Annotated in this window: 43 protein-coding genes, 1 tRNA gene and 3 pseudogenes (2 of these 47 running past the window's edge); 5 read left to right on the forward strand and 42 right to left on the reverse strand. The window is 64.4% G+C overall.

Features of this window, described 5'->3' with window-relative positions; genetic code table 11:
- A protein-coding gene (gene lepA / locus LKE50_07175) for a translation elongation factor 4 (GenBank protein MCH3968379.1) crosses the window boundary here: on the reverse strand, nt 1-1,042 show its 5' portion. 767 nt of this gene lie to the left of the window's left edge; the window shows 1,042 of its 1,809 coding nt (coding positions 1-1,042); its start codon is at nt 1,040-1,042; its stop codon lies off the left edge, out of view.
- 106 nt (nt 1,043-1,148) lie between these two features.
- Here lepA and rpsT point away from each other — a divergent pair, with 106 nt between their 5' ends.
- Nucleotides 1,149-1,412: a 30S ribosomal protein S20 gene (gene rpsT, locus LKE50_07180; protein ID MCH3968380.1), complete on the forward strand. Its 264-nt coding sequence runs from the start codon at nt 1,149-1,151 to the stop codon at nt 1,410-1,412.
- Between the two features lie 108 nt (nt 1,413-1,520).
- Here rpsT and holA read toward each other — a convergent pair whose 3' ends face one another.
- The 17 genes from holA to LKE50_07265 all read right to left on the reverse strand — a co-directional run bounded on the left by holA (nt 1,521) and on the right by LKE50_07265 (nt 18,639).
- Complete coding sequence (gene holA, locus LKE50_07185) at nt 1,521-2,486, reverse strand: DNA polymerase III subunit delta (GenBank protein ID MCH3968381.1); 966 nt, start codon at nt 2,484-2,486, stop codon at nt 1,521-1,523.
- Nucleotides 2,487-2,513: 27 nt separating this feature from the next.
- Nucleotides 2,514-4,928: a DNA internalization-related competence protein ComEC/Rec2 gene (locus tag LKE50_07190; protein MCH3968382.1), complete on the reverse strand. Its 2,415-nt coding sequence runs from the start codon at nt 4,926-4,928 to the stop codon at nt 2,514-2,516.
- A complete protein-coding gene (locus tag LKE50_07195) occupies nt 4,921-5,616 on the reverse strand; it encodes a ComEA family DNA-binding protein (protein ID MCH3968383.1) in 696 nt (231 codons plus the stop codon). Before LKE50_07195 ends, LKE50_07190 begins: the two co-directional genes overlap by 8 nt.
- Nucleotides 5,617-5,764: 148 nt before the next feature.
- A complete protein-coding gene (gene thiI / locus LKE50_07200; GenBank protein MCH3968384.1) occupies nt 5,765-7,009 on the reverse strand; it encodes a tRNA 4-thiouridine(8) synthase ThiI in 1,245 nt (414 codons plus the stop codon).
- 3 nt (nt 7,010-7,012) lie between these two features.
- A complete protein-coding gene (locus LKE50_07205) occupies nt 7,013-7,306 on the reverse strand; it encodes a DNA-directed RNA polymerase subunit omega (protein ID MCH3968385.1) in 294 nt (97 codons plus the stop codon).
- Between the two features lie 8 nt (nt 7,307-7,314).
- Nucleotides 7,315-7,884: a guanylate kinase gene (gmk, locus tag LKE50_07210; GenBank protein ID MCH3968386.1), complete on the reverse strand. Its 570-nt coding sequence runs from the start codon at nt 7,882-7,884 to the stop codon at nt 7,315-7,317.
- Entirely contained in the window at nt 7,884-8,192 is a 309-nt protein-coding gene (locus LKE50_07215) for an integration host factor (GenBank protein MCH3968387.1), read from the reverse strand. Before LKE50_07215 ends, gmk begins: the two co-directional genes overlap by 1 nt.
- Nucleotides 8,193-8,449: 257 nt before the next feature.
- Entirely contained in the window at nt 8,450-9,202 is a 753-nt protein-coding gene (gene pyrF / locus LKE50_07220; GenBank protein MCH3968388.1) for an orotidine-5'-phosphate decarboxylase, read from the reverse strand.
- Nucleotides 9,196-10,122 carry a dihydroorotate dehydrogenase gene (locus tag LKE50_07225; protein ID MCH3968389.1) on the reverse strand — a complete coding sequence of 309 codons (927 nt, stop codon included), beginning with the start codon at nt 10,120-10,122 and terminating at the stop codon, nt 9,196-9,198. The genes pyrF and LKE50_07225 overlap by 7 nt, the downstream gene beginning before the upstream one ends.
- Nucleotides 10,116-10,907 (reverse strand): dihydroorotate dehydrogenase electron transfer subunit, encoded by a 792-nt coding sequence (locus LKE50_07230; protein MCH3968390.1) that lies wholly within the window; start codon nt 10,905-10,907, stop codon nt 10,116-10,118. Before LKE50_07230 ends, LKE50_07225 begins: the two co-directional genes overlap by 7 nt.
- A 47-nt stretch (nt 10,908-10,954) precedes the next feature.
- Nucleotides 10,955-12,244, reverse strand: coding sequence for a dihydroorotase (locus tag LKE50_07235; protein MCH3968391.1), 1,290 nt, complete (start codon nt 12,242-12,244; stop codon nt 10,955-10,957).
- Nucleotides 12,231-13,163: an aspartate carbamoyltransferase catalytic subunit gene (locus LKE50_07240; GenBank protein ID MCH3968392.1), complete on the reverse strand. Its 933-nt coding sequence runs from the start codon at nt 13,161-13,163 to the stop codon at nt 12,231-12,233. Before LKE50_07240 ends, LKE50_07235 begins: the two co-directional genes overlap by 14 nt.
- Nucleotides 13,163-13,735 carry a bifunctional pyr operon transcriptional regulator/uracil phosphoribosyltransferase PyrR gene (gene pyrR, locus LKE50_07245; GenBank protein ID MCH3968393.1) on the reverse strand — a complete coding sequence of 191 codons (573 nt, stop codon included), beginning with the start codon at nt 13,733-13,735 and terminating at the stop codon, nt 13,163-13,165. Before pyrR ends, LKE50_07240 begins: the two co-directional genes overlap by 1 nt.
- 208 nt (nt 13,736-13,943) lie before the next feature.
- Complete coding sequence (locus LKE50_07250; GenBank protein MCH3968394.1) at nt 13,944-15,767, reverse strand: glycosyltransferase; 1,824 nt, start codon at nt 15,765-15,767, stop codon at nt 13,944-13,946.
- Nucleotides 15,768-15,851: 84 nt separating this feature from the next.
- Entirely contained in the window at nt 15,852-16,940 is a 1,089-nt protein-coding gene (locus tag LKE50_07255; GenBank protein MCH3968395.1) for a glycosyltransferase, read from the reverse strand.
- Nucleotides 16,933-17,775 carry an ABC transporter ATP-binding protein gene (locus tag LKE50_07260; GenBank protein MCH3968396.1) on the reverse strand — a complete coding sequence of 281 codons (843 nt, stop codon included), beginning with the start codon at nt 17,773-17,775 and terminating at the stop codon, nt 16,933-16,935. Before LKE50_07260 ends, LKE50_07255 begins: the two co-directional genes overlap by 8 nt.
- Before the next feature lie 60 nt (nt 17,776-17,835).
- Nucleotides 17,836-18,639: an ABC transporter permease gene (locus LKE50_07265; GenBank protein MCH3968397.1), complete on the reverse strand. Its 804-nt coding sequence runs from the start codon at nt 18,637-18,639 to the stop codon at nt 17,836-17,838.
- Between the two features lie 578 nt (nt 18,640-19,217).
- Here LKE50_07265 and LKE50_07270 point away from each other — a divergent pair.
- A tRNA-Asn gene (locus tag LKE50_07270) sits at nt 19,218-19,292 on the forward strand.
- A gap of 206 nt (nt 19,293-19,498) precedes the next feature.
- Here LKE50_07270 and rpoD read toward each other — a convergent pair.
- The 19 genes and pseudogenes from rpoD to LKE50_07365 all read right to left on the reverse strand — a co-directional run bounded on the left by rpoD (nt 19,499) and on the right by LKE50_07365 (nt 44,851).
- The gene (rpoD, locus tag LKE50_07275; GenBank protein ID MCH3968398.1) at nt 19,499-20,851 is read right to left on the reverse strand and encodes an RNA polymerase sigma factor RpoD; all 1,353 of its coding nucleotides are present in this window, start codon (nt 20,849-20,851) and stop codon (nt 19,499-19,501) included.
- 48 nt (nt 20,852-20,899) lie between these two features.
- A complete protein-coding gene (gene dnaG, locus LKE50_07280; GenBank protein ID MCH3968399.1) occupies nt 20,900-22,735 on the reverse strand; it encodes a DNA primase in 1,836 nt (611 codons plus the stop codon).
- A complete protein-coding gene (gene ribF / locus LKE50_07285) occupies nt 22,732-23,757 on the reverse strand; it encodes a riboflavin biosynthesis protein RibF (protein ID MCH3968400.1) in 1,026 nt (341 codons plus the stop codon). Before ribF ends, dnaG begins: the two co-directional genes overlap by 4 nt.
- Nucleotides 23,758-23,768: 11 nt before the next feature.
- Entirely contained in the window at nt 23,769-24,704 is a 936-nt protein-coding gene (truB, locus tag LKE50_07290; protein ID MCH3968401.1) for a tRNA pseudouridine(55) synthase TruB, read from the reverse strand.
- Nucleotides 24,701-25,729 (reverse strand): DHH family phosphoesterase, encoded by a 1,029-nt coding sequence (locus LKE50_07295; protein ID MCH3968402.1) that lies wholly within the window; start codon nt 25,727-25,729, stop codon nt 24,701-24,703. Before LKE50_07295 ends, truB begins: the two co-directional genes overlap by 4 nt.
- A 10-nt stretch (nt 25,730-25,739) precedes the next feature.
- Nucleotides 25,740-26,153: a 30S ribosome-binding factor RbfA gene (gene rbfA, locus LKE50_07300; protein ID MCH3968403.1), complete on the reverse strand. Its 414-nt coding sequence runs from the start codon at nt 26,151-26,153 to the stop codon at nt 25,740-25,742.
- A gap of 10 nt (nt 26,154-26,163) precedes the next feature.
- On the reverse strand, nt 26,164-28,782 hold the full coding sequence (gene infB, locus LKE50_07305; GenBank protein ID MCH3968404.1) for a translation initiation factor IF-2: 2,619 nt from the start codon (nt 28,780-28,782) through the stop codon (nt 26,164-26,166).
- A gap of 57 nt (nt 28,783-28,839) precedes the next feature.
- A complete protein-coding gene (nusA, locus tag LKE50_07310; protein MCH3968405.1) occupies nt 28,840-30,099 on the reverse strand; it encodes a transcription termination factor NusA in 1,260 nt (419 codons plus the stop codon).
- A gap of 16 nt (nt 30,100-30,115) precedes the next feature.
- Nucleotides 30,116-30,622 (reverse strand): ribosome maturation factor RimP, encoded by a 507-nt coding sequence (locus LKE50_07315; GenBank protein MCH3968406.1) that lies wholly within the window; start codon nt 30,620-30,622, stop codon nt 30,116-30,118.
- Between the two features lie 149 nt (nt 30,623-30,771).
- Nucleotides 30,772-32,058, reverse strand: coding sequence for a PASTA domain-containing protein (locus LKE50_07320; GenBank protein ID MCH3968407.1), 1,287 nt, complete (start codon nt 32,056-32,058; stop codon nt 30,772-30,774).
- 29 nt (nt 32,059-32,087) lie between these two features.
- Nucleotides 32,088-34,664: pseudogene (gene leuS / locus LKE50_07325) on the reverse strand (leucine--tRNA ligase).
- A gap of 82 nt (nt 34,665-34,746) precedes the next feature.
- Nucleotides 34,747-36,268: pseudogene (locus LKE50_07330) on the reverse strand (IMP dehydrogenase).
- Between the two features lie 81 nt (nt 36,269-36,349).
- On the reverse strand, nt 36,350-37,063 hold the full coding sequence (locus LKE50_07335; protein ID MCH3968408.1) for a glycosyltransferase family 2 protein: 714 nt from the start codon (nt 37,061-37,063) through the stop codon (nt 36,350-36,352).
- Nucleotides 36,967-37,668, reverse strand: coding sequence for a glycosyltransferase family 2 protein (locus LKE50_07340; GenBank protein MCH3968409.1), 702 nt, complete (start codon nt 37,666-37,668; stop codon nt 36,967-36,969). The genes LKE50_07335 and LKE50_07340 overlap by 97 nt, the downstream gene beginning before the upstream one ends.
- A gap of 1 nt (nt 37,669) precedes the next feature.
- A complete protein-coding gene (locus LKE50_07345; protein ID MCH3968410.1) occupies nt 37,670-38,722 on the reverse strand; it encodes an RluA family pseudouridine synthase in 1,053 nt (350 codons plus the stop codon).
- Entirely contained in the window at nt 38,715-39,245 is a 531-nt protein-coding gene (lspA, locus tag LKE50_07350) for a signal peptidase II (GenBank protein MCH3968411.1), read from the reverse strand. Before lspA ends, LKE50_07345 begins: the two co-directional genes overlap by 8 nt.
- On the reverse strand, nt 39,229-42,042 hold the full coding sequence (gene ileS, locus LKE50_07355; GenBank protein MCH3968412.1) for an isoleucine--tRNA ligase: 2,814 nt from the start codon (nt 42,040-42,042) through the stop codon (nt 39,229-39,231). Before ileS ends, lspA begins: the two co-directional genes overlap by 17 nt.
- 359 nt (nt 42,043-42,401) lie before the next feature.
- Complete coding sequence (locus LKE50_07360) at nt 42,402-43,613, reverse strand: hypothetical protein (GenBank protein MCH3968413.1); 1,212 nt, start codon at nt 43,611-43,613, stop codon at nt 42,402-42,404.
- Nucleotides 43,610-44,851: a hypothetical protein gene (locus LKE50_07365; protein ID MCH3968414.1), complete on the reverse strand. Its 1,242-nt coding sequence runs from the start codon at nt 44,849-44,851 to the stop codon at nt 43,610-43,612. The genes LKE50_07360 and LKE50_07365 overlap by 4 nt, the downstream gene beginning before the upstream one ends.
- A 364-nt stretch (nt 44,852-45,215) precedes the next feature.
- On the opposite strand from LKE50_07365, the gene LKE50_07370 reads away from it, so the two are divergent.
- Together LKE50_07370 and ftsH are read left to right on the forward strand one after the other, a co-directional pair.
- Nucleotides 45,216-47,123, forward strand: coding sequence for a fructose-1,6-bisphosphatase (locus LKE50_07370; GenBank protein ID MCH3968415.1), 1,908 nt, complete (start codon nt 45,216-45,218; stop codon nt 47,121-47,123).
- Nucleotides 47,124-47,228: 105 nt separating this feature from the next.
- Nucleotides 47,229-49,151, forward strand: a complete 1,923-nt coding sequence (gene ftsH, locus LKE50_07375; protein ID MCH3968416.1) for an ATP-dependent zinc metalloprotease FtsH — start codon at nt 47,229-47,231, stop codon at nt 49,149-49,151.
- Here the strand turns inward: ftsH and LKE50_07380 are convergent.
- Nucleotides 49,111-49,947, reverse strand: coding sequence for an RNA methyltransferase (locus LKE50_07380; protein ID MCH3968417.1), 837 nt, complete (start codon nt 49,945-49,947; stop codon nt 49,111-49,113). The genes ftsH and LKE50_07380 overlap by 41 nt on opposite strands.
- A gap of 137 nt (nt 49,948-50,084) precedes the next feature.
- On the opposite strand from LKE50_07380, the gene LKE50_07385 reads away from it, so the two are divergent.
- Complete coding sequence (locus LKE50_07385) at nt 50,085-51,614, forward strand: L,D-transpeptidase/peptidoglycan binding protein (GenBank protein ID MCH3968418.1); 1,530 nt, start codon at nt 50,085-50,087, stop codon at nt 51,612-51,614.
- Nucleotides 51,615-51,716: 102 nt separating this feature from the next.
- Here the strand turns inward: LKE50_07385 and ffh are convergent, their stop codons facing one another.
- From ffh to rnc, 4 genes and pseudogenes are all read right to left on the reverse strand, one after another.
- Nucleotides 51,717-53,096 carry a signal recognition particle protein gene (ffh, locus tag LKE50_07390; protein ID MCH3968419.1) on the reverse strand — a complete coding sequence of 460 codons (1,380 nt, stop codon included), beginning with the start codon at nt 53,094-53,096 and terminating at the stop codon, nt 51,717-51,719.
- 4 nt (nt 53,097-53,100) lie between these two features.
- Nucleotides 53,101-53,997 (reverse strand): signal recognition particle-docking protein FtsY, encoded by an 897-nt coding sequence (ftsY, locus tag LKE50_07395; GenBank protein ID MCH3968420.1) that lies wholly within the window; start codon nt 53,995-53,997, stop codon nt 53,101-53,103.
- Nucleotides 53,997-57,546, reverse strand: a pseudogene (gene smc, locus LKE50_07400) (chromosome segregation protein SMC). Before smc ends, ftsY begins: the two are co-directional and overlap by 1 nt.
- 5 nt (nt 57,547-57,551) lie before the next feature.
- Nucleotides 57,552-57,671, reverse strand: partial view of a ribonuclease III gene (gene rnc, locus LKE50_07405; protein ID MCH3968421.1) — the final stretch only. Its footprint extends 648 nt past the window's final position; 120 of the gene's 768 nt are visible here — the last part of the coding sequence; its start codon lies off the right edge, out of view — the gene reads right to left on this strand; its stop codon occupies nt 57,552-57,554.

The following is a 57,671-nucleotide window of genomic DNA, read 5'->3' on the forward strand; positions in this document are numbered from 1 at the left end:
GGAAGCCCACACGGAACCCGAAGCCCAGGGCCACGGACGTCTCGGGTGTGTAGGTGATGGCCGGGTCGTTCAGTATCAGCTTGTCCAGCGCGTCCCGGAGGTTCTCGTATTGGTCGGTGTCTATCGGGAAGAGACCGGTGAAGACCATGGGCTTGGCCTCGCGGTAGCCGGCGCATGGCATGGTGCATGGACGCTCGTCGAGGGTGACCGTGTCGCCCACCTTGATGAGGTCCGGGTCCTTGAGGCCGGTCACGACGTAGCCCACCTCGCCCACGCCCAGCGAGTGGGTCGCCACCTCCTTGGGACGCCGGCAGCCTACCTCCTCGACGTCGAAGGTGTCACCCAGCGCCATCAGGCGCACATGGTCACCTGCCGAGATTCGACCGTCAAAGACGCGGATGATGGCAACAACGCCACGATAGGCGTCGAACCACGAGTCGATGATGAGGGCCTTGAGGGGTGCGCCCGCATCACCTTCCGGGGCAGGTATGAGCACGGTGATCGCTTCGAGGAGGTCATGGATGCCCTCGCCGGTCTTGCCCGAGACGCAGACGGCATCGTCAGCCGGGAGGGCAAGCACGTCCTCGATCTCGGCACGGACACGGTCCGGGTCGGCCGAGGGGAGGTCGATCTTGTTGATGGCGGGCACGATCTCGAGGTCGTTGTTCATGGCGAGAAGGGCATTCGAGACCGTCTGGGCCTCGACTCCCTGCGTGGCATCCACCACCAGGACCGCCCCCTCGCACGCGGCGAGGCTCCTCGAGACCTCATAGGAGAAGTCGACGTGGCCTGGCGTGTCGATGAGGTTGAACTGGTAGGTCTCGCCGTCATCGGCAGCGTACATCACGCGGACGGCGTTGGACTTGATGGTGATCCCACGCTCGCGTTCGATGTCCATGGAGTCGAGGAGCTGCGCCGACATGTCCCGCTCGTCCACCGTATGGGTGGACTCGAGGATGCGGTCGCAGATGGTCGACTTGCCGTGGTCGATGTGGGCAATGACGGAGAAGTTCCTGATATGTGCGGTGTCTTGTGTAGTCATGAGGCAAATAATAGCCTATGCGCGCCGTTACATGCTATACTCGCACCTGCTGCTTACCGAAGTCCCCAAAGAGGTTTCACCAGGTTTCATACGGAAGGATCTGCACGTGGCTAACATCAAGTCCCAGAAGAAGCGCATCAAGACCAACGAGAAGGCCCGCATTCGCAACAAGGCCGTCCGCTCCGAGCTGAAGACTGCCGTCAAGGGCGTCCAGGCTGCGGTCGACGCCAAGGATGCCACCGCCGCACAGACTGCCGCCGAGAAGGCCTGCCGCCTGTTCGACAAGGCTGCCTCCAAGGGCATCATCCACAAGAACCAGGCCGCCCAGCGCAAGAGCGGCGCCATGAAGCTGGCCAACAGCATCAAGTAGCTCGCATCCACCTGCATCGATGAGAAGGCCCTCGGCATCAGCCGGGGGCCTTCTCGTATTCCAAGCCCCTGCTCGACGACCTCGCCGATGGGGCCTGGCGAGAGACGCTCATCCGCAGATCGAGAGCATCCATTCCACGAAGGCGAGGTCCGAGTCGGCAGAGCCCTTAAGCTGGCGCTCGCACCGTGCCGCACCCGCAAGGTCGGCGGAGAGCTCGGCGGCCGTGAACTTGTGTGCCCATCTCAGATGGTTCTTCACCTGCCACTGCTGCTTGCCCAACGTATGGGCGAGCGCGGAGCCGTCGCCGCGGGCCAGGAGGGACCGGGCGCACACGAGCTCGCGCAGGCGTGCCACCAGCAGCGAGTGCAGCATGACCTGCGAAGGCCTCTCCATGAGGGTGTAGAGCGACATGGCCTTTGCCGCATCCCGCTCGCAGACCGCGTCGAGCAGGTCCCAGGGCTTGACCTCGGCGACACGTGCGACATGGGACTCGACGTCCTCGAGGTCGATCTGCCCAGAGCCGCCGACGAAGGCGGCCAGTGTCTTGACCTGGTTGTCGAGCATCACGGTGGACTCCCCCACCCTGCTCACCAGCTCGTCGGCAGCCCTGGAGGACATGGTGCAGCCGACCTCGCGCGCCATGCCGCAGACGAGCTTGGGAAGGTCCCAGCGCTTCTGGGAGGAGCAGTCCACGACGGACTTCGGACCCACCTTGGCGACGGCCTTGTAGAGCCGCGTGTTCTTCGCAAGCTTCGACGCCACAAGGCACAGCACGCACGCGGGGTTAGGGTCCGCAAGGTAGGAGACCAGCGCCTCAGAGGCCTGCTTGGGGAGCTTCTCCGCCGAGAGGAGCACCACGAGCCTGAACGGGGCACCGAAGGGCATGGAGTTGAGCGCCGAGAGGATCGTGGACGCCTCGACATCCGAGGAAGCCGTGATCTCCTCGAGGTTGAAGTCGACGAGGCTGGGGTCTACACGAGCCTCAAGGCGAGAGATGACGCGCTCGCGCTTGAGCTCGTCCTCCCCGACCACCAGGTAGGCCGACAACAACGGTGCCGTCTTCGAATCTGCCATCTCGCTCCTCGCCTCGTCATGGGTTCCTCACCCATCATAGGCCAGCCCGCCGCCTCGGCCGCTCGTCTCCACGACAGGTCCCGAGGCCCCAGGCATGACACAGACATCGCCGTCGTCCTTGGTGCAGAAGAACCGTGAGCCAGCCCCCTCGAGTATCGCCAGGCACTCGTCCTTTGGATGTCCGTACCTGTTGTTCTCGCCGGCACTCGCCACCGAGACCTCGGGATCGAGGGTTGCAGCCTCGTCCTGGTCGATCGAGACGGCCGAGCCGTGATGGCCCACCTTCAGAAGATCGACGTCTCCCACCTCGCCCGACGCGAGCACCTGACGGGTCTCGTCCCTCTCGGCGTCGCCCGTGAGATAGGCGTCGAGCGTCCTCTCGCCGTCATCGAAGCTCACAGACAGGCAGAGCGAGTCGGCGTTCTCGGACCCGTCCACCGCCCGGTCGGGCCATACCACCTCCATGGCAAAACCGCCAACCTGCAGCGAGTCGCCCATCTCGAGGGTCTTCGAATCGGAGTTCGTGAGCCGCCGTATCGCAGCACGCAGGTCATCGCCCATGGAGGTGTCGACGCCGTCGGCAACGAACACGTCTCGTACCGACACGACGCCGACGAGGTCGTCCACACCTCCGATGTGATCGTCATGAAGGTGCGTGAGGACGATCGCATCGAGCGCGAGCACGTGCTCACGAGCCAATGCCGAGGCGATGGCATCACCCGGCCCGGTGTCGACGAGCACGGCATGGGGACCTTGTTGGACGAGGATGGCATCCCCCTGTCCGATGTCGAGGATGACGATGCGAGCCGGAGCGCCCCACCAGGGCACAAACACCATAAGGGCAGCGGCGACCAGGCAACATACGAGGACCTCGCATGCCCCGCCACGCGAGGGGCATGGCCAGAGGACGAGCACGAGTGCCTCGGCCGCGACCCCCGCGACGACGACCCAAGCACCCACCTCCACGGGGATGCAGGCGAACGGCACCTGCGAGAGCCATCGGGCGACCATGATGAAGAGGCCCATGACGCAATCGCTCGTCGCCAGGAGCGCAGCCCCCACGAGACCAGCCCCCGAGAGCAGGACCGCACCAAGCCCCACGAGCATGCAGAGCGAGAAGAGCGGTCCCACCAGGAGGTTGGCGAGAGGCCCCACGAGCGAGAGGGAGGAGAACGTGGTCATCACAAGCGGGGCCGAGGCAAAGTGGGCCACGAGCGACGACGCTGCCTGGGAGCGGATGGACCTGGCCACAGAGCGTATCGTCCGTGCGCAGCGACGAAGCAAGGGCCTCCCTGGACCCAGGTGAAGTCCGCCCTGCCCCGGAGGCCTCACGAGGACGCACAGAAGCGCATCCACGTACCCCGAGAAGATGCAGAGGGACACTACCGAGCTCACCGACAGCAGGAAGCCAAGGTCACCGACGAGCGTCGGGCGGAGGAGGAGCATGGCCAGGGCCACCAGCGACACGGCCGAGAGAGGGTGCGCCCTCCGACCCGCGAGGCGGGCCACCTCCGCAGCACCCAGCATGGCAAGGGACCGGACGGCCGAGGTCGCCATCCCCGTGAGGACCACATAGAGCGAGCAGAGCACGATGACCATGACCGATCGCACAGAGGGCCCGAGCCTCGTGCCCGAGAGCGCTGCCGCGACGAAGGAGGCGAGCAAGGCGAGGTGAGATCCGGAGACGGCGACGAGGTGCGAAAGTCCGTCAGCGGAGAAGACGTCCTCGAGCCCGGAATCCTTGAGGTCGACCCTCCACCCAAGCACGCACCCAGCGAGAAGGGCACGCTCCTCGCAGGAGGATGGCCCGACCTGCGAGAGCAGATGTCGTCGCAGTGCCAGGATGGTGCCAAACGCACCTCCCGCCTCCGCTCGCTCGAGGACATGCGAGACAGAGACCGTACCTACCATGCCACGGAGCCTGCTCGACCGACCCCAGTCATCATCGCCGAGATGCTCGAAGCGTCCGACGCAGACCAGCCGTGTGCCCCGCTCGAAGGCCTCGTCAGACGAGAGCCATACGTCTGCCGTCCCACCATCCGGGAGCTCGAGCCGCGCACTCGTGAAGGACCCCGACACTCCCTCCGAGGGATCGCCGACGACCTCGATGGCACACCGAGAGACGGGCGTCGAAGACATACGGACCTCGAGGGAATCCCGCACGCAGACACCCCAGATCGAGGTCACGAGCATGAGACCGGCGACGACGATGCACACCACACCCAACGCGAAGGACTCGCGCCGCTTGACGGCAAGGACGGACAGCAGGAGTGCCACAGTGCCCATCATCGAGACGCACAGGAGCACCTGGAGCACGGAGGGGAACGAGAGGATCTCCTCGCCCCACGAGAGGCCGACAGAGGCGGCTACAAGGGCAGCGAGCAAGGCACAGAGGGCCGGCGGCACGAACGGCCGCTCGGGCATCCTCTCGACCTCAGACACAGATGCCGTCCTTGAGCTTCTCGTACTTCTTCTCGGCGATCCCCGTGACGCGCATGATGTCCTCGGTCGAGGAGAACGGCCCGTTGGCCTCGCGGTCCTTGATGATGGCCTTGGCCGTGGCCTCGCCGACACCGGGGAGTGTCTCGAGCGCCGCAAGGTCCGCCGAGTTGATGTTGACCAGGGACGAGGGGGACGCAGGGGAACCGGTCGTCGCAGAGGCCGACGCCGTAGCCTGACTCGTCGGCACGGGCTCCTCGCCCAGCGCGGGGACATGCACCTTCTCCCCGTCCTGCACGAGCTCGGCCAGGTTGAGCTCGGAGGTGTCAGCGTCATCGGCAAGGCCCCCGGCAGCCGCCACCGCGTCCCGTATCCGAAGCGTCCCGCCGACGAGGTCGTAGACGCCTGGGACGGCCACCGCACCGTCGACATGCACGCACACGGCCTGCGAGAGATCAGGAGAGTCCGCAGTCTCAGGCGTCGCCTGGAAGGTCGTGGCGGCCGATGGCGACGCCGTGGTCGTAGAGGCCCGCGCCACCTCGACCGAGGCATGGCCCTGCCCGGTCATGACGATTCCTATGAGCGCGACACCAGCAGCCACGAGGCCCAAGGAGATGGCGACGCCCCTGCGAGGCGTCAGCCCGAGCCTCCGCACCAGCCGTCCACCGCCCTGTCGTGACATCTGCGCCATCGAACACCTCCCTCTCCTGATGTTGAGGGAAGTGCGAGGGACCGGCCATGACAAGTCGCGACAGGAGTCAGCGAGCTGGCACGGAGCTGTCACGGAAGAGACCGTCTGTCCTGAAGGCGCGGGTAAGAAGGCCTATATGGTTTGATTGCTAGTCGTTGTCTTGCGAGGCGGGGGCAAGCTCCCCATGGCGGGCCCTGAAGCGCTTGGGAGGCCGGTATGAGGGACAGGTGTCGAAGTCGACATACTCGACGGCCTCGACGAGCGATTCGATCATGCCATCATGGTCGAAGGAGTCCCAGGCGGCATGCACCTCACCGAGACGTGCATGGGTCTCGGGCCGACGCGGCATGAAGAGCGTGCAGCAGTCAGGGGCAGTCTCACAGCAGATGTCATAGGTGCCGATCTGCTCAGCACGCTCGATGATCTCCTGCTTGTCGGATCCGATGAGCGGCCTCAGGACCGGCATGCCCACGACCTCGTCCGTCGCGGCGATGTTGTCGAGCGTCTGCGATGCGACCTGTCCCACGGACTCACCCGTGACGAGCGCCTTACCTCCCTCGATGAGGGCGATGCGCTCGGCGACCGAGTACATGAGTCGCCGATACATGATGATGCGAAGCGATTGTGGGGCCTTGAGCGAGATCTCACGCTGGCAGTCACCGAAGGGGACCACATAGAGCCTCCCCACGCAGCCCGAAGGTGCCATCTCGCGTATGAGGTCCTGGCAGAGCCATTCGCTCGTGTCGGCCGTCTGAGGTCGCCCGGAGAAGTGCACGGGGACGCACACGCAGCCGCGACGCCCCAGCATCCAGGTGGCGACCGGCGAGTCGAACCCACTGGAGAGGAGTGGCACGACCTTGCCCGCCGTACCGACCGGGAGACCACCCACGCCGCGCTCGGAGGCAGCGAACACGAAGACGTCGCCCTGCTGCACGAGGACGTTCACCTGGACGTCCGGATGATGCATCTGGACGACCTTCTCGGGATAGGCATCACACAGGGCCGAACCGACCAGACGGTTGATGTCCAAGGTGTGGATCGCATAGTCGGTGTTCGAGCGGTGGGCGTGGACCTTGAAGGTCACGAACTCCCCAGCCTCGGCCAAAGCCTCGACCGCGGCAGCGCAGTACTCATCCTCGTCCTGCGAGCAGAGGAAGGCGCGAGAGACCCGTGCGACACCGGGGACCTTGCCTATGGCCGCGGCCACATCCTCGAGCGCAGCATCGTCACCGAGTGTAACGAGGAGGTGCCCGGAGATTCTCCGGACCCGTCCCACGGGCAGGCCTGCAAGCGCGTGCCTCAGGTTGTCGACGAGCTGGTTCTCGAACAGCGATCGGTTCTTGCCCTTGAGGCCAATCTCATGGTAGTGGACAAGACAGACACGGCTCGCCATGGGCTAGTCGCTGACGGGAGTATCGGACGCCTCGCCGGCGATCTCCTGGTCGAACTCGTCCTTGACGAACCCGAGCGTGCCGTCATCAAGCTCGTTCATTGCGACCGAGATGGGATCCTGACCGGAGACGACGGTCGTGATGTCGTCGACCTCTTGGACGTTCGTGACGCGAAGGTGCTGCCCACGAAGCATGTTGTTGATGTCACAGGCCCGCTTCGAGGCAACGGAGCAGAGCAGGAACGGATTGTGCTCGGTCTTGTCGAGTAGGCTATCGATCTGGGGCTTGGTGACAGACATGGATACCTTCACTTCTTCTTCTCAAACGACTCCATGGCAGCGAGCAGTTGGTTGGTCGCCACGTCTAGGTCGTCGTTAACGATACGAACGTCATACCGGTCTGCGAGCTTCATCTCGTTGGCGGCATCCGCCATACGGAGCCGGAACGAGGCCTCATCCTCTGACCCACGACCCCGAAGGCGCTGGCCAAGGACCTCGAGCGAGGGGGGCTCGATGAAGACGAGGACACAGTCTGGGTAGATGGCGCGAACGTTGAGCGCGCCCTGCACATCGATCTCGAGGATGACGGAACTTCCGCCACCGATGAGTCGGTCGACCTCACTCCTCGGCGTCCCATAGCGGTGATCGTGGACCTGGGCCCACTCGAGGAAACCGCCCGCCTCGACCTGACGCGAGAACTCGTCATCGGTCAGGAAGTGGTATGAGACCCCATCGACCTCGCCAGCCCGCGGATGTCTGGTGGTCGCAGAGACCGACAGGCCAAGATCGGGACGCGCCTCCCGCACACGGGAGACCAACGTGCCCTTTCCTGCGCCTGCCGGTCCAGATACGACGAAGAGCCTGGGAGACTCGGGCACTACTTGGAGAGGATCTCGAGGAGAGCCTCACGCTGACGTGCACCGAGGCCCTGGACACGACGCTTGGGAGAGATACCAAGCTCCTCCATGATCTTGGCGGACTTGGCCTTGCCATACCCAGGGAGGGACTCGATGAGGGTGTGGACGGGCATACGCGCTGCTGCGGGGTCATCGGAGTTGAGAACCTTCTCCAGTGAGACCTTGCCGGTCTTGATCTGCTCGCGAAGCTCCGCGCGGGCATGACGAGCCTCGGCGGCCTTCTTGAGGTTGGCAGCACGCTGCTCTTCAGAGAGCTGAGGGAGAGCCATACTTTCCTCCAAACGTTGGTGATACTTCCTTGCACATGGATCGCAACCTCCTGGCTGCGACTAACGCACGTAGACAGTGTGGCAATCTAGCGGCCTATTTGCAAGCAACAACCCGGAATCAGTCGGTGATAAGCCACTCTCTTTCCACATACGGAACGCCCGGGACGCATGACGTTCCCCCGCCCGGGACACCCCTCATATGCCGCGAGGACCACCCGATAGGGCAACAAGCAGCACTTCCGCAGCATATCCGCAGCTCAAGAGGCATCAGGCGACGTGCCGAATCCCTCGAGGGCCTCGGCCACCTCACCAGCAATGGAATCGAACGCCATGGCGACATCAGGAGCCTCGGTGATGGGCCTGCCGACCACGATATGCGAGGCACCTGCCCTCATCGCATCCAGCGGGGTCGCGACGCGGCGCTGGTCGCCCACGGACGCACCGGCAGGACGCACGCCGGGTGTGACCACGAGCGCATCATCCCCCAGGACGAGACGCATGGCAGCGGCCTCGCGCGGCGAGCAGACGACGCCGTCGGTCCCGGACTCATAGGCCATCCCCGCGAGCTGGGCCACCTCCTCGCCGAGGGAACGCTCGATACCCACCTGCGAGAGGGCCTCGGCGTCCATGCTCGTGAGCACGGTGATGCCGACGAGCCTGGTACGCTCTGCCCGTTCGGCAGCGGCATTATCGACACCCTTGCGTGCGGCGGCGATCATCTCGGCACCGCCAAGAGAGTGGACCGAGAGCAGGTCGGCACCGGCCAAGGAGGCTGCCCGGGCCGCGCCCTCGACCTGATGGGGGATGTCGTGGAGCTTCAGGTCAAGGAAGACCTTGAAGCCCCTCTCATGCATCTCGGTGACGACCGAGGGACCGCAGGCATAGTACAGGGTCATCCCGACCTTGATCCACCGGGCATGGCCGACAAGGGAATCAGCAAGGGACAGGGACTCCTCGTGGGAGCAGTCTAGAGCGACGATGACACGGTCAGAAGCAGCAGCGTCTAGCATTCGAATGCACCTACCAGTTCAGAGACGGATTCGACACCCTGTGAGGAGACCCAGTCGGTGAGCTCCTCGAGGATTCGCGGACCAGAGGGGGGATCGACCAGGTTGGAAGTGCCGACCGACACGCACGTGGCGCCGGCGAGAATGAACTCGGCGGCATCGGCACCGCTCGTGATGCCGCCCATGGCATTGATGGGTAGGCTCGTCGCGGACGCGGCCTCCCACACCATGCGAACGGCTATGGCATGGATCGCCGGGCCGGAGAGCCCCGCCGTGGGTCGGGATACGCGGCTCCTGCGAGTGTTGACGTCGATTGACATGGCAGGGATGGTGTTGATGAGCGATATCGCATCAGCCCCGGCATCCTCGACGGCATGGGCCACCTCTGGCACGCGCGCAGGGGCGAGCTTCACGAGGAGCGGTCGCGTCGTATGGTCCCTCACCGCAGCGACGACCTTCGCCGCCCCCTCTGGGGTGGCACCCATGGCCGCCCCGCCCTCGTCGATGTTAGGACAGCTGATGTTGATCTCGATTCCAGCGGCGAACGGCGCCCTCTCCTCGAAGAGGTCGACTGCCTTGACATACTCGTTGATCGAGTGGCCCACAGCCTGACAGATGACCGCGCAACCCCTCCGGGAGAGCCGCTCGAGGTACTCACCGTCCTCATCGATGAGACCAGCAACTCCCGGGTTCATGAGGCCGACAGAGTTCATGACACCAGAGGGGACCTCGCACATCCGGGGCGAGGGGTTACCTTCCCATGGCTCGGGAGAGCATCCCTTGAGCGTTATCGACCCGAGTTGGGCGACGTCATAGAAGCCCTCGAACTGCCATCCGAACCCGAAGGTTCCAGAGGCGGTACCCACAGGGTTCTGCATCTTGATGCCGCCAAGATCGACGGCCATGGTGGGAGCGCTCACCATTCGACCTCCTTCGCCTCGAACACAGGTCCTGCCATGCAGGCCTGCACGTTTCCATGCGTGGTGCTGACCACGCATGTGCCGCAAGCGCCAAAGCCACAGGTCATCATCCGTTCCATCGAGACCTGGCAAGGGACATCGGCAGCGTCACAGATATTGGCACATGCACGCATCATCGCCTCGGGGCCACATGCGAGGACGAGGTCGTACTCGTGAGCGGCAAGCGCGGGCTCCAGCACATCCGTCACCAGCCCACGGTCCCCCGCAGTCCCGTCATCAGACGTCACCACGACCTGCTCGACCCCACAGGAGAGGAGCTCGTCATAGCCCCACAGCGTATGTGCCGTCCGCGTGCCGATGATGGCATCGTATCGCGCGCCACCCGCGGTGAGCGCTCGGGCCGCCGCCACGACAGGGGTGATGCCGATTCCCCCTGCGACCAGGAGCGGATGGCCCGGCATGGGATCGAGCTGCCAACCATGGCCCGCAGGCCCAAGTACGGAGACATGGTCCCCACTTCCGAGCTGCGAGATCCTTCTCGTACCCTCGCCCACGACGGCATACTCAGTCTCGACGGTACCGTTCGAGGGGAGTGCGCAGGAGAAGGAAAGGGGGATACGGACCACCTGCGAGGGGTCGCCTGGGACGGTGAGGCTCATGAACTGGCCGGGAGAGATGGCCTCCGCAAGCTCGGGGGCACAGATCACGAGGCGATAGATGCCGCGTGCGACGACGTCGTTCGAGACGACGGAGACCTCATGGACACGGGCAGATGACGGGTTGGGCATGACGTGATTCCTTTCGACGGACGCATGACGAGCGACGACGATGCCCTCTATGCCACGACCCCATCCATCAGGGTGCGCTTTCCGGCGACGAAGACGTCCCGCGCGGCACCGGTGAGATGTGTGCCGAGGAAGGCAGAGTTATGGGACCTGCTCTCGAAGAGCCCGTCGGACACGACGTACCCGATGGACGGGTCTATCACAGTGAGGTCGGCCGACGACCCCACAGCCAAGGTGACCGGCTGCATCCTCAGGAGCCGACGGGGCGACACGCACATGAGCGACACGAGCTGGTCCCATGACAGCTTGCCGGGAAGCACGAGGTTGGTGAGCATGAGCCCGAGCGAGGTCTCGAGTCCGATGGAGCCGAACGAGGCAATCTCGAACTCGCAGTCCTTCTCATGGGCTGCATGCGGCGCGTGGTCGGTGACGATGCAGTCGATGGACCCATCACAGACCCCCTCGCGAAGCGCCGCAGCATCATGGGGGGTGCGCAGAGGTGGATTCACCTTGAGGTTCGTGTCATAGGTGTCGGTGATGTCATCCTCCGTGAGGAAGAGATGGAGCGGCGTGACCTCGCAGGTCACCGGTAGGCCCTCGGCCTTCGCTGAACGCACGAGGTCAAGGGAGCGCTCAGTCGAGATGTGGGCCACGTGCAGCGCACACCCCGTGAGCCTCACGAGGTCGATATCACGTGAGACCTCGAGCTCCTCGCCAGCCGCCGGCCATCCGAACATGCCGAGGCGCGTGGAACAGGTCCCCTCGTTCACAAGACCGCCTGCCGTGATGGACTCGTCCTCGCAGTGTGCGATGGCGACGCGGTCGAACTGGCTGACGTAGTCCATGCAGCAGCGCATCATTCCCGCGCTCTGCACGCCATGTCCGTCGTCCGAGAAGGCAGCAGCTCCCTCCATCACCATGTCCCCGATCTCGGCCAGTGCCTCGCCCTTCTCACCACGGGTGAGTGCCCCTATGGGGTGCACGCGCGCGAGCCCTGCTGCCTTCGAACGATCGATCTGGTATCTGACACCGGTGCCGGTGTCACAGACGGGGTCCGTGTTCGGCATGGTTGCGACATCGGTGAAGCCACCCTTCGTGGCCGCCCGACAGCCGGTCTCGATGGTCTCCTTGTACTCGTATCCCGGGTCGCGAAAGTGAACGTGCATGTCGACCAGACCCGGGACGAGGTCACATCCGGTGCAGTCGATGGACTCCTCGCCGTCACATGCGACAAGGTCCTCCCCCACCTCGACGATCCTCTCACCGTCGATGCGGATGTCAGCGACGTCATCGATGGCCACCTGCGGGTCGTGGAGGTGAGCCCCCTTAAGCAAGGTCATTGTCTTCTCCTCCCAGGAGCAGGTACATGGCAGCCATACGCACGGCGACGCCGGCGCTGACCTGATCGAGGATCTTAGCGTAAGGGGCGTCTGCCACCTCAGGCATGATCTCCATGCCGCGGTTCATAGGGCCCGGGTGACACACGATGGCCCCCTCCTTCATATGGCTCGCACGTACCGTATCAAGGCCGAAGAGGCGGTTGTACTCGCGCCTCGAGGGGATGGCGGCGCCCTCCATGCGCTCGAGCTGCACACGAAGCATGTAGATCACGTCGACATCGGGGATGACCGAGTCGAAGTCGGCCGTCTGCTCGCAGCCAAACCATGCAGGGTCCATCACCTGGAAGGTCGGGGGCCCCACGAGCGTGACCTCCGCGCCCATGGTACGCAGAGCCGGGGCAAGCGAGCCGACCACGCGGCTGTGCAGGAGGTCACCTACGATAGCGACCTTGAGGCCGTCGAGGTGACCGAAGTTCTCTCGGATGGTGTAGAGGTCGAGAAGGGCCTGGGTGGGGTGCTGGTGCTTGCCATCACCTGCGTTGATGACACGGGCATCCGTGTTCTCGGTGATGAGGTGCGGCGTGCCCGCGAACTTGGCACGGCAGACGAACATGTCGACGTTCATGGCAGCGATCGTCTGGATGGTATCAGCGAGGCTCTCGCCCTTGACGACCGACGAGGTCGACCCGGACATGTTGAGGCTGTCGGCCGAGAGGCGCTTCTCGGCAAGCTCGAAGGAGCTCCGTGTGCGCGTGGAGGGCTCGAGGAAGAGGTTCACGATCGTGCGACCGCGCAGTGCGGGCACCTTCTTGATGGCCCTTGAGTTGACCTCGGCGAATGACTGGGCCGTGTCAAGGATCTGCGTGATGTCGTCAGCCGTGAGACTCGTGGTGTCGATGAGGTTCCTGACCGAGAGCATCAGCGGTCGCCTCCCTCTGAGGCCTTGGGCTCGATGTCCCAGATCTCCACGGCGGTATGGTCGTCAAGCGGCTCGAGGCAGACGCGGACGTCCTCCTCGTGCGAGGAGGGGACGTTCTTGCCGACGTAGTCGGCACGGATGGGAAGTTCCCGGTGCCCTCGGTCGACCATGACGGCGAGCTGGATGGTGGCTGGCCGCCCGAAGTCCATGAGTGCGTCCATGGCAGAGCGCACGGTCCGACCGGTGAAGAGCACGTCATCGACCAGAATGATGTCCCGGCCGTCGAGACCGAAGGGAATGTCCGTCTTATGAAGCACGGGCGCGATGCACCTCGTGACGTCATCACGGTAGAAGCTGATGTCCAGGAGGCCGACCTCGGGAGCGCTTCCCTCGATGTCGGCGATCTCGGCCGCAAGGAGCCGCGCGAGCGTGGCACCACGCCTCACGATGCCCACGATGCGGATGTTTGCAGACCCCTCGTTGTTCTCGATGATCTCATGGGCAATGCGCGTTACGGCGCGTCTCATGGCCTTCTCGTCCATGATCGTTGCCTTGGGTGTGCCCGTCTCCATATGGCTCCCTTCGAAAAAAGATGCCTTACTGCCATGGCGGCACAAGACATCCCTGATAAAGGCATATGTGGAGGACGTTCCCTCAGCCTTGCGGGCATCTCGTACCACGCTTAAAGGTCGGAACCGACTATAGACCCATCGAGCGTGTGGTGCCCTGACAATAACGTCAGGCGCGAAAGTTCCTCAGGAGCGGGAAGGCCGGTGGGCGTCAATCGGACGAGCCCACACCAAGGCTCTCCCGCCAGAAGGCCTCGCTCTCAAGCATCGGTGCAGCCTCGTGCCATGAGTTCGCGATGTCATCGCCATCCTCACGCATCTTGCCCGTGAGAAGGTCATAACGGGACCGCAGCGCCTTCCACCTGTCCTTGTCCATGACGCGGACGTGCCCGTTCTCGCCCGAGGCGTCGTAGGCAACGAGAACCTTCCTCAGCAGGGTGCGGCGCGCGGGGTAGGCACCTCGACAGTAGTAGACGGCTGCGGGGCGCTCACGAAGCAGGAAACCCGGAGCCGCATGCCGATCGTGAGGCATCATCTCGAGCACCTTGAAGGCCATCGGATTCGACGGGGCGTTGTCCCCAAGCATGGAGGGATCCGCGGGGGCCTTCGCGACGACGCGCTTGTCCAGCTCTGAGACGGGCACCAGCTTCTCGTTCTTGGAACCCTCGCGCCGCATGACCTCATCGCCTGGGACCGAGATGAGGCGGTCGGGCCCTGCAAGGTAGTCCTCGAGCCCGTCGAGCATGATCTCACAGGTCTCGTAGGCCATGGCCCGCAGGTAGATATGGAAGGTGCGCGAGAAGCGCATCATAAACGGCCGCACGCAGTCCAGTGAGTCCGCCGCGCACATGATGAGGAAGTTCCTGGTGTACTGGTACTGGTCGACCGAGGCGCGGATCCTCCCCTCGAACTGCTCGTGCCACACGCAGATGCCGCCCATGGTCATATACGTCGGCTTGCAGCGAATTCCGTATTCGACGTCATCACACCGCACGAACATCGGAAGCGGAAGGCCGTGGGCGCGAATTGCAGAGGTCGGTATGCAGCTGTACCACCAGGCACCATAGGCGGACTCGACCTCTACGTCGACGAGCTCGTTCGCGATGACGTCGCGAGGGTCGCTCATGTCCATGTTCTTCTTGACCCTGGCGTACTTCCCGGACTTCAGCACCTGGGAGACGTCCTCGAACTGCACCTGTGGTGAGGCCATGTTGAGCATGGCACCGTTCACGAAGGCACTGGCATACCGATCGTTCGCGAGCGAGAGCAGGTTGAAGGTCCTCTTGATGCTCTCCGGCAGGACATGGACGTCATCATCCATGAGAAGGACATGGGTGTCCCCGGAGTCCAGCGCCTCGAGCATCCCTCGGGCGAAACCGCCGGAACCGCCCGTGTTGGCGTTGGGTATCACGGTCACGCCGCCGCCCGAGAGTTCGCCCGCATCGAGCGTTCGACCGTTGTCGACCACGACCATATGGAAGCCCGAGGAGATGGGCTCAGCGCTCTCGAGGATCTCGCGGCGCACCGAGTCGATGTTGGCAGTGATGTAGCGTTCCTTCTTGAAGGTCGTGGTACAGAGAGCGAGCCGAACCGGCCTGATGTCAGCGGCATCGAGGGACGTGACGTAGCGCGCCGCATGAAGCAGGACCGTACCACGCGTGCGGAGCCTGAAGGACGCGAGGGTGCCGCTCAGGTCAGAGAGGTCCACGCGCTCGGTGTGCACCGATCCCGACCCTTCGATGTGACGCGACTCGAGCGTGGAGGTCGCGTCGGGTCCCATCTGGATGACGTCCACCTCACATGCGTCCCCCGAGAGCTCGAGCACGAGCTCGAAGGAGGAGGCGACGGTGTACCGGCGCCACTTCCCGATGGAGAGGGCATTGAGATACGTCGAGAAGTCGACCTCGCCGGCAATGACCAACTCGCCCCCGTCAGGCGATGCAGACCCCGTCTCGCAGCGATAGTACAGGTCGGGGCATGTAGCGGCGAAATCGTCTCCGCCGAATAGCACGTTCGCGAGGGTGAACTCGATCATCTCTTCGTTCCTTTCTTGATGGGACCAGGACCAACCGCCCCAGGGGCCCTTGCCATATCTTCGAGCCACCGAGACGCCAGGCCATCAGGCCTCTCGCTCGGAGGCGTTTCGTCGAGCGAACAACGAGAGTTGCGAGACGGCGAAGGTCGGACCGTTGCAGCGGAGCGAGTACCAGAGCTCGTCGGCGAGGTTGGCGACGTGTCCCAGCGAGGAGAGCGATGGCTCAGGATAACCGGTGAGCTCAAAGTACACGTGCTTGAGCCCCGTGCTCACCTCGGGCATATCTCGAACGACGGATGGTTCCATCCGACACAGGAGGGCAACCGCAGCCTCATGCAGGGCAGGGTCGTCGATCTGGCCGCTGACGATGGCATATCCCACGTAGTGGAAGCCGACGACATAGAGTGACTGGAGGACCCCCGTGGTCGAGTGGAGGTCCTGGAGGGTATCAAGCATCTGGTTCCAGCGCACGAAGGAGAGCGCGACGTCACGATGGATCGAGGAGGACCCTGCGACGTCCTCGCGGTAGTTGTAGAACGGCTCGTCCGTGTATACGATGGAACGCGCGCGGGCACAGGTCTCGACACAGAAGGGCCCGTCGACCCAACCCGCCCCAGGGGCCTCGATGAGCCGGATCCCATCATCGCCTAGGAAGCCGCGGCGGTACAGGGCGCTCCATATCGAAGGATGCCTCTGGATCAGACCTGGGCACATCTCCAACGTGAGGGGCTGGGAGCTGAGGTCGAAGCGACGGTAGTAGGCGCAATGGTACCGACGCTCGTCAGGTCCCTCGGCATGGCATATGCGCCAGTAGGACGACTTCACCATGTCGGGAAGGCCATATCTCAGACCAAGCTGGAAGAGGTCATCGTACATATGGGGCTCGACCCAGTCATCCGGCTCGAGGATCCCTACGTACGTTCCCCTCGCCTCCGAGAAGCCCCTGTTGACCGAGGCCCCATATCCCTGATTGTGCTTATTGATGACCCGCACGCGCTTGTCACGTGCGGCATGCTCCTGCATGACGGCAAGGGACCCATCCGTGGACCCATCGTTGACGGCGAGGATCTCAAGGGAGCACCGGTCGTTCTGCTCGGCCGAGGACAGCGCCTGATCGAGATAGGCCTCGGTGTTGTAGCAAGGCACGACGACCGTGACGTCGACGTCACTCATCGGTCTCGCTGCTGTCGTCCACGTCCTTGGTGACGAGGCCGTTCTCCTCGGCCTTCTGGGCCTCTTCGATCTGCCTGCCCATGTTGCGATAGGCTTCGCAGACCTCATCGGTCGGCCCGACCATGCGCTGATGGCCCTTCTCGATCCAGCAGACGCGGTCGCACATCCGCTCGACGAGGTCGATGCTGTGGCTCACCAGCAGGACGGTCACGTTATTGGAGTCGACGAGCTCCTTGATGCGTCGCTCGCACTTCTGCTGGAAGATGAAGTCGCCCACCGACAGAGCCTCGTCCACGATCAAGATGTCGGGCTCGGTCACCGTGGCGATGGCAAAGGCGATTCGTGCGACCATGCCGCTCGAATAGTTCTTGAGCGGCATCTCCATGAACTCCCCGAGCTCGGCGAACTCGACAATCTGGTCGAAGCGCGAATCGATGAAGTCCTTCGAATAGCCGAGGAGCGCCCCGTTCAGATAGATGTTCTCGGTCGCAGTGAGCTCCATGTCGAAACCGGCACCGAGCTCGATCAGCGGCGCGATGGAACCCACGACCGTGCAGGTTCCCTTCGATGCCTCCAGGACACCGGCAATGATCTTGAGCATGGTCGACTTGCCGCTGCCGTTGGTCCCGACGAGTCCGAAGGCCTCTCCCCTGTGCACCTTGAAGTCGATGTGCTCGAGGGCCTTGAACTCCTTGAAGAGCAGGTCATGCTTGGCGATGTGGACGAAGTACTCCTTCAGGGAGTTCAACTGCTCGGAGGCGATGTTGAACACCATCGTGACGTCATCGACGTCGATGACGACCGGCGAGTCCTCCGAGGGAAGCGAAGGCCGCATGAGGTTGCGTCCCGAACCCGCCGCACTGTCCTGTGAGATGTACAAGCTGCCCCCCTCGGGCTAGATGTAGAGGATGAAACGGTGCTCGTTCTTGCGGAAGATGAGGTACCCGATGAGAAGGGCGCCGACCGCACAGCCCGCACAGATGAGGTTCGCATGCAGGGATGGCCAGACGCCGTTCAAAAGGATGTCACGGAAATAGGTGACGTAGTGGTACATGGGGTTGAACATCTCGAACCTCTGCATGAAGTCGGGGAGGATCGAGATGGTGTAGAAGAGCGGCGTGAGATAGGTCCATGCCGTGACCACGACGCCCCACAGGTGCATGACGTCGCGGAAGAAGACCGAGAGGGCCGAAAGCGCAAGCGAGAGGCCGGCACAGAAGACCATGAGATAGAGGAGGGCCAGGGGGAACAGCACGATGGTGGCCGTCGGCGCGATCTGGAACCACAGCATGACGATGATGACGGCGATCATGGAGAAGGCAAAGTTCACACAGGCGAACAGGACCTTCTCGATCGGGAAGACGTAACGGTTGATCTTGACCTTCTTGAGCAGCGATGCCGCATTGATGATCGAGCTCATGCCCTGGTTGGTCGAGTCGGTCATGACCTGGAAGACGGTGTTGCCGATGATGAGGTAGAGCGGGAAGCACTTGACCGTGTCAGAGCCGACCTTCATGAAGCTCGAGAAGACCAGTGCCATGACGCACATCATGAGCAGTGGGTTGAGGACGCTCCACAGGACGCCGAGCACGCTCCTGCGATACTTGAGCTTGAAGTCCTTGCCGACGAGCTGCCTGAGAATGAAGCCATCCCGCTTCGCTGGGGTGTTCCACGCCCGCTTGGCCCATCCGTCAGCCACCGTGAGCGTGCCACGCACGGTCTGGTTGGCCTCCGAACCGACCTTCTCCCCCGGTTCTACCACCTCGCAGGAGAGCTCGTAGGAGCCCGCGCGAGGAGGAAGGAACGTGAAGCAGTTCTCAATGGTGGGATGGTTCGAGAGGAACATGTTCGACGCGAAGTCACCAAGCGTCGACCAGGTGAAGTTATAGGACGCGCCCTCTGGCACCTCAGGAAGGTCGACGCTCATGGTGACGGGTTGGCCTACCGTCGCACCGCCCCTGCGCTCGACCCTTATGGACGCCCGGGAAGGGTCGGCCTCGTCGCCTTCGTCTCCCGCGACGGCCGCAACCGCTGCTGGGCCCTTCGCGCTCTGAGTCATTGAATCCAAGGTACCTCCTGCTGCGTCCTGCCACCTGGCAGGTCTCCACGTTCAACCTCACAGATGCTACCACAGCCTACGTGGTGCCATAGAAAACCCAGAGCGAGCCAGGCCCGCGGGACCGTTGGCTAGCACCTCGACGAAAGTTCCGGGAAAAACGTCCCTTGCATGTGAGCCCATCTCGTCTATACTTCTGTCTCGTGCCTAGCGCACCGAATTCCTCGGTAGCTCAATGGTAGAGCACGCGGCTGTTAACCGCGTTGTTGTAGGTTCGAGCCCTACCCGAGGAGCCAGAAGCAGCAGCCCCGTCGACCAAGGTCGGCGGGGCTTTCTCTTTGCCCCTTCCCTATGGCCTTGCCCTTAGCATCCCTGCCGACATGCCTTGATGAGGAGGACGCCCCCTCACCCTGCGAATCCATCCGCAGCGCCGAACTTCGGCGCGAGGACGCGAGCAGGGGGTGAGGGGGCGTCTGAGGCCCGTCATAAAGGTTTCGGGCTCTTACTCCTCCATGTAGTCCTTCAGCTTGCCGCTCCTGCTGGGGTGCCGGAGCTTGGCCAGGGTCTTGCTCTCAATCTGGCGGATTCGCTCGCGTGTGACGCCGAACTCCCTGCCGACCTCCTCGAGGGTGCGAGGATGCCCGTCCTCGAGGCCGAACCTGAGCTTGATGACCTTGCGCTCACGGTCGGCAAGGCCGTCGAGCACGGTATCGAGCTGCTCGCGGAGCATGGAGTCGGATGCAGCCTCCGGAGGGGCCACGGCCTGGGAGTCCTCGATGAAGTCACCGAGCTGTGAGTCTTCCTCCTCGCCGATGGGCGTCTCGAGCGAGACCGGCTCCTGGCTGATCTTCTGGATCTCGCGGACGCGTTCCGCGGGAATCCCCATCTCCTCACCGATCTCCTCGGGAGTCGGGTCACGGCCGAGGTCCTGGAGCAGTTGCCTCTGGACACGTACGAGCTTGTTGATGGTCTCCACCATGTGGACCGGGATACGGATGGTGCGGGCCTGGTCGGCGATGGCACGCGTGATGGCCTGACGGATCCACCAGGTGGCATACGTGGAGAACTTGAAGCCCTTGGTGTAATCGAACTTCTCGACAGCACGGATCAGGCCAAGGTTCCCCTCCTGGATGAGGTCGAGGAAGAGCATCCCACGTCCCACGTAGCGCTTGGCGATGGAGACGACCAGACGCAGGTTCGCACTGATGAGGGCCTGCTTCGCGTCAAGACCGACCTGTTCGATTCGCGTCAGGCGACGAAGCTCGGCACGGGTGAGCTCCAACTCGCCGGCATCAGCCGCCTCGAGCTTCTCGGAGGCATCGGTGCCAGCCTGGATCTTCATGGCAAGGTGCACCTCTTCCGAGGCGGTCAGCAAGTCGACCTTCCCGATCTCCTTGAGGTACATCCTGACGGGGTCGCCCGTGAGCATGACCGTCACGTTTTCGGTGCGACGACGTGACTTTGCACGCCCCTTCGCCTTCGGCTTGCTTGCGGCAGCAGCCTCGCGGGTCGCCGCCTTCGTCTCGGCGACGTCGGCATCGACCGGCTCTCCGTCGGCATCCTCGCTGCCCGCGCCGGAGCTCTCGCCGTCCGCCGGGGCGTCATCGTCGTCATCACCGCCGAGGGAGTCGGGATCTGCGGCATCGTCACTGGAGATGTCGAGGCCCTTCTCGCGGATCGCGTCATAGAGGTCAGAGAGCTCGTCCCCGTCGACATCGATGTCGCGGATCGCGACCTGGATGTCATCCTCGCTCACGGTCCCGTCGCCGGCGCCCGCCTTGGCCACGAGGGACTCGACGGCCTTCGTAAGCTCTCCGGAGAGTTTGGTGTCGGTGTTCGTCTTCTTGGCTGTCACGTGTATCCTTTCGACGATAGCCCTCATATGCTACCCGTTTTTTGCGTTCTAAGCCATAGCAGATATCTTCGCGGCCAGGGCCTTGGCCCTCCTTTGGAGGTCCGTCGCCTGCCTGAAGAGGTCGTCCATCTCTTCCTTCTCGACATGCCCCTCGAGACGGGCCTTGATCGCACGTACCCGTCTCCTGCATGAGTACAGCTCGACGTTGTCGATGGCGAACGTCATCTTGTCCGCATCGGAGAGCTCGTCCCGCACGACGAGCCGACCCGTCGACAGGATCCTCGGAGCGAGTTCGCACGCCTCGGTCGCCGCCCTCACGACATCCGTAGGGCTCGTTCCGTCCGGGGTCGCGAGCATGGCCCAGGCGATCGCCCTGTCACGGTCATCGACCCACGAGAGGGCCGCTATCCTCTCGGCATCGGAACGTGCGACGTCGGGCGTCGCAGCCATGAGCGTGAGCAGCTCACGCTCCGCACGGAGCTGGCTGCGGTCGTCCGGCGAGAGCGTGCCCAGCACCTCCGCCGCCGTGGGACCCGAAGGTTCCCGTAGGTCGCTCTCGTCGCCTTCCGCCGACGACTCCCGCACCTCGTCGGCCTGCGTCGCCACCGGGGAGTCCCTGATCCTTCGCTTGGTCTCGTCGACGGTGACCCCGAGCCGGTCCGCCACCTGCGTCGCATAGGAGTCGAGCAGCACGGAGTGCTTCAAGGGCGCGAGGAGCGAGGCCATGTCGCCCAAGGCCGCGACACGCTGGCCTGGGCTCGAGAGGTCCACCGACGAGAGGCGCTTGTCGAGGACGAAATCGACGAGGGGGACGGCTCCCCCGAGCTGATCGGTCAAAGCCGTGGCACCACGCGCCGCAACGAACTCGGCAGGGTCAAGGTCGTCCGGGAGGACGACGCAGAGGAGTCGCGCCTTCGTGCGGTCGAGGTACTGGATGGCATGCTCGGCCGCACGCTGTCCCGCAGCGTCGCCATCGAACATGCAGATGATGGTCGACGAGAACCTCGTGAGCAGCTTGACGTGGTCCTCCGTGAGGGCCGTGCCCAACGTGGCGACCACATTCGTGAAGCCAGCCTCATGGAGCGAGATGACGTCGGTGTAGCCTTCGACGACGATGGCCTCGTCCTTGGCTGCGATGCTCTCCTTCGCGCGGTCGAAGGCGAAGAGGTTCTTGGACTTATGGAATGTGCTGGTCTCCCGAGTGTTGAGATACTTCGGCTTTCCGTCGCCGATGACGCGTCCCCCGAACCCGATGCAACGCCCCTGCTCGTCATGGATGGGGAACATCGCCCGGTCATAGAAGCGGTCACGCAGTACCCCGCCTCGATCGACGGCAAGGTCGGCGGCCAGTATCTCGTCTCGACCGAACCCCTTCTGCGAGAGGTGTCCCACGAGGGCCCCGTTGCCAGGCGCGAACCCAAGATCCCATCGCCCGCAGACCGCTGAGCCGAAGCCACGCCCCGCCAGGTAGGAACGAGCCGCAGCGGCTCCCTCACCCTTCCCACGCATGAGCTGCAACGAGAAGAACCGCTCGGCCTCGACGAGCGCTTCGACCAGCCTGTTACGCTTCGGACCCCTAGGACCCGCAGCACGTTCCTCGGCGAGCTCGATGCCTGCACGGTCGGCAAGGTAGCGAATCGAGTCCGGGAAGTCGAGGTTCTCGCGCTTCATGACGTACGCGAACACATCGCCACCTGCACCACAGCCAAAGCACTTCCAGAGGCCGTTGGTGGGGTTGACGTGGAACGACGGGCTCTTCTCGTGATGGAAGGGGCAGCAGCCCCAGAACTCGCTGCCCCGTTGGCGCAGCACGACCGTCTCGCCGACGAGCGCAACGATATCGGTGGCTTGCCTGACCCGCTCCTTGTCCTCTTCAGAGATCATGCGCGCACCCCCACGACGGAACCACCCAGGTTGTCATGTACCCAGTCGATGTTGCCTCGCACCACGTGCGCGAGCTCCGAGAGGGACGTGAAGCGCCTCGATGCGCGAAGCCAGTCAGCGAAGACGACCTCGACCTCCGCTCCATAGAGGTTGCCCTCGAAGCCCAGCAGGTTCGCCTCGAGGAACGACGTACGAGGTCCCGAGAACGAGGGGGGCGCGCCCACGTTGATGGCCGCCGGCCATGCCTCGGACCCGCTCCGGACGAAGCCCGCATACACGCCGTCGGCCGGCAGACAGGCCTCGAGGTCGCTCGTCACGTTGGCGGTGGGAAAGCCGAACGTATGGCCCTCCCCACGTCCATGAAGCACCTGACCACGAACGAAGTGATGCCGCCCCATGAGCCGTGCGGCCTCTGCCACCCGCCCCTCGCCGAGCAGTCCCCGGATCCTCGTGGCCGTTACGGGCACACCGCCATCGACGACGAGGTCATGTCCGGTGACGTCGAACCCGCGTGCCCTCCCGATGGCCGCAAGGGCCGAGACGGTACCCTCCCCGCCCGCGCCGAGGCAGAAGTCACTCCCGACATGGACCGAGACCGGAGCGAGGAGAGGGATGAGGATGTCATCGATGAAGTCCGACGCCCGCATAGAGGCCATGGCGGCGTCGAATGCAAGCGAGCAAGAGGCCAGTGCCCCTATGGTCGAGAGCGCACGCAGCCGATCCTCATGGCAGAGGAGCTCCTCCCCATGGCGCTCGGGAGCCAGCACGCGAGCCGGATCCGGATCGAAGGTGACCACGACAAACGGACAACCACGCTCCTCCGCGTCCGCACGGGCGGAGCGCAGAAGCTCGCGATGGCCCATATGGACGCCATCGAAGGCACCGATGGCGACGACACTCGGCGTCCCCAGCACGGGGATGCCCCGGAGCAGGGCCTCCCGAAGCGAGAACGAGACAGGAGGGAGGTCGACGCCCGCGAGTACCGACTCAGAGACGAGACGGGCAGCGTCAGGGGCTTCCATGGGCATGCTCGTCACACTCCCCCGCCGACGCCGATGATGCCATCGGGGAAGGTCGCCTTCGAAACGAGACGAGGGCCGTCCTTATACCAGACGCCGTAGAGGAGCCCGCCACACACGAGGGAGCACATCCCCCCATCTCCGAGCTCCATGGGTGCGTCCAGAGGGCGGCCGCAGCGCACGTCCGCGAGGCCGGCCTCGTCGAGGGCATGCGTCGGATACCCGAGGGCCCAGGTGGGGTCGAGGGCGACCTCTGCCACACGGGCCGGTCCGAGCTGACCAAGAAGGTCCAACGTCGTGCACCTACCAAGGTCGCAGGGACCGGACGAGGTCCTTCTGAGAGAGACGACATGGGCGGCGGTGCCACATGTACGGCCGAGGTCGCGTGCGATGGACCGAATGTAGCAGCCCTTCGAGACGGTGAAGGCGCAGTCCCAGAACAGGTCCCCGTCCTGATGGCCGATACCCTGCAATGACGCCGAGAGGATCGAGACCGAACGGGAGTCGAGCTCGAACACCTCCCCAGCGCGCGCCCGGTCATAGGCACGCCGCCCGCCGACCGAGATGGCAGAGTACGAAGGCGGCACCTGGTCATAGGTACCGACCATGCCCGCCAGGGCATCGATCGCATCTGCCTCCCCAGAGAGACGAGACGGTACGTCGCTCCTCCGGACCACCTCGCCCTCGGCATCGTCAGTAGACGTCTCTGCGCCGAAGAGGATGCGCGTCTCGTATGACTTGCGCTCCTGGGTGAGGAGCCCCATGATTCGTGTGGCCTGCCCGACGCCGACGACCAGGACGCCAGAGGCCTCGGGGTCGAGCGTGCCCGCATGGCCCACGCGCTGCTCGCCGAGAGCACGCCTCACGCGGCCGACCACGTCATGCGAGGTCATGCCACAGGGTTTATCAATCGCGAGCAGTGCGTTGATGCCGCTCGTGCCTCTTCTCACTCGGATTCCCCCGAGTCATCGAAGAGGGACTGCAGCTTGGGCAGGACGCATGAGAGGACGTCGTCTATGTCGCCATCGGCCGTGAAGCCAGCGGCAGCCACATGGCCGCCACCACCAAGCTCACGGGCGACCGCGGACACGTCGAAACTCCCCTTGGACCGGAGGTTCCCGCGAACGTGCCCATCGCCGGTCTCCTTCAGGAAGAGGGCGACCTTGCTGCCCTCGACGCTCCGCACGATGTCGATGAGCCCGTCGCACTCCTCGGCCAGGGCCCCCGTGCGCTCGAGGTCAGCCTGGGTGGCATAGCTATAGGCGATGAGTCCGTGGTCGAATGTGAGGATGCGGCCCATGACGACTGACTGGAGGTGCAGGTACGCCAGTCTGAAGCTCTGGTAGACGTTGAGCGAGATGCGGGAGGGCGAGGCCCCGGCATCCACGAGCATCGACGCGATCTCGAAGGCCTCCGCATCGGCGTTCTGATACTGGAACCGACCCGTGTCGGTGATGATTGCCGTGAGAAGGCAGTCAGCCAGCCCGCTTGAGATGTCGATGCCAAGGTGCAACGCGAGCTCAGCTATCACGACCCCCGTGGCAGCGGCATCAGGACGCCTGATGGCGACATCACCGAACGCCTCGTCACACGGGTGGTGGTCGACGAGGGCGCGCCTCCGCGCGCGGGCACAGACGGCTGCGCCGTTGTTCATGCGGGATGGTATGGGAAGGTCGACGCAGATGAAGAGGTCCGGCGTCGCGCCATAGGTGCTCGCCCTCACGAGCTGGTCCGCCCCAGGAAGGAAGCTGTACAGGCGAGGCACGTCGTCATCATCAGCGAGGAGGCCGACCACGAGCTTGCCTGGCCAACGCTCCCTGATGAGCATGACCAAGGCGAGCTCGGAGCCGAGGGCATCGCCGTCGGGGTTGGTATGCGCACAGATGGCGATGCTGTCTGCCTCGTCGATGAGGTCGGAGAGCTCGTTGAAGCGTGCCGCCTGCCATGCATAGAGCTTGTCATCGCTCGTGTTCATGATGTACCTGCTACTCCTCCCCGACGCCCGCATCCGGAGCGGGACCATCCACGGGGTAGCCCTCCTCGTCCTTCTCGACGCCAAGCGTCGGGGGAACGTTCTCGAGCGCACGCGCGATGGCCTCGGCCTCATCGGTCGTGGTGTCGATCTTGAAGACCAGCTCAGGCGTGACACGCCAGCCGAGGGCATGACCCAGGAGCGAGCGAATCCGACCATGGCCGCGCTCGAGCGCCGCCATGGTCTGCTCATAGCGCTCGGCATCGCAGGTCACATAGGCCCGCACGAGCGAGCGATCAACCGAGACCTCGCACCCCGTGAGCGTCACGAGGTTGAGGTCAGGGTCGCTCATCTCGAAGAGCAGGATGTTCGCGAGCTTCTCGCGAGCGACCTGTGCCGTGCGTCGCGAGCCTTGGTTCTGCTTCATGAAAGCCCACCTACTCGGTCCTGGCGACCTCGATGACCTTGTAGGTCTCGAGCACGTCGCCGATATGGAAGTCCTGGAAGTCTGTGAGGCCGAGACCGCACTCATAGCCGGACTTCACGCTCTTGACGTCATCCTTGAAGCGGCGCATGGACGCGAAGGTGCCGTCATAGACGACGATGCCATCGCGCACCAGACGGACCTGGTCGTCACGTCCGACCTCGCCTTCCGTGACCATGCAACCGGCAGCCACGCCGACCTTGGGTACCTTGAAGGTGTCGCGCACCTCCGCGGAACCAGTGGTCTGTTCCTCCTCGGTGGGCTTCAGGAGGCCGACACGGGCCGCGTCGATGTCCTCGATAGCCTTGTAGATGACGTTGTAGCACTTGATCTGGACGCCCTCGCGCTCGGCGAAGGTCCGTGCCTTGGCCTCGGGACGGACGCCGAAGCCGATGATGATGGCGTTCGACGCATCGGCCAGGGTCACGTCGGTCTCGGTGATGGCACCGACGGCCGAGTGGATGATGTTGATGTGGACCTCGCTCTGGTCCATCTTCTCGAGCGCGTCGGAGAGGGCCTCGATCGAACCTTGGACATCGGCCTTGACCACGAGGTTGAGTTCCTTGACCTGCGACGCCTCCATGGTGTCGAAGAGGGTCTCGAGCGTGACGTGCCTGACCTTGTTCTGCTCCTCGATGCGCGCCTTGAGCGAGCGCTGCTCAGCAAGGTCGCGCGCGTCGCGCTCGTCCTGGAAGACGCGGAACTCGTCACCGGCATCGGGCACCGACTGCAGCCCGAGGATCTCGACAGGGTCGGAAGGCCTTGCCTCCTCGAGCGTCTGCCCGTGCTGGCCCAGCATGGCACGCACACGCCCATAGGCGGTACCTGCCACGAGCGAGTCGCCCACATGGAGGGTTCCACGGCTCACGAGGACCGTTGCGACAGATCCGCGGCCACGGTCGAGCTTGGCCTCGAGGACATAGCCGGAGGCGAAGGTATCTGGGTTAGCCTTGAGCTCGAGGACGTCAGCCTGGAGCAGGATCGTCTCGAGGAGCTCGTCGATGCCCTGGTGCTTCTTGGCAGAGATGTTCACGAACATGTTCTGGCCACCCCACTCCTCGGGGATGACGCCATACTCGGTGAGCTCCTGACGTACGCGGTCTGGGTTCGCCTCAGGCTTGTCGCACTTGTTGACGGCGACGACGATGGGCACGTCGGCCGCCTTCGCGTGGTTGATGGACTCGATCGTCTGTGGCATCACGCCGTCGTCGGCAGCGACCACCAGCACGACGATGTCGGTCACCTTGGCACCGCGGGCACGCATGGCCGTGAACGTCTCGTGACCAGGCGTGTCCACGAACGTGATGGTACGGCCCTTGATCTTGACCTGCGAGGCTCCGATGTGCTGCGTGATTCCGCCGGCCTCGCCCTCGGCGACGCCTGTATGCCTGATTGCATCGAGCAGGCTCGTCTTGCCGTGGTCGACGTGGCCCATGACCGTGACGACGGGGGGCCGGGACTGGAGGTCCTCGGGATCGTCGAAGAAGGTGAAGGAGTTCTCCTCCTCCTTGGTCATGACCTCGACCTCGCGACCGATGTCGTCAGCGACGAGCTCGATGAGGTCGTCAGACATGGACTGGGTCATCGTGAGGGGACTCCCCAGGAGGAAGAGGCGCTTCACGATGTCGTTGGCGGGGACCTCGAGAAGGTCGGCAAGCTCGGCCACGGTGGCTCCGGTCGGGACCTTCACCACGCCGATCTTGGAGACGTCCTGGTCGTTGGCGATGGCCTCCTCGACAGCCTTCTGCTCCGCGGCCTCCTCGGCCTGCTGCTGCCTGCGCTCCTTACGCTTCTTGCGGCGGCCCGTAGACTCGCGGGACGCCTCCTCGACGGAGGCACGGACGTCCTCGAGCACGCGCTCGCGGTTGTACTCCTCGGCGGCACGGGCCATGCGACTGTAGCGGTCCTCGCCCTCGTCCTCGCGGTGGCCCTTGTGGGCCTTGGTGTGGCGTTGTGCCGTGGCCTTGTCGGGATTGGGCTGATTGATGGACTCGGACGAGCGCTCATGGCGACCGTCGCCACCCCGACGGCTCCCCTCGCCCTTGGCCTTGCCCTTCGCCTTGGCAGCGGACGCCTCGGCCTGCTGCTCCTTCATGACCTTCTCCTGCTCGGCAATCTGGTCAAGCAGGCTGGTGAAGGACGGAGCAGCCTTCGGGGCCGTGTCGTGGACGCGGTTCTTCTCCTCCTCGGCACGACGCCTCTCCTCCTCGGCGGCGCGCTCGGCCTGCTCCTTGGCCTTGGCCTCCTCGGCGGCCTTCTGGGCGGCAGCCTCCTCGGCGCGCTCCTTCTCGCGGCGCTTCTCGGCAGCGATGCGCTCCTTCTCTGCCTTCTTCTTGGCCTCTGCCTCCTCGACGGCCTTGGCCTTCTCCTCTGCCTCCTTGGCAGCCTCGATCTCGGCGGAGCGCGCCTTCGCGACGGACGCGAGGTTCTTGCGCGCGACCGAGACGTAGGCGTCCTCGAGTGCGGACGAGGGCGACTTGGCAGGGATCTTCATGTCCCTGAGACGCTCGAGCATCTCCTTGCTGGTCATGCCATATTCTTTTGCGAGGTCATGTACACGGGTCTTGGCCATGTGGTTCTACCTTCCGGAAAACGTGCGGACGATGCGTACGGGAACGTGCCCCGTGGGTCAGATCAGGGAGTCGGGGTCAGCGGAGACCTCGGCGGAATCGACAAGGGCCATCTTCTCGTGGACCCCGCAGTACGCAGAGCCGGGACGGGCCATGTTGCGGCAACGCACGCCCGAGGGGCTCACGTACTCGCACCGGTGCCCACCCTCCTCGGCATCCACGAGGTCGACGGCATACTCGCTTGCCTCGGGCATGTTCTTGAGCACCCCTGCGGCCAGGGACTGGTTCTTGATGTCGATGTGCCAGCCGGTGAGGCGAGCGGCGAGACGGGCGTTCTGGCCCTCCTTGCCGATGGCGAGCGACAGCTGGTCATCCGGGACGATGACCGTCGCGTAGTTGTTCTCCTCATCGACGATGACCCTGCTCACCTTTGCCGGCGAGAGAGCGTTGGCCACACAGCGCGCTGGGTCATCACTCCAGAGCACGACGTCCACACGCTCGCCCCTGAGCTCGCCGACCACGGTACGTACGCGGCTGCCCTTTGGTCCCACGCAGGCACCGACCGGGTCGAGTCGGTCGTCGAGCGACGAGACGGCGATCTTGGAACGCGCGCCCGCCTCACGGGCGACGGAACGGATCTCGACGACACCGTCATAGATCTCGGGGACCTCGACCTCGAAGAGCCTGCGGATGAGGTCAGGATGGGTACGGGAGACCACGATCGAGGGGCGGGAGTGCTCGCCGCGCACGGAGGCCACCTGGGCGTTGGGGTCACGCACGTCGATGATGATGGCCTTGATGCGCTGGTTGTGCATGTAACGCTCGCCATTGGGGCGCTCGTTGCGCTCGTTGGGGTTGCGTCGCTTGTCGAAGTGGGGTAGCTCCGCCTCGACGCCCTCGCGGATCTTGATGATGGTGAAGTCAGGCGTCGACTGGAGGACCGTGCCGGTGATGATGTCACCGATACGCTGGGAGAACTCCTCGTAGATCTGTTGGCGCGCCGCGTTGCGGACGATGTTGTTGATCTCGATCTTGGCATGCTGGGCAGCGATGCGGCTCGTGTCGGGAGGGGTCACATCCTCCTCGTCGAACTCCGCGTACTCGCCAGTCTCCTCGTCGGGCTCGCCCTTGGGGATGAGCTTGTAGACGTAGATCTTGCCGGTGGCGCGATCGATCGTGACCTTCGCGCCGTTCTCGAGGTGGAGCACGTCCGCATAGCTCTTCGCAAGCGACTGCTCGAGGCGGTCGAGCAGGTAGAGCTGGTCAATGTGCTTCTCCTGGCAGAGCGCCATGAGCGCTTCCATCATCTCGGATGCCATAGGGTCGTGTTCCTTTCTAGTGCGCGTCGTGTGAGGCGGAGGGGGTTGTGAAGTCGATGGTGGGCTTGATCTTGCAACGCTTGACCTCATCCAAGGGGATGAGGACCGGCTGTCCGTCGACCTCGAGGGCGACGGAGCCGTCAGAGAAGCCCTTGAGGGTCCCCGCGTAGTGCTTGCGTCCCTCGGTGGCCGTGGTCGTGAGAGAGACGACCTCACCGGAGTACCGCTCGAAGTCATGCGGACGACGCAGCGGACGAGCAAGCCCGGGGCTCGAGACCTCAAGCACGTAGCTCCCCGGGAAGGGGTCAACGAGGTCGATCGTGTCCGAGACCCATGCGTTCTGGGCCGCGACCTCGTCGAGGGAGATCGGGTCGTCCGAGCCCTCTGGCAGGTCCACGCGGACGCGCACCGTGGGCTTCTCGGCAGAGCCGGTCACCTCTACATCGACGACATCGATGTCATGGTCTTGCGCCACGCGCTCGAGCGCCTCGAGCAGGTGGTCGCGGACCGAGTCGTACGACATATGTCTCCTCTCAAGCTTCAGACAGAGAGGAAGCGGGGCGAAACGATCCGCCCCACTTCCTCTCGAACGCTCACCTTCTGTACGTGCACACTATACCCGCAGGTTCCCTCACACGTCAACCCGTCGGTGGTGGCATTGTGACCGCGCGCTCACGAGACCACCTCGTAGAGAGGTACGTCCGACTGCGGGTCGTCTATCGCGGTCACCTTCCCCTCGGAGTCGAAGGTGACCGTGACGGTACGGGTGTCCGTCGAGGTGACTCCGGCATAGGCTTCACCCATCCTGCTCCAGTCCCAGGTCACCGTGAAGGTGACACCGACCGTGAGGTCGCCGGTCGAGGTGGCGGTCGGGTCCCCCACAAGCGTACGCGTCAGCTGCTCGAGCTCGTCGGAGTTGATCGAGTTGGTCCGCCCCTTCTTCACGACCGCATACCACAGGTCATGGTCGCTCGGATATGCGGCGGAGACGGAGGTGGCAAGGTAGGGACGAATCGCCGTACCTATGACCGCCCCATTTGACTGCGTGGGGTCGCAGGAATAGATGGCCTGTATGACCTTGGTGGCCACATCGAGCTCAGCGGCCGACTGCGGACGGATCACCGTGAGGTTCACGGTCGACCCCGGCGTGACCTCCGTTCCTGCCGTAATGTCGCTCGCGATGACAGTACCCTCCACCTGGGAGGCATCGGTCGCAACGACATAGGTCACCTTCGTCTGCAGCTGCTCCGCGGCAAGCGCAGCCGTGGCATCGGCCTCGCTGAGCCCTATGAGCGTCGGGACCTTCGAGGCTCTGGCGACGGTGAGGCTCACGGTATCAGTGGACGAGAGCTGGGTGCCCGAGGCGACCGAGGATGCCGTGACCGTCCCGGCCGTCTCGGCAGAGATCTCCTCGTCGATCGTGCACGAGACACCTTGCGCCTTCACGGCAGCCCGGGCCTCCGAAGAGGTCTTCCCCACAACGTCAGGCATGGTACGGGCCAGGGAGACCTTGAGCGTGATGTCGGTATGCTCAGGCAGGCGCCCTGAAGCCGGCGACTGCGAGATCACGAACCCAGGCTGTCCGTCTGCCAGCACGTCCTCCTGCGTCACAGAGAATCCGAGGTCCTCAAGGTCCGAGGCGGCGCGCTCGGCGCGCCAGCCTGTGACGTCCGGCGCGGTGACACCTCCCAGCAGCTCAGCGTTCCAAGCAAGCGCGACCACGGCCGCAATCGCGGCGAGCACGATCACGATGGCAACGAAGACCCTGAAGCGCCGCGGCTTCTGCCTTCCGGCATCGCGCACGAGCCCTTCGGCCTGGGCGCGAGAGTCAGCGGCCCGCCTTACGCCATCCTTGGCACCGGGGCCTACAGATCCTTGGGTCAGGTTGGCGCCGCATTTCGGGCATCGGACGGGGAGGATGTCGCCTTCGAGCTCATGTCCGCACTTGGGGCATTTCATCAGACGACCTCCTCACTACGGCCTCTTCGCTAGTTTGCGACGATGTTCACGAGCTTGCCAGGGACGACGATGACCTTCCGGACCGTCTTGCCCTCGAGGTGCGACGCGACCGCCGCCTTGGCAGCCTCCTCGCAGGTAGGTCGGTCTGCGTCGGCAGCGACACTGACATGTCCTCGGACCTTGCCCATGACCTGCACGGCGAGCTCGATCGTGGAGGCCTTTGCCTGCTCCGGATCGAACAGGGGCCACGGCTCGTTGTAGACGGAGCCCTCATGGCCCAGCGCCTCATGGAAGAGCTCCTCTGACCAATGGGGGCAGATGGGAGCCATGCAGTCCACGACCGCCTCGGCCACGCGGGCGCACAGCGCCGAGTCGCGAGACTCCGGGACGACATCGTTGACGTAGAGGCTTGCGGCGTTCACAAGCTCCATGATCGAGGATATCGCCGTGTTGAACTGCATGCGATCGAAGTCCTCCGAGCACTTGATGCCCAAGCCGTTCAGGCTTCGGTTGAGCTCGGCGGAACGCGAGTCGAGCGCGTCCGGGTCGACGGAGGCCGACGGGTCTGCCGTGCGTGCGAGCTCCCAGACGATCCTCCAGGCGCGCTTGAGGAAGCGGTTGCAGCCCGCGACGGCCTTGTCGTCCCACGCGAAGTCCTTCTCGGGAGGCGCGATGAACAGGATGGCAAGACGCATCGTGTCCGCACCATAGGGGTCGATGACCGAGCTCGGCGCCACGACGTTACCCAGCGACTTCGACATCGTGACCCCATTGGAGTCCTTGACCATCCCCTGACAGAGGAGGTTCTGGAACGGCTCGTCGCAATCGATGAGGCCGAGGTCACGAAGGACCTTGGTCCAGAAGCGGGAGTAGAGCAGGTGCAGGATGGCATGCTCGATGCCGCCGATGTAGTTGTCGACGGGCATCCAGCGGTCGACGGCCTCCTTCGAGAAGGGCAGCTCGTCGTTGTGAGGGTCACAATAGCGCAGATAGTACCAGCTCGAGCAGGTGAAGGTGTCCATGGTGTCTGTCTCGCGGCGGGCAGGTCTGCCACAGACGGGGCATGTGGTCTCATAGAACTCGGGACACTGGTCCAGGGTCTGGCCGGCAGAGAGGTCGAGGTCCTCTGGAAGCGTCACCGGCAGCTGGTCCTCTGGCACCGGTACGATGCCGCAATGGTCACAGTGGACGGCCGGGATGGGATTCCCCCAGTACCGCTGACGAGAGATGAGCCAGTCGCGGAGGCGGAAGTTGACGGTTCGCTTGCCCATGCCCCGGCCCTGGAGCCACTCGATCATGGCCGACTCCGCAGGCGAGTGCTTGCCGCCGACCATGCCCGTGAACTGCCCGGACTGGATGAGCGTGCCCTCGGCGTCCATGGCATGGTCCCAGTCGACGTCGGTGACCTCGAGGTCGGTCACGTCCTTCAGCTGCTGGTAGAGGGGATCGTCGGTCGTCGCGATGATGGGAGGGACCGGCAGGCCGTACTTGCGGGCGAAGTCGAAGTCACGCTGGTCGCCGCAGGGTACTGCCATGACCGCACCCGTACCGTAGTCCATGAGCACGTAGTCGGCGACCCAGATGGGTACAGGGCTGGCCGTTCACCGGGTTGATGGCGAAGCGTCCTGTGGGGGCACCGTGCTTCTCGCGCTCGCTCCCCTGCCGCTCGATGGCGGTGGCCGTGGCGGCCTCCTCCTGGAGCTCGCGCACGCCTGCCTCGTACTCGGTCCCCGACACGAGCTCGTCGACCATGGGGTGCTCAGGTGAGAGCAGGAAGAACGAGCAGCCGAAGAGGGTGTCAGGCGCGGGTCGTGAAGACCTTGAAGGTGGTGTCGGTAGGTGTCACGCCATCGGTGTCCGCGAGCGTGAAGACGACCTCGGCGCCCTCTGAGCGCCCGATCCAGTTGCGCTGCATCTGCTTGACGCGGTCGGGCCAGCCGGGGAGCTTGTCGAGGTCGTCAAGCAGCTCCTGGGCATAGTCCGTGATCTTGAGGTACCACTGCTCGAGGTCACGCTTCTCGGGAATCGAGCCGCACCGCCAGCAACGCCCCTCCGTGACCTGCTCGTTGGCGAGCACGGTCTTGCATGTGGGACACCAGTTGACGGGTGACTTATCGCGATAGACGAGGCCCTTCTCCCACATCTTCAGGAAGATCCACTGGCCCCACTTGTAGTAGTCAGGGGTCACATGTGCGGACCATGCGGTCGTAGTCGTACGAGAAGCCCATGCGACGCATCGTGGCGATGGCGTTGTCCATGTTCTCGTAGGTCCACTTCTTGGCCTGCGTGTTGTGCTTGATCGCTGCGTTCTCGGCAGGAAGGCCGAAGGCGTCGAAGCCCATGGGGTGGAGGACGTCATATCCGCGCATGCGAGCCTGGCGGGCGACCGCGTCCCCGATGGAGTAGTTGCGGGCATGGCCCATGTGAAGGTCGCCTGAAGGGTACGGGAACATCTCGAGCACATACTTCTTGGGCTTAGCGGGGTCCTCGTCGGTGCGATAGAGGTCCTCCTCATCCCAGATGCGCTGCCACTTCTCCTCGATGGCATGTGCGTCGTAGACCGGATAGCTGCCACCGGCGTCATCGGTGGGAACGTCTGCCTCCACGTTGTCTTCTGCCACGATCTTCCTTCCCTATGGCGACACCTGACCCTGCGGGCCGAGGTCGCACGATGATGTCTGTACGGACCTACGAGCGGAAGTTGACGCTCACCTGCTGGTTGGCGTCCTTCAGGACGACGTCGTGCGCCCCGCCCTCGACGAGCGAGGTCGACGAGACGAGCGTCATCTTGGCCTTGTCACGTAGCTCCGGTAGCGTGAGCGCGCCACAGTTGCACATCGTCGAACGCACCTTGAGCAGGGAGTTGTTGACGTTATCCTTGAGCGGTCCGGCGTAGGGCACGTAGGAGTCGACACCCTCCTCGAAGCTGAGCTTCTTGGCGCCGCCCATGTCGTAGCGCTGCCAGTTGCGGGCACGACTGGAGCCCTCGCCCCAGTACTCCTTCATGTAGGAGCCGTTCACGTTGACGCGCCTCGTGGGGCTCTCGTCGAAGCGAGCGAAGTAGCGACCGAGCATGAGGAAGTCGGCACCCATGGCGAGGGCGAGCGTCATGTGGTAGTCGTAGACGATGCCGCCGTCCGAGCAGACCGGTACGTAGATTCCCGTCTCCTCGAAGTAGTCGTCACGTGCACGGCAGACATCGATGAGGGCACTCGCCTGGCCGCGACCGATGCCCTTCTGCTCGCGGGTGATGCAGATGGAGCCGCCACCGATGCCGACCTTCACGAAGTCAGCGCCGCTCTCGGCCAGGAACCGGAAGCCCTCGGCATCGACCACGTTGCCCTGCACCGACCTTGACGGAGTCCCCGTAGGTCTTGCGGATCCAGTCGATGGTGAGCTTCTGCCACTCGGAGAAGCCCTCGGAGGAGTCGATGCAGAGCACGTCGGCACCGGCGTCAACGAGCATCGGAACGCGGGTCTCGTAGTCACGCGTGTTGATGCCAGCCCCCACCAGATAGCGCTTGTGGGCATCGAGCAGCTCGTCAGGGTTCGACTTATGCGAGTCATAGTCCTTGCGGAAGACCAGGCCGACGAGGTTGCCATCGGCGTCCACACAGGGCAGCTGGTTGAGCTTGTTCTCCCAGATGATGTCATTGGCGGTCTTCAGGGTGACCTCGGGGCCACCCACTATGAGCTTCTCGAGCGGCGTCATGAAGTCACGCACGAGGCTCGCCCGGTCATCACGGGAGGGACGGTAGTCACGCGAGGTAACGATGCCAACGAGCCTGCCATGGGAGGTGCCGTCCTCGGTGACGGGCATCGTCGAATGGTCAGTCTGCTCCTTGAGCTCCATGACCTGGGCGAGCGTCATGTCTGGCGTGAGGGTCGAGTCGCTCTCGACGAACCCTGCCTTGTAGCTCTTGACCTCCTCGACCATGGCCGCCTCGGACTCCGCGGACTGGGAGCCGAAGATGAAGGAGAGGCCGCCCTCCTGGGCGAGCGACACGGCGAGCTTCGGCCCGGAGACGGCCTGCATGATGGCAGACACCATGGGGACGTTGAGCTGGATGGGAGACTCCTCGCCGCGGCGGAACCTCACCAGGGGGGTTCGGAGGCTCACGTTGGCCGGTATGCACTCCGAGGAGGAATAACCAGGTACCAAGAGGTACTCAGAGAATGTGTGGGCTTCACCCTCGAAGAACTGTGCCATGCCAGGCTCCTTGCGCTCGTAATCGACAGGTCGGCCCAATGGGCCATATAATCCCAGCGATTGTAGCGCATCGGGGGCCTTCTAGGCTTCGCTCGTGGTTCCCTCCTTGGCTCCTTCGCTCATGACGTCGTCGAACGACACGGAGACCATGTGCTTGGTGGGAACCCACTCCACCTTCTTGAACAGGGCCACGACCGTGATGGGCACGTAGGTCATCATGAAGAGCGGGAAGGTGAACAGGTTGGTGAAGATGCGCAGGCGGCTCTTGGAATGGATGTGCTTTCTCTCAGAGATGGTCGTGATGAGCGCCAGCACGAAGAAGACGACGTACATCGAGAGGAACGTCATCACCAGCGAGCCCACGCACATCCCGATCTCGGAGGACGTGGCCAGGAACCCATGCGAGGCCGTGCCTAGGACGAGGTAGATGCCGTTCACGAACGTCGAGAGCAGCGTGAGGATCATGCCGGGGGCGATGGTCATGAGCATGTCGTAGCTCGAGAAGTGGCCATGGCCTATCCCGCGCATGAGGTCCCTCCCATACGAGAAGAACACCTGGTAGAACCCCTTGGTCCAACGAAGGCGCTGAATCCAGGACTGAGAGAACGTGATGGGCTGCTCGTCGTAGAACTCAGCAGGTGCGAACCCGATCGTGATGTTGTTCGAGTTGCAGAAGGTCGAGAACTGGATGTCCTCAGTCAGGGTATGGAAGTTCCACCCGTGCATGCCTCGCACGATCTTGGACGAGACGAGCCAACCGGACCCCGAGATGGCGCAGCTCGTATGGAGCAGCATACGAGCGTTGTTGAGATACTTCGCCTCGCGCATGAACCACGTCGCGTTGGCGGCCGAGACACCCAGCTCGAGTCGAAGTTCTTCGAGTTGCGATAGCTCGTGCACACGAGGTATCCCGCATCGAAGGCCTGGTTCATGATGGTGACGTAGTTAGGGGCCAGCAGGTTGTCCGCATCGAAGACGATGAACGCCTCATAGCGGTCGCCGTACTCGTCGAGGATCCGGTTGAACCCATAGTCGAGCACCCAGCTCTTGCCCTTGCGCGCGAGGTCGTTACGCTCGTAGACGATGGCTCCCGCCGCGCGCGCCTCCTCGGCCGTCCTGTCGTTGCAGGCATCCGCGACCACGAACGTGTCGATGAGGTCTGCCGGATAGTCCTGGGCCTTGATCGACCTGACGAGGTTGCCGATCACCGGTTCCTCGTTGTGGGCCGCGATGAAGAAGGCATACCGGTGCTGCCTCTTGGCCTCAGGCAACTTCACGGTGCCACGGCGCCACACCACGATGATGTAGACGAACTGGTAGAAGAAGGCGAAGGTGAAGAACGCCCACACGATGATGTTGAAGATGACGATGGGCGTGAGGCCCAGCCGATTCAATTCCACGCTACGCTCCCTGACGAGAGTCCGGATCCGACACTTCGCCCGCGACGAGGGCGGGCGCGATGCGCTCCCCCGCCTCGGTTCGGCCCATGGAGCGACCAGAGAGTGATTCTAGCGCACGAGAGAGGTCGCCCGGGAGGCTGTCGGTAAGCTTCACTGGTTCCCCAGTCACGGGATGGTCGAAGCCGATGCTCCAGGAATGCAGGAACTGCCTGGTAAGGCCGAGGTTCTCGCGCCCGTCCCCATGCCCGTAGAGCTGGTCACCCACGACGTCGTGGTTGATGTGCCGCATATGCACCCTGATCTGGTGCGTCCGACCCGTGTAGAGATGGCACTCGAGAAGGGAGTACCCCTCGTCACGGCGTCCGGCCTCGAAGCGCTCGAGCGTCCGGAAGGTCGTGATGGCCTCGCGCGAGGAGGGACCGTCAGCCACGCACATGCGCAGACGGTCACGGCTCGAACGTGCGATGGGGGCAACGACCTGTCCCTCGTCAGGCGCCACATACCCCTGCACGAGCACCACGTAACGTCGGTCGAGCACCCTCAGGCGTATGAGGTCCTGGAGCGCCTTGGCCGTGGCGTCATCATGGGCGCAGACCATGAGGCCCGAGGTGTCCATGTCGAGCCGGTGCACGATGCCCGGACGGTCCTCGCCCTGCACATGCGAGAGGTGCTCCTCCCCATAGCGGGCGACCAAGGCGTTGGCGAGGGTATCGGCCTCATGCCCGGGGCTCGGGTGGCAGACGAGACCCGCCTGCTTCGAGATGACAATGAGGTAGGCGTCCTCGTAGCGCACGTCGATGGGTATCGGCACGGGAAGCAGTCCGCCACGCGGGCCCTCTTCCTCGATGGGAAGCATGACCTGCAGCTGGTCGCCTGGACGGAGGCGTTCGGACTTTGACGTGACGACGACGCCGTTCAAGCTCACACGCCCCTGCTCCACCAGATGGGCACAGGCGCTCCGTGAGGGGAGCCCCTCGACACCCGAGAGCCACGAGTCGACACGTACGCCGTCGGCATTCATCCCCGCCATACGGTTGACGACACGATCAGTCACGGTCGGAGCCCCCCGCATCCGCGACGCGCGAGTGGTCCCACACGAGCCATGAGACGATCACGGCCACTATGCCGCAGGTGACAGCGATGTCAGCCAGGTTGAAGACGGGGAAGTCGATGAAGCTCGTGGCGAGGTAGTCGACCACACGGCCGCTCGTGACCCGGTCGATGAGGTTACCGATGCCTCCGCCTGCCACACAGGCGAGCGAATAGACGACCGAGCTCGGCAGCTCCTCTCGGACGACCCAGACCGCCATGCCGACGACCAGCACGGCAGCGATCGCGACGAACACCCATCCGGCACCCTCGCCCAGGCTGAACGCCGCCCCCGTGTTGTAGACGAGGTCGAGGTCCATGACCCCGGGTATGAGAGAGACCCGCTGACCAGCGACCAGGGAGCCCTCCACGAGCCTCTTCAGCAGCTGGTCCGTGAGGGCTATGGCAGCCGCCACGGCAACATAGCGGTCGAGCCTATGGGCCCAGCCAGCCTCCGAGATACGGTAGTCGCTACTCGCAGCAGCCATCCGCGGCCTCCACGGCATCATGGCAACGAGGGCAGAGCCCATCCTTACCGACCTTGCGCCAGTTCCAGCAGCGCTCGCAGCGCTCGCCCTCGGCAGGCATGACCTCACATGAAAGGGAGTCACCTACCGCAAGGACGACCTCAGAGCACACGAGGACCTCGGCAAGGTCGGGGGCATCGGGACCAGTGAGCAGGTCATAGCCTTCCTGGGGCAGGACGACCTTCGCGCGGGCCGCCTGGGTGGTCTTCTCGGAGATCAGGCCCGAACCCACCGCCTCCTCGTAGGCCTTCGTGAAGGCAGCTCGTACCTCGAGCATGGCATCATAGCAGGGAACGAGGCGGTCGGCCTCTGCATCAGCCATGGGAGAGACGTACCAGTCAAGGAGGGCGGCACGCTCGCGACCATCACGGAGCGACTCGGGCACATAGCTCATGACCTCGTCGCAGGTGAATGCCAGGATGGGCTGGAGGTCATGGAGCAGCATCGAGAGGATCTGCCCCCAGCACGTCTGGGCGCTCCTCCGCGCGGCGCTGGTCCTCTCGCTGCAGTACATGCGGTCCTTGGTGGCGTTGAGGTAGCCGTTCGAGAGTTCCGTGATCACGAAGTCATAGAGCGTGCGGTAGACCACGTTGAACCGGTAGTCCGCATAGGCAGCGGCGACCTCCTCGTGCACCTTGGTGAGACGAGCCAGGACGAGACGGTCATAGGGGTCGAGCTCAGCCTCGGGGACGGTGTCACAGGTGGGGTCGAACTGCCCATCGAGCTCGCCGAGGAGGAAGCGGAACGTGTTACGGAAGCGACGATAGGCGTCCCCCACGTGGTCGAGGATGTCGTGATCGCAGGCGACGTCGGTGGACGTGTCGCAGGAGGCGACCCAGAGACGCACGATGTCGGCCCCACGCTCGTCGCAGACCTTGTTAGGGTCGATCACGTTGCCGACCGACTTGCTCATCTTGCGGCCCTTGCCGTCAAGCACGAACCCCTGGGACACGACCGACTTGAACGGGGCGCAGCCATAGGCGCCCACGCTCGTGAGCAGCGAGCTCTGGAACCAGCCACGGTGCTGGTCCGAGCCCTCGAGGTACATGTCCGCGGGGAACCTCAGCTCCGGTCTGTTGCCGAGGACGGCCGTGTGCGAGACGCCCGAGTCCCACCAGACGTCGAGGATGTCGGTGTCCGCCGTGAGGTGGTGCCCTCCGCACGAGGGGCAGGTGCAGGCATTCCCCAGGTAGCTTGCGGGGTCATCGGTGAACCAAGCATCCGAGCCCTTCTCGTGGAAGAGCTTGATGATGGCATCGAGCGTGTCGTCGTTCATGACCTTCTCGCCACAGTCTGCGCAGGTGAAGCTCGGAATGGGGACGCCCCAGCAGCGTTGGCGCGAGATGCACCAGTCAGGACGGCCCTCCACCATGGCGGTGATGCGCTTGGAGGCGTGGCTCGGGTACCAGCGCACGCTATGCTGGATGGCATCGAGCGCCTGGTCACGCAGGCCCGTCTTGTCCATCGAGACGAACCACTGGTCGGTGGCACGGAAGATGACCGGACGCTTGCAGCGCCAGCAGTGCGGGTACGAGTGCGTGATGTCGATGGCGGCCACGAGGGTGCCACGATCGCGCAGGAAGTCGATGACGTGCGGATTTGCCTCGTCGGTGTCCATGCCCGAGAAGGGGCCTCCGGTGCCGATGCCCTCTCCCTTGAAGAAGCGGCCGTCGTCATCGACGGGCATGACGAGCTCGAGGCCCCACTTCATGCCCGCGTTGTAGTCGTCGACGCCGTGGCCGGGAGCCGTGTGGACCACGCCCGTGCCGTCATCGAGGGTGACGTAGTCGGCCGTGATGAAGCGGCCCTCGAAGTCATCGAAGATGGGTTGCGTGTAGGTGTTCCCCACCAGGTCGTCACCCGTGGCATGCCACTCGGAGCCATTGACGCTCACGAGCTCGTAGTCCCAGCCCGCGAGCCCGCAGACCTTCTCGGCGAGCGCCGAGGCCATGATCTCGGCACGACCATCGTGGAGAACGGCGACGTAGTCGAACTCGGGCCCGAGGATGACGCCGGTGTCTGCCGGCATGGTCCAGGGCGTGGTCGTCCAGACCACGACGTCGACCTTGCCCGCGTAGGCCTCGAGGCCGGCTGGCACGCTCGTGAGGACGAAGCGCACGTAGATGGAGGGGCTCACCTCGTCGGAGTACTCGATTTCGGCCTCGGCGAGCGCGGTGTGGCAGTGCTTGCACCAATGGACCGGCTTGCGGCCGCGATAGATGGCGCCCTTGTCGAAGATCTTCTTGAAGATCTCGATGTCGGCCGCGTCGTAGTCGTTCACGAGCGTGAGGTAGGGGTGGTCCCAGTCGCCCAGCACGCCGAGACGCTTGAAGCCCTGACGCTGGATGTCGATGTTCTCGACCGCGAACTCGCGGCACATCGTGCGGACCTCGGGCGTGGGGGTCTCGTTGAACTTCTTGGTGCCGAGGGTCTCCTCGACCTTGTGCTCGATGGGCTGGCCGTGGCAGTCCCAGCCGGGGACATACGGCGTCTGATAGCCACGCATGGACCAATAGCGATTGATGATGTCCTTCGAGATCTTGTTGAGGGCATGTCCGATGTGGATGGGGCCATTGGCATACGGCGGGCCGTCGTGGAGGACGAACCGGGGATGGCCCTCGTTCTTCTTGAGCATCTGGGAGTAGACGTCGTCCTCGTACCAGCTCGCCAGCCGCTCAGGCTCACGCTTGGCAAGTCCCGCCCGCATGGGGAAGTCGGTCTTGGGAAGGTTCATGGTCTTCTTGAACGTGTTAGCCACTCGTGCGTCCTCTCGTCTGGGACGCCAAAAAAGGCGCCCGTCCCGTCGCAGCTGGGACGAAGCGCCTGCACGTTGCTTCGCTGACCACCCAGCGAGCGGAACCTCTCCGCTGTACTCGGCTGGCCTGTGACGGCGGCCACTCCGACGACGCCTACCGGCAGCGGATGCTGCGTTCGGGCCGTGGCTCCGGGGTGATCTTCGTCGGGATGCGCACGCGGGCTCACACCGTCCCCGCTCGCTCTTGGTACGCACGGCCCCGACTACTCGTCCCCATCGATGCCTTCGCAGGAACTATAGCACGCCCGCCCGCCTTCATGTGGGAGACGGGCGGGCGCAAGGCATCGACCATAGGCTTGGCGCTATCTCGCCCCAGCCAGGTACTTCCAATAGGAGAGGTCGCCGTAGAACTTATCGACGTCGACCTGCGAGCCATAGCCCGAGACGTAGGTCGTCGATGAGTACTGGAAGATCGTGGGGCTGGACCAGGACCCATACCCGTTGCCGTCGGTCCATGGGTCGGACTGATAGCCACTATGAGAGTCCATGTCCGCATATTGGGCCACCCAGAGGCCATACGAGCTGGAAACCGAGGACCAGTTGTACTCGCTCGTCACGGCCTTGCTGACATAGAGGAGCGCCCTCACGCCCGTGGTCTGATAGACCCGATTGAGGAAGGTGCTACACCAGGAGACGTCGCTGCCGGACCCGAACGTAGCGTTATCCCCGCCTTCCCAGTCAAGTGCCAGCACGGCAGAGCCGAGGACGCCGAGGCTCCTGGCACGCGCAACGAAATGGTCGGCCTCGGAGACCGCATCGCCGCCCTCGGCATAGTGGTAGAGGCCGACACCCTTTCCTGCCGAAACAGCGCCAGACAGCTGAGAGGACGCATAGGGGTTGTTGTATCCGGTGCCCTGGGTCGCCTTCACGATGATGAAGTCAGCTGATACTCCCGAGGTGTTCATGGACGACTGGTAACTCGCTATGTCGATGCCATCCATGCACTGCGAGACGGCGAGCAGATAGGCATCATTGTCCGCCCTATAGAGCACTCCGTCTGTGTGGATGTAAGCGTTCCTCAACGCATATCCCTCGCTGGTGGTGTAGTGGGCCCAGCCCGCCGTGGAGTAGCCGGTGACGCAGCCGTGGAAGGCGGCGGTCACGTAGTAGCGCTGGAGGCCCTGGCCGTAGGCGGAGCTCACGACCCAGCCCTCGGAGTTCGCCAGGCGCCCGTCGTTGTCGGCCAGGTAGGTGACGGTGCCGGAGGTGAGGTGGCCGCGCAGGACGTAGCCGGCGGAGGTGGCGTAGGCCCAGTACCCCGCGCCCTCGGAGGGCGAGACGAGCCTGGAGGCGGCCACGGAGCCGCCGGAGAGCCAGTAGCGCTGGAGCCCCTGGCCGAAGGCGGACGTCACGAGCCAGCCGGAGGCCTGGACGCGGCCGTCGTTGTCGGCGATGCGCCTCGCGCCGTCGGCGCAGGTCGCGGCACCGCGCAGGACGTAGCCCGCGGGGGTGGTGTAGTGGGCCCAGCCCGCCGTGGAGTAGCCGGTGACGCAGCCGTGCTTGGCGGCGGTCACGTAGTAGCGCTGGAGGCCCCTGGCCGTAGGCCGGAGCTCACGAGCCAGCCCTCGGAGTTCGCCAGGCGGCCGTCGTTGTCCGCCAGGTAGGTGACGGTGCCCGGAGGTGAGGTGGCCGCGCAGGACGTAGCCGGCGGGGGTGGTGTAGTGGGCCCAGCCCGCCGCGGAGTAGCCGGTGACGCAGCCGTGGCTTGGCGGCGGTCACGTAGTAGCGCTGGAGGCCCTGGCCGTAGGCGGAGCTCACGTGCCAGCCCTCGGAGTTCGCCAGGCGGCCCGTCGTTGTCTGCCAGGTAGGTGACGGTGCCGGAGGTGAGGTGGCCGCGCAGGACGTAGCCGGCGGGGGTGGTGTAGTGGGCCCAGCCCGCCGTGGAGTAGCCGTCGGTGCAGCCGTGCTTGGTCGAGTCCACGTAGTAGCGCTGGAGGCCCTGGCCGTAGGCGGAGCTCACGTGCCAGCCGGGCGACTCGAGCCTGCCGTCGTTGTCTGCCAGGTAGGTGACGCCGCCCTCCGTGTAGCGGCCGCGCACGACGTAGCCGTACCTGGTGGCGTAGGCCCAGTACCCGGCCTCGGAGGCCTTGACCAGCTCGGAGGACGCGAGGGCCTTGGTCGTGGTGTCGAGCCAGTAGCGCTGGAGGCCGTAGGTCTTGAAGGTGGAGTTGACGACCCAGCCGGAGGCACGGGAGCCGGAGGCGTCGTAGTAGTACCAGCGCGAGCCCTCCTGGACCCACTGGTCCCTGTACGCCTGCGTGGTGACGGTGGTGGTCGCGGCCTGGGTGGTGGCCGCCTGGGTGGTGGCCGCGGCCGTGGCGGGCTCGTCGTCCGTGGTGGCATCCGGTGTCGTGGCCGTGTCGGGCGTGGTGCCATCGGCGTCAGGCGTCGTCGTCCCGTCTGGCGTGGTGGCATCCGGTGTCGTGGCCGTGTCGGGCGTGGTGACATCGGCGTCAGGCGTCGTCGCCTCGTCGGGCGTGGTGGCGTCCGGCGTGGTCGGGGTCGTCGCCGTGTCGGACGTGGTGGCATCCGGCGTGGTCGCAGTGTCGGACGTCGTGGCATCCGGCGTGGTCGTGGTGGTCGCCGTGTCGGACGTCGTGGCATCCGGCGTGGTCGTGGTGGTCGCCGTGTCGGATGTCGTGGAATCGACGGCATCGGTGGTCGGGGTGGTGGCCGAGGTGGCCTGCTGGTCCTTCTCGGTCGTGTCAGCAGTCTTGGCCTCGTCGGCCGCCGAGCCACTCGCAGAGGCCATATCATCCTGGTCCACGGCTACGGCAGCAGAACCAGGCTCCTAAGCCAAGGCCAACGTGGGCATGCCAGCGCCAATGGCGACACAAAGTCCGACACAGACAGTCATGAGAAGGTGCCTTGATGAAACTGTCAATGGACTGGCCTCTCATCAGAATCGGCTACGTTTAGTGTATGCAGGCATTCTACACCGAACCAAATCGACATATGCGGCACTACGGTTTCAGCTTCGTGAGCTTCGGTCGTACACCGAACGTGATCGACCGTCCTGCCTTTGCGGGATTGTTTGTGACGTCTCGGCCCAAGGGCCCCCCGCACGTGATAATGGTCCTTGATCGAGCGGTCACCAACAATTGGGAGCATCCGCGATGAGCCTGAACACCCCTAACTCGCAAGAGCTCAAGTACCTCTCGCTACTCTCGGCACAGTTCCCCACATGCCAGGCGGCCTACACCGAGATCATCAACCTTGAGGCCATCCTGAACCTTCCCAAGGGCACCGAGCACTTCATGAGCGACGTCCATGGGGAGTACGAGGCGTTCGAGCACATACTCAACAACTGCTCGGGAGTCATCCGCGAGCGGGTGGCCGCCACCTTCCGCCATGAGCTCACGACCACGGAGCAGGCAGACCTCTGTACCCTCATCTATTACCCTAACGAGCGTCTCCGTCAAGTACGGGCTTCGGGCCAGGACACACCAGCGTGGTACTCTCAGACGTTGCTCCAGCTCATCAGGCTCGCGCGCTTCCTCTCGGAGAGCTATACGCGCTCGAAGGTCAGGAAGGCCATGCCCGTGGCCTATGCCTACATCATCGACGAGCTGCTCCATGCGAGCGACGGGGCCGCATCCGACCGTCACGCCTATCACGTGAGCATCATCGACTCGATCATAGAGACGGGGTCGGCAGGAGACTTCATCTGCTCGATCGCCTCCCTCATCAAGCGCCTGGCAGTGGACCACCTCCACATCGTCGGAGACATCTTCGATCGCGGGCCCCATGCCGACCGCATCATCGACCGGCTCATGGGATACCACTCCCTCGACATCCAGTGGGGCAACCACGACGTATGCTGGATGGGCGCCGCCGCAGGGTCGGCCGCCTGCGTGGCTGCCGTCGTCCGCAACAACGTGCACTATCGCACCCTCGAGGTCCTCGAGAGCGCCTACGGGATCAGCCTGAGGCAGCTGGCCGTGTTCGCCGGCGCCACCTACAAGGCCGACGATGGCATGAACCCGTGCGAGAAGGCCATCTCGGTCATCCTGTTCAAGCTCGAGGGTCAGCTCGTCAAGAGGCACCCCGAGTTCGACATGGATGACAGGCTCCTCCTCGACCACGTCGATCCCGACCTTGGCGTGGTCAAGATAGCAGGGGTCGACCATGCGCTCGCCACCTGCGACTTCCCCACCCTGGACCCCACTCGCCCCTACGAGCTGAGCCCCGAGGAGAAGGTAGTTCTCGACGGCCTCGTCACCTCCTTCCGCGAGAGCGAGCGTCTGCACGCGCACATCGACTTCCTCTACGAGCACGGCTCCATCTACCTCGTCCACAATGGGAACCTGCTCTTCCACGGGTGCGTCCCCCTCACGGACCACGGCAGTTTCAGATCCGTGTCATGCTCGGGCCAGCGCTACGCAGGCAGGTCGTACCTCGACTTCGCCGACCGCGTCTGCCGAAGGGCCTGGCAAGGAAGCGACCCAGACGCGCTCGACTGGATGTGGTACCTGTGGTGCGGCCGCTATTCCCCCCTCTGCGGACGGGTGGTCAAGACGTTCGAGAGGACCTACCTCACGGACGAGAAGACCTGGGTAGAGGCCGAGGACCCCTATTACCAGCTTCTCGAGTCCCCTGGGACCTGTGAGCGGATTCTGGCCGAGTTCGGCCTCGCGGGGCCCGCCTGCCATATCGTGAACGGGCACATGCCCGTGCGTGCCGCCCAGGGCGAGAGCCCCATCAAGGCCGACGGAAGACTCATCGTGATAGACGGTGGCTTCTGCAAGGCCTACCACAAGACCACGGGCATCGCGGGATACACCCTCATCGCAGACCCCACGGGCATGCGGATCAAGGCTCACCGGCCCTTCGAGAGCGTGCGGGCGGCCCTCGAGTCCAATGCTGACATCGTCTCGGAGTCCGACCAGTTCGAGACCTACGAGCGGCCGCTCACCATCGCCGACACGGACACGGGTGATGCCATCAACGCCCAGATCGCCGACCTCCAGACGTTGCTCGGAGCCTATCGGTCCGGCGAGCTCACGGAACATGCCGAGGCGTGAGGTCCACGCGAGCCATCCATAAGTCCAAGTGCGCAGATAGAAACCCGGGATGATGGGTATCTCTTCTCGGACCAACAAACCACATGCCTTCCTCAGGAGAAGCCCATGGAGATGAACGACAACAAGAAGCGACAGTCGATGATCCTGTACGTGGTCATCGCCATCGCCTGCATCATCGCCCTCAACTCGCTGCTGTATCCCAGCATCCAGAAGACCGAGGTAACAGACGTCGACTACTCCACCTTCATCCAGATGGTCGACGATGGCCAGGTGAGTGAGGTCAGCCTCGACACGAGCTCGTCCAAGATCACCTTCACGACCGGCTCGGGAGACTCCCAGCAGGTCTACGAGTGCAACCAGTTCCCCAACGACTCGGAGCTCGTGAGCAGGCTCGAGGACAAGGGAGTGACCTTCTCGGCAAAGATCACCGACACCTCGAGCAACCTCTGGCTCTACATGCTCCTCTCATATGGCATCCCCATCCTCATCTTCATCCTGCTCGGCTGGTGGCTCAATCGCCGTATGAAGAAGCAGATGGGCGATGATGGCCCCTCCATGACCTTTGGTGGCGGAGGCATGGGTGGCATGGGTGGTCTCGGCAAGTCGGGTGCCAAGGTCGTGGCGCAGACCGAGACCGGCATCACGTTCAAGGACGTCGCCGGTGAGGACGAGGCGAAGGAGTCCCTCGAGGAGATCGTGGGATTCCTCGAGAACCCGAACAAGTATGCGGACATCGGTGCCAAGCTTCCTCGCGGAGCCTTGCTCGTGGGCCCCCCGGGCACAGGCAAGACGCTCCTTGCCAAGGCGGTTGCCGGCGAAGCCAAGGTCCCGTTCTTCTCGATCTCCGGGTCCGAGTTCGTCGAGATGTTCGTCGGCCGTGGTGCCGCCAAGGTCCGCGACCTGTTCAAGCAGGCAAACGAGAAGGCCCCCTGCATCGTCTTCATCGACGAGATCGACACGATCGGCAAGCGCCGTGACGCCGGGCTCTCGACCAACGACGAGCGCGAGCAGACGCTGAACCAGCTGCTCACCGAGATGGATGGCTTCGACAACCACAAGGGCATCGTGGTCCTTGGAGCCACCAACCGCCCGGACACCCTGGACCCGGCACTCCTGCGCCCAGGCCGCTTCGACCGTCGGGTTCCCGTGGAGCTCCCCGACCTCGCCGGCCGTAAGGCGATCCTCGCCCTCCACGCCCACGACGTGAAGATGGAAGGGAAGATCGACCTCGACGTCATCGCTCGGATGACGCCAGGCGCCTCAGGCGCTGACCTCGCCAACATCATCAACGAGGCGGCACTCAGGGCTGTCCGCATGGGTCGCAACCGAGTCGACCAGGACGACATAGTCGAGTCCGTCGAGACGGTCATCGCCGGCGAGAAGCGCAAGTCGACCGTGCTTTCCGAGAAGGAGAAGCAAATCGTCTCGTACCACGAGATAGGCCATGCCATCGTCGCCGCCACGCAGAAGGGCGCGGCGCCCGTCTCGAAGATCACCATCGTCCCCCGTACCTCCGGGGCTCTCGGCTACACGATGCAGGTCGAGGAGGACGAGCACTTCCTCATCTCACGCAAGGAGGCCGAGGACAAGCTTGCCGTGCTCTGCGGTGGGCGCGCCGCCGAGGAGCTCATCTTCCACGAGGTCACCACAGGAGCATCGAACGACATCGAACAGGCGACCAAACTCGCGCGGAATATGATCACCCAGTACGGGATGTCAGATGAGTTCGGCATGGTGGCCCTGGGCGAGGTGCAGAACCGCTACCTCAACTCGGGAGCCACCCTCACCTGCTCGGAAGGCACCGCCGAGAAGGTCGATGACGCGGTGGTCAAGCTCGTGGAGAACGCCCACAAGGAGGCCACCGACACGCTCATGAGGAACCAGTTCAAGCTCCATGAGCTCGCGCGCTACCTCCAGAAGAAGGAGACGATCACGGGCGAGGAGTTCATGCGCATCTTCACGCGAGATGATGGGTTCGCCCCTGCGCTCACTCCCCCCGAGTCCGGCACCCTTCCTGCCCAGTCCTAAGCTCCCAGAAGGCCACGGCGCTGGCAGCAGCCACGTTGAGCGAGTCGACGCCGTGGCCCATGGGTATGCGCACCACCACGTCAGAGGTCGCGACCGTGGTGGGTGCCAAGCCGTCGCCCTCGGTGCCCAGAAGGAGCGCGAGCCGGTCGTATGACTTGAGCGTCGGGTCGTCGAGCGGGATCGAGTCATCGGAGAGCGCGAGCGCCGCACAGGTATAGCCCTCGGCGTGGAGGGCGTCCATTCCCCGCGCAGGCCAGGAGTCGAGCCGGGCCCATGGTACGAGCAGGGCCGTGCCCATCGAGACCCGGAGGGCCCTCCTGTTATACGGGTCGGCCGCACGGGGGGTCAGCAGCACCGCATCCACCCCAAGCGCAGCGGCAGATCGGAAGATGGCCCCGAGGTTGGTGGCATCCGTCACGTCCTCGATGACGGCGACGCGCCGACCCCCGAGCACGTCAGGGACGCGCATGGGTCGCGGACGCGAGAGCTCGCAGAACGCGCCCCTTGTGACGTTATAGCCCACGAGCTCGCTCATCTGGGCGTGCGGCAGGACATAGACAGGCACGCCGTCAGGCAGCCCCTCGATGACATCGGCCATGGGCCTCAGCCACTTCTCCTCGAGCAGCATGCTCCTCGGCTCGAGGCCAGCCTCGAGTGCGACCCGTATGACCTTCTCGGTCTCTGCGATCAGGATGGCCCTCTGGGGCTCGAGTCGGTTGCGAAGCTGTCGGTCGGTCATGGAGGCATAGGGGCTGAGCCTTGCGTCGCAAGTCCCCTCGACCCGTACGATAGACATATGGTGCCCTTCTTGATACAGATGGCGTGTTTCAATCAAACTGGGCCACGGTTGCAGTACCATTGTGCCCGTTCACGATAACACCCCCAGACACATCAAACAGAGAGAGCACCATGGCCAAACCAGCAGGCAGCCACATGAGGCAGACAGACACCACAGGCAGAAGGCCAGAGCCGAAGGTGGGCTATGTCTCCGCCAACCCCCTCTCGGGAGGCGAGGTGGTTGGTTCGCAACCACGCCCCGCAGGTCGCCGTCGCCGCCATCCAGGCAAGGTCATCGCTGTCGTCATCGCTGTCGTGGCAGTCGTCTATGTGGTCGGCTCCGTTGCGTTCATGAACGTGTTCCTCCCCGGAACGACGCTCAATGGGACGGATGTGTCACTCAAGTCCACCTCAGCCGTCGCCTCGACCCTCACGGATCAGACGGGCTCATACGCGTCCACCGTGACTGGCGACGGCATCGACATCACGATCAAGGGGTCGGACATCGGCCTCTCATTCGATGCTGACGCCTACGTCAAGCAAGCGATATCAGGCATCAACGCCTGGGCGTGGCCCATCGAGGCCTTCCAGAAGAGGGATCTCGGAACGGGCCTCGGTGTCACGTTCGACCAGGACAAGCTCACCACCCTCGTGTCTGACGCCGTCGATGCCGTCAACGCGACGGCGACCCAGCCCGTGAATGCGACCATCGCCTACGACCAGGCAAGCTCGAAGTTCACGGTCCAGCCCGAGACATATGGTACGGCCATCGACAAGGACCTGCTCGTGAGTGAAGTCTCTAAGGACATAGACGCCCTCGAGGCAAGCATCACCCTCGGAGACGAGAGCCTCCTCAAGCCCGCCGTCCTCAAGGACGACGCCACGCTCGCCGAGAGTGCAGCGAAGGCCAATGCCTACCTCACCACGACGCTCACGCTCAACTCGAACGGGACGGTCGCGGCGACAGTCGATGCCGCGACCATAAAGGACTGGGTGGCCGTCGACGGGACGAACGTCTCGGTCAGCCTTGACGCCGTCAAGGCCTGGACGCAGGGCACCCTCTCGACACAGCTCGACACCGTAGGGACCTCCCGCACCTACACGCGCGCCGACGGCGTGGTCATCACCGTCACAGGAGGCACCTACGGCCGGAGCATCGACGGCGAGACCCTCGCGCAGACCATCGTCGACGACCTCAATGCCGGCACCTCCGCAAGCGTCGACATCCCCATGCTCCAGGAGGACGCCGTCTATGCGACGCAGGGCCAGCCCGACTGGGGTCCGAGCTACGTCGATGTCGACCTCACCAACCAGCATGTCCGCTACTACGATGCATCCGGTACCTTGGTCTGGGAGAGCGACTGCGTGAGCGGCGACACCACCGAGGACCATGGCACCCCTGAGGGCGTCTATGCCATCACCTCATACATGAGCAGTGGAAACGTCAAGCTCACCGGAGCGACGGATACCGCGACCGGCGAGCCCGAGTACATCAGCTATGTCGACTACTGGATGCCGTTCATCGGCAACGGCTATGCCCTCCACGACGCGAGTTGGAGGAGCAGCTTTGGCGGCACCGTCTACGAGGGCAATGGCAGCCATGGTTGCGTGAACCTCCCGTCCAGCAAGGCCGCCGAGCTCTACGGGATGGTAAGCGTGGGCACGCCCGTCGTGGTCCACTACTAGGTCCGCCGCGCGAGACAGGACTTCGATACATGACAAAGGCCCCATGCCAGAGCGGCATGGGGCCTTTGTCATCTGCCAAGACGATCGGGGGCTCCAAGCAGATCAGAATGGGAGCCCGTTCGCGCCGCCACCCATGCCCATCTGCTGCATCATCTGACGCATCTGGCGCTTGCTCCCCTTGCCGCCCTGGGCCATGCCTCGCATCTTGCCCATCATCTTGTTCATCTCGCCCCACTGCTTGAGCAGCTGGTTGACCTCCTGCACGCTCCGGCCGGAACCACGTGCGATGCGCGCCCTGCGCTGACCGTTGATGGTCTTGGGCTTCGCACGTTCCTCGGAGGTCATCGACCTGATCATCGCCTCGATGCGCGTGAGCTGGCTCTCGTCCACGTTGGCACCAGACTGTTGCATCATCCGCTCACCGTTCGGCAACATCGAGATGATCTTCGAGAGTCCACCCATCTTCCTGATGGACTGCATCTGCGAGAGCATGTCGTCCATGGTGAAGCCCTCACGGAGCATCCGCTCGGCATCCATGGCCTGCTGCTCGTCGACGTTCGCCTGGGCCTGCTCGATGATGCCCACCACGTCGCCCATGCCGAGGATGCGCTTGGCCATGCGGTCAGGATGGAACACCTCGAGGCTGTCGGGCTTCTCGCCCATCGAGACGAACTTGATAGGCTTGCCGGTCACCTCGCGTACGGAGAGTGCGCCACCACCGCGGGCGTCGCCGTCGAGCTTCGACATGATGACGCCGTCGAAGTCGGTGCGCTCGGAGAACTCGCTCACCACGTTCACGATGTCCTGGCCCGTCATGGCATCGACCACCATGAGCACCTGGTCAGGCTTCACCGCATGCTTGATGTCGACGGCCTCCTGCATCATCTCCTCGTCGATCTGGAGACGTCCGGCCGTGTCGACGATGACGATGTCATTGAGGTGCTCGACAGCCTGATGGATCGACTCGGAGGCTACCTTCACGGCATCCTTGCCGTCGCCGCGATACACAGGCACACCGATCTCCGTGCCCAAGGTCTCGAGCTGGTCGGCAGCAGCGGGGCGGTGCGTGTCGCAGGCAGCCAGCAAGGGGCTTCTCCCCTGGTGCTTGAGGAGGTAGGCAAGCTTGGCTGCGGCGGTGGTCTTGCCCGAGCCCTGGAGGCCGACGAGCATGATCACGTTGGGGGTGCGGTTGGGAGCGAGGACGAGCTTGGAGTCGGTGGACCCCAGCAGCTCGGTCAGCTCGTCGAGCACCACCTTGACCACGTTCTGGGCAGGCGTGAGCGAGTCGAGGACGTCAGCCGTGAGGCACCGCTCCTTGCAGGTAGCCACGAACTTCTTGACGACCTTGAAGTTGACGTCGGCCTCGAGCAGGGCCATGCGGATCTCTCGCATGGCGACGTTGATATCGTCCTCTGTGAGCTTGCCCTTGCCCTTGAGCTTGTCAAAGGTGTCCTGCAGGCGATCGGAAAGGCTGTTGAACACGTGATCACTGCTCCCCTACGAGCGCACGGGTGAAGTCGAGCGGAACGAACTCCTGGAAGTCTCCCACGGCCTCGCCGACCCCGATCCGATAGATGGGGAGCTTGAGCTCGGAGGAGATCCTCACGGCAATGCCGCCCTTGGCGGTGCCGTCGAGCTTGGTGACGATGAGGCCGTCGATGTCGAGGGCATCGTTGAACTCCTGCGCCTGGACAAGGCCGTTCTGACCGGTGGTGGCATCAATCACGAGCACCACCGAGACGGGCATGGTGCTGCGCTTCCGCGTGACCGCGACCACCTTGGCGAGCTCGCGCATGAGCTCGGGGCTCGTATGGAGGCGACCGGCCGTGTCTACGAGCACGAGCTCCGCATCACGCCTCTCGGCCTCCTCGAGAACGTCATAGCAGACGCTGGCAGGGTCGGCCCCTCGCTCGCGGGTGATGACGTCGACGCCCCCACGCTGGCCCCATACCTCCAACTGCTCGATGGCGGCAGCACGGAAGGTATCTGCCCCACCAATGAGGGTCGTCGTGCCAGAGGCCTCCGCAGCCGCGGCAAGCTTGCCGACCGTCGTGGTCTTACCGGCGCCGTTGATGCCGACGAAGAGCACGCAGCTGGGTAGGTCCGAGAAGGGGTCACGCTCGACCACGGGGAAGACGTCGGCCAGACGGACCGCAAGGGCCTCCTGGAGCTGGTCTGCCGTCTTGAGGTTCTCACGCGCGGCCTGCTCCCGGAGGTCATCGGTGACGCTCATGGAGACCTCTGGCCCCATGTCACCCATGACCAGGGTGTCCTCGAGGTCCTCCCAGAAGTCCTCATCGACCTCGCCACCAAGGTAGAAGACCTCGTTAAGGGCCTCACGCGAGCGCTTGAGGCCACGCTTCAGGCTGTCCTTCAGCCCCATCAGGCATCGACCACCTTTCCGGTCTCGTGGTCAAGGCGCTGCGAGACCACATGGCTGACACCGTCGGCCTGCATGGAGACACCATACAGGACGTCGGCCTGCTCCATCGTGCGACGCTGGTGAGAGATGACGATGAGCTGCGTCGTCTCCTTGAGCTGCTCGATCGCACCCAGGAGCTTGTCGAGGTTCGAGTCGTCGAGCGCGGCCTCGACCTCGTCGAAGACGTAGAACGGCACCGTACGCGTACGGTAGACCGCGAAGAGCAGGGCCAGGGCCGTGAGGGACTTCTCGCCACCGCTCATGAGCGTCATCTTTGAGATGCGCTTGCCACGCGGCTGGGCGACGACCTCGATTCCCGTGTCATCGGGATGGTCAGGGTCGAGCATCTCGAGATGCGCCTGCCCTCCCGGGAAGAGCATCCCAAAGATCTCCTGGAAGTTGGCATTCACCGTCTCGTACGTGGTGACGAACTGGCGGCGCATCTTGCGGTCGATGGCGCTCATGATCTTGGTGAGCGCGGAACGGGCCGCCGTGAGGTCGCGAAGCTGCTCTTCGATGTAGTCCGCACGCTCCTTGAGCCGGTCATACTCGTCCATGGCGACCTGGTTGACAGGACCGATCCCCTCCAGCTGGCGCCTGAGCTTGGCGACCTCGCGCTCGGTTGCCGCCCGGTCGTCCGGCGCGGGAAGCGTGAGGGCCTCGTCGAGTACATGGGTCCCATCGGCCGTGATCTTCTTGATGGCCTCCTCGACCTGGACCTCGAGCTTACCTGAGGCGACCTTCGCATCGGCTTGGGCGGTCGTCGCCGTCTCCAAGGCGGAGTTCGCGTCCGTCACCTGCTGACGGGCGTCAGCGATGGTCTGCTTGAGCGAGGAAGAGTCTGCCTCGGCAAGACGGCTCCTGTCCTTGAGGCGGCTCGCCCAGGCCACGGCACACTCCTGGAGTGCCTGGTAGCGCTCATGGAGGGGATCCACCCTCAGGCGGAGGACCTCGAGCGACCTGCTCCCATCGAGTGCCGCATCCCGACGTGCATCGAGGTCGGCATGGCGCTTCGCGAGCTCGGTGGTCCTGACCTCGAGGTGATGCCCTCGCTCCGTGGCGGTCGCAGCCTTGAGCCTCGCATCCGAGAGTGCGGACGCGGCCTCGGCATCAGCCTTGGCGGCGGCCTCGCGCGAGTCCCCTGCCTCATCGATGCGATGGAGCAGCTCGGCCGCGGTCTGGCCCGCGGTCTCGGCCTTCTCCTTGAGCTCAGCCAGGCGCGGCTTCGCCTCGTCGGCCTTGGCGCACACCTCCTCGCGGTGGCGTTGGAGATCGGCGCGCTCGTCGGTGGCACGGCTCACCTGCTCGGTGAGACGCCCGACCTCAGAGGCGAGCGAGTCCGCCTCGCCCTTGAGCCGAGAGAGGTTACGGGCGGCCTCGGCTGCGGCAGAGCGCGCATCCGAGAGTGCGGACGATGCGTCCCCGACCGCGGAGGTGGCCTTGGCAAACGTCTGCTCGAGCTCCGGGAGCTCGGCCTCGAGGCTGCGCACGCGAGCCTTGCGCTCGAGGGCACCTGCCTCCGCGGCATCGGCCTGCCCGACATAGGTGCGCCCGTCAGGAAGCACCGTGGCACCCTCTGGCGTGACATAGGTGAACACCGGGTCGGTGGCATGGGCGGAGACGGCTCGACCGATGGAGTCCACCACGCGAACGTCGCCAAGAAGCGACGCCACGAGCCCCTCGGCTCCCTCATGGACCGTGAGGGAGTCCACGAGCGGACGTCCGACGTCGCAGAGGGGTATGTGGGAGGGGGCCGCCTGCCCACGCGACACGATGGTGGCACGACCTGTGACCGAGGATGCGCCGAGCGCAGCCCCAGCCACGGCGGCGACCTCTGGCGACCCGGCGACGACCAACGCATTGAGGTCATCCCCGAGCAGCCGTTCCACGACGACGCGAAGGTCGTCGGGCACCTCGATGAGGTCAGCCAGCCGGCACTCGACCTTGGACGACACCGCGTCGTCCTCCATGAGGCCCGCCACGAGGGGGCTCGATGCCTCGGCAGCCTTCACCACGGAGGAGAGCGCGGCAAGCGAAGCCTTGGCATCGCTGAACGTGGTGCGTGCGGCGTCCTCGGCCGTACGGGCCTCGGATAGCGCCGTCTCCGCGGCCTTCGTGCGGCCGGCGCCAGAGTCGACGGCCGTCTGGGCCTCGCCCATGGCGTCAGCCTGTCTTCTTGGCACGCTCCGAGCGTTCTGCAAGCGCCTCCTGGGCTACCGAGATCGTCTCGTCCACCTGGCGGATTCGACTCTCGAACATGGCATCCTCGACCTCGGCAGACGAGATCTGGTCCTTGAGCTTGGCATGCGCCAGCGTAGCCTCGTCGGCGGACCTCTGGGCGCTCCTGAGCTCGGCCGTGAGCTTGGTCGAGGCCTCGTCGGCCTCCGACCGCGCGTCACGGGCGGCCTTGGCCGCGGGCTCGAGCACCGCCAGGTCGTCCTCGAGCCGCTTGGACTCGACACGCACCGACGAGAGCTCGGTCGCGACGCGACCCTCCTCCTCGATGAGGTCACGGCGCTGCTTCTCGACGGTCGAGACCGTCATGCGCATGTCCGAGAGGCGGTCCACCATGTTGTGGCCCTTCTCCTCCAGGAGGCGCATGTCGCTCTCGATACGGCCGAGAGACGACTGGCACCTGCGGCGCTGCTCTCCGAGGTCGCCGACGAAGAGGCCCTTCTGCTCGAGCATCGACTGGAGCTTCTCGAGCTCTGCCTGCTTCTCCTGCAGGCGATAGCGCGCCATCTCGACCTCAGCCGAGGCCTCCTTGCCAGAGGCCTCCAGGCCCTTCCACTGTCCCTGGAGCTGTCGCAGGTCATCGACCGCGAGGATGCAGGTGAGCTCCGAGAGACGGGAGTCGATGTCGTTGTACTGCTTGGCCCTGTCGACCTGACGCTCGAGCGGGCGGAGCTGGCGCGAGATCTCACGCGAGACGTCCTTGGCACGTACGAGGCTCGCATCCATCGAGGCGAGCTTCCGCTCGGACCGCTCCTTGCGCCGACGGTGCTTCGAGATGCCAGCGGCCTCCTCGATGAGGGCCCTGCGCTCCTCAGGACGGCTTGCAAGGATCGAGTCGAGCTTGCCCTGGGAGATGATGGAGTGGGTGTCCTTGCCAAGACCGGAGTCGTGCAGGATGTCCTGGATGTCCATGAGTCGGGCCGGCGAGTCGTTGATGAGATACTCGGACTCCCCAGAACGGTACATCCTCCGCGTGATGGCCACATCGGAGAAGTCCACGGGAAGCGTGCGGTCGGAGTTGTCGAGCACGAGGGTGACCTCGGCCAGCCCCACAGGCTTACGGGCGGAGGAACCGGCAAAGATCACGTCCTCCATGGCCGCTCCGCGCAGCATCTTCGCACTCTGCTCGCCGAGGACCCAGAGGATGGCGTCCGAGATGTTCGACTTGCCGCTGCCGTTGGGTCCCACGACCACCGTGAGACCAGGGTCGAAGACCATGTGCGTGCGGTCCGCAAAGGACTTGAACCCCTTGAGGGTGAACGACTTGAGGTACATGGGCCCTATGCCTCCCCGCGGGATGGGTCGCCTGCGGCCTCGGCGAGCCTCGAGCCATGGGCCACGCCCGACTCGGCGTCCAGCCGCTCGATGGCATCCTGGGCCGCGAGCGACTCGGCCTCCTT

Source organism: Atopobiaceae bacterium, assembly GCA_022483015.1.
Taxonomy (GTDB): Bacteria; Actinomycetota; Coriobacteriia; order Coriobacteriales; family Atopobiaceae; genus JALCUE01.

Excerpts from the sequence above, each read along its gene's own strand:
- holA (MCH3968381.1), bottom strand. The coding sequence starts at position 2,486 with ATGGCAGATTCGAAGACGGCACCGTTGTTGTCGGCCTACCTGGTGGTC.
- LKE50_07195 (MCH3968383.1), bottom strand. The coding sequence starts at position 5,616 with ATGGCGCAGATGTCACGACAGGGCGGTGGACGGCTGGTGCGGAGGCTC.
- thiI (MCH3968384.1), bottom strand. The coding sequence starts at position 7,009 with ATGGCGAGCCGTGTCTGTCTTGTCCACTACCATGAGATTGGCCTCAAG.
- LKE50_07205 (MCH3968385.1), bottom strand. The coding sequence starts at position 7,306 with ATGTCTGTCACCAAGCCCCAGATCGATAGCCTACTCGACAAGACCGAG.
- LKE50_07215 (MCH3968387.1), bottom strand. The coding sequence starts at position 8,192 with ATGGCTCTCCCTCAGCTCTCTGAAGAGCAGCGTGCTGCCAACCTCAAG.
- pyrF (MCH3968388.1), bottom strand. The coding sequence starts at position 9,202 with ATGCTAGACGCTGCTGCTTCTGACCGTGTCATCGTCGCTCTAGACTGC.
- LKE50_07225 (MCH3968389.1), bottom strand. The coding sequence starts at position 10,122 with ATGGTGAGCGCTCCCACCATGGCCGTCGATCTTGGCGGCATCAAGATG.
- LKE50_07230 (MCH3968390.1), bottom strand. The coding sequence starts at position 10,907 with ATGCCCAACCCGTCATCTGCCCGTGTCCATGAGGTCTCCGTCGTCTCG.
- LKE50_07235 (MCH3968391.1), bottom strand. The coding sequence starts at position 12,244 with ATGACCTTGCTTAAGGGGGCTCACCTCCACGACCCGCAGGTGGCCATC.
- LKE50_07240 (MCH3968392.1), bottom strand. The coding sequence starts at position 13,163 with ATGCTCTCGGTCAGGAACCTCATCGACACCACGAGTCTCACGGCTGAC.
- pyrR (MCH3968393.1), bottom strand. The coding sequence starts at position 13,735 with ATGGAGACGGGCACACCCAAGGCAACGATCATGGACGAGAAGGCCATG.
- LKE50_07250 (MCH3968394.1), bottom strand. The coding sequence starts at position 15,767 with ATGATCGAGTTCACCCTCGCGAACGTGCTATTCGGCGGAGACGATTTC.
- LKE50_07255 (MCH3968395.1), bottom strand. The coding sequence starts at position 16,940 with ATGAGTGACGTCGACGTCACGGTCGTCGTGCCTTGCTACAACACCGAG.
- LKE50_07260 (MCH3968396.1), bottom strand. The coding sequence starts at position 17,775 with ATGCGGCCTTCGCTTCCCTCGGAGGACTCGCCGGTCGTCATCGACGTC.
- dnaG (MCH3968399.1), bottom strand. The coding sequence starts at position 22,735 with ATGATCTCTGAAGAGGACAAGGAGCGGGTCAGGCAAGCCACCGATATC.
- ribF (MCH3968400.1), bottom strand. The coding sequence starts at position 23,757 with ATGGAAGCCCCTGACGCTGCCCGTCTCGTCTCTGAGTCGGTACTCGCG.
- LKE50_07295 (MCH3968402.1), bottom strand. The coding sequence starts at position 25,729 with ATGAACACGAGCGATGACAAGCTCTATGCATGGCAGGCGGCACGCTTC.
- rbfA (MCH3968403.1), bottom strand. The coding sequence starts at position 26,153 with ATGAAGCAGAACCAAGGCTCGCGACGCACGGCACAGGTCGCTCGCGAG.
- infB (MCH3968404.1), bottom strand. The coding sequence starts at position 28,782 with ATGGCCAAGACCCGTGTACATGACCTCGCAAAAGAATATGGCATGACC.
- nusA (MCH3968405.1), bottom strand. The coding sequence starts at position 30,099 with ATGGCATCCGAGATGATGGAAGCGCTCATGGCGCTCTGCCAGGAGAAG.
- LKE50_07315 (MCH3968406.1), bottom strand. The coding sequence starts at position 30,622 with ATGTCGTACGACTCGGTCCGCGACCACCTGCTCGAGGCGCTCGAGCGC.
- LKE50_07320 (MCH3968407.1), bottom strand. The coding sequence starts at position 32,058 with ATGAAATGCCCCAAGTGCGGACATGAGCTCGAAGGCGACATCCTCCCC.
- LKE50_07335 (MCH3968408.1), bottom strand. The coding sequence starts at position 37,063 with ATGCTGCTCCATACGAGCTGCGCCATCTCGGGGTCCGGTTGGCTCGTC.
- lspA (MCH3968411.1), bottom strand. The coding sequence starts at position 39,245 with ATGGCTGCTGCGAGTAGCGACTACCGTATCTCGGAGGCTGGCTGGGCC.
- LKE50_07365 (MCH3968414.1), bottom strand. The coding sequence starts at position 44,851 with ATGGCCTCTGCGAGTGGCTCGGCGGCCGACGAGGCCAAGACTGCTGAC.
- LKE50_07370 (MCH3968415.1), top strand. The coding sequence starts at position 45,216 with ATGAGCCTGAACACCCCTAACTCGCAAGAGCTCAAGTACCTCTCGCTA.
- ftsH (MCH3968416.1), top strand. The coding sequence starts at position 47,229 with ATGGAGATGAACGACAACAAGAAGCGACAGTCGATGATCCTGTACGTG.
- LKE50_07380 (MCH3968417.1), bottom strand. The coding sequence starts at position 49,947 with ATGTCTATCGTACGGGTCGAGGGGACTTGCGACGCAAGGCTCAGCCCC.
- LKE50_07385 (MCH3968418.1), top strand. The coding sequence starts at position 50,085 with ATGAGGCAGACAGACACCACAGGCAGAAGGCCAGAGCCGAAGGTGGGC.
- ftsY (MCH3968420.1), bottom strand. The coding sequence starts at position 53,997 with ATGGGGCTGAAGGACAGCCTGAAGCGTGGCCTCAAGCGCTCGCGTGAG.